Below are 55,253 nucleotides of genomic sequence, written 5' to 3' on the forward strand. Positions count from 1 at the left end.
GGGGTCGGGGTCGGCGCGGGCTCCGCCGGAGCCGCCGGGGCGGGCGGGTTCATCTGGGCCGCGGTGGGCGCGGGCGCGGCGTTCGCGTCACCGATCACCGCGGGCACGCCGCCGACCTCGACGGTCTCGTCCTCGCCCGCGCGGATCTCGAGCACGGTCCCGGCCACCGGGGAGGGGACCTCGGTGTCGACCTTGTCGGTCGAGATCTCGAGCAACGGCTCGTCGACCGCGACGGTGTCGCCGACCTGCTTCAGCCACCGGGTGACGGTGCCCTCGGTGACGCTCTCGCCGAGCTCGGGCAGCTTGACCTCGGTGCCCTGGGCCGGGCCGCTCGGCGCGGGCGCGGCGGCGGGCGCCGGGGTCTCGGCCGGGGTCGCCTGCTGGGCGGGCTCCGGCTCGGGCTGGGCGGCGGGGGCGGCGGCGGGCGCGGACGAAGCCGGGACGCCGCCGGTGCCGTCGTCGATCACGGCGAGCTCGCCGCCGACCTCGACGGTCTCGTCCTCGGCGGCGCTGATCTTCACGACCGTGCCCGCCACCGGGGAGGGCACCTCGGTGTCGACCTTGTCGGTCGAGATCTCGAGCAACGGCTCGTCGACCGCGACAGTGTCACCCTCCTGCTTCAGCCACCGGGTGACGGTGCCCTCGGTGACGCTCTCCCCGAGCTCCGGCAACGTGACGGTGTAGGCCATCGTTCGCTGACTCCCTTGATATGTCTTGCGTGGTCTGATTCTGCTGGTGAGACGTCAGCTGTGCACGTGCAGCGGCTTGCCGGCGAGGGCAAGGAACGCTTCACCGAGGGCCTCGGTCTGGGTGGGGTGCGCGTGGATCAGCGGGGCGACGTCCTCGGGGAACGCTTCCCAGCTGTAGATCAGCTGCGCTTCGCCGATCAGTTCGCCGACCCGGTCGCCGACCATGTGCACCCCGACGACCGGACCGTCCGGGGCCTTGACGAGCTTGACCCCGCCGGAGGTCTTGAGGATCTGGCTCTTGCCGTTGCCGCCGAGATCGTAGGTGAACGTCGTGACGTCCGCGCCGTAACGCTCCTTGGCCTGGGACTCGGTGAGCCCGACCGAGGCGACCTCGGGGTGGGAGTAGGTGACGCGCGGGATACCGCTTTCGTCGATGACGCGCGGGTTCAGCCCGGCGATCTCCTCGGCGACGAAGATGCCCTGCTGGAAGCCGCGGTGCGCGAGCTGCAGGCCGGGGACGATGTCGCCGACGGCGTAGACGTTGGGGAGGTTGGTGCGCAGGCGGTCGTCGGTGAGGACGAAGCCGCGGTCGATCTTGACGCCGGCCTCCTCGTAGCCGTGCCCCGCCGAGTTCGGGCCGCGGCCGACGGCGACCAGCAGCAGATCCGCCTCCAGCGTCTCGCCCGACTCGAGCGACACGCTCACGCCGTTGTCGTCCTGCTTGGCACCGGTGAACCGCACGCCGGTCTTGAAGGCGATCTTGCGGCGGCGGAAGGCGCGCTCGATCTGCTTGGAGGCGAACTCGTCCTCGTTCGGGACCAGCCGGGGCAGTGCCTCGACGATGGTGACGTCGACGCCGAAGGAGGCCCAGACGCTCGCGAACTCGACACCGATCACGCCGCCGCCGAGGACGACGACCTTCTTCGGCACGTAGTCCAGCGACAGCGCCTGCTCGCTGGCGATGACGCGCCCGCCGAGCTCCAGCCCGGGCAGGGTGCGCGAGTACGAGCCGGTGGCCAGGATGACGTTCTTCCCGGTGTAGCGGGTGCCGCCGACCTCGACCGTGGTGCCGCCGACGAACGTGCCGGTGCCCTCCACGAGGTTCACCTTGTGCGCCTTGGCCAGGCCCTGGAGGCCCTTGTACAGACGGGAGACGATGCCGTCCTTGTACTTGTTGACCCCGGCGATGTCGATGCCCTCGAAGGAGGCCTTGACACCGAACGTCTCGGCGTCGCGCGCCTCGTCGGCCACCTCCGCGGCGTGCAGCAGGGCCTTGGTCGGGATGCAGCCCCGGTGGAGGCAGGTCCCGCCCAGCTTGTCCTTCTCGATCAGCGTGACGGAGAGGCCCAGCTCGGCGGCGCGGAACGCCGCGGCGTAGCCGCCCGACCCGCCTCCCAGGATCACAAGGTCGGCGGAGGTGTCGGTCACTTCAATAACTCCTCGGCAAGCGATGGGTGGTGCTCTGGCGTCACGCGGGCGCGGTATAAACGCGCGCGCGACACCGCCATCTTGTCACTACGGTGATCTGCCTTGCGAGCTAGCCGGGTGTGGCGACACCGAACACACGCCCGGCCCGGGATAATGGGACCGACGCGACTTGGGAAGTGAGGTGGTCGAGGTGGGGATCTTCGACTCGCTGCGTCGCCGCGGCAAGGGTGGCCAAAAGCCCGGTACGCTGCGGAAAGCCAACGCGACCGACACCCGGCACCTGGAGGAGTGGACGTCCTCCCGCCACGGTGTCGAGGCCTATGTGGAACCACGCACGACCGTAACCGAGACCACCGTGGTGTTGATCGCACACGATGGTGAATGGACCCGGCGCCGGATCGACAGCCTCGAAGCGGCCCAGCAGTTCGGGCACCGGCTCTCGATCCCGGTGTACGAGGTCGCCAGGGTCGGCTACCCACAGCGGATGCGCGAGTACACCGAACGCAAGAAGCGCGGCCAGGCCTGAGCCTCCCGGCTCGCCGGGTCAGAGAGTGATTGTGGCGACGACCTCCTTCTCGTGGAGCTGCCCGGTCTTGCGGAAGCCCAGGCGGAGGTAGAACTCCTCCGGCCCGCCCTTACCGGGCACCCAGCACACGGACATGGTCTTCTGCTCGCGTCTTCGCGCTTCGTCGAGCGCCGCGTGCACGCCGAACCGCCCGTACCCGCGGCCCTGCTTCCCGGCCGCGATGTTCAGCCGCCAGAGCCAGCAGCGGAGGAAGTCGGCCTTCGCGGCCGGATCGAAGCCGGCCATGACGAACCCCACCGGTTCTCCGTCGTCGAGGATCAGCCGGGGCCAGGCGACCTCGGGCTGGACGTAGGCCTCGGCGAGTGACTCGGCCACCGAATCCACGAAGCGCCGTTGGCGCTTCGCGACGGCGATGTCGCACGCGTCTTCGACGTTGTCCTTGGTGATCTCTGCCAGGGTGAGTGTGGTCACGATCACAAGTTAGCGGCGCGCACCGACAGTTTCGGCCCGGCTCACGCCGATTGGGCCAGCAGGGTCAGATGGTGTTCGAGCAGTGCGCGGAACCCCGGGTACGCCGTGCTGCCGAACACCGGGTCGACCTCGACGGCGTGCCACCGGTCGCCGGCGCGGGCCAGCAGGACGACGGCCGGTTCGGCGAGCACCACGACGTCGTCCACGACCCGGAGTTCGCCGCTGCCGAGCAGGCGCGGGAAGACGACGTCACCCGGCAGCCCGTCGCAGGTACGCAGGAAGTCCCGGTAGTCGTCCGGCAGCCGCAGGCCGAGCCGCAGTTCGGTGGCGTCGAGGTCGGCCGGGCTCGCGGGGGCGGGAGCCGTGCCGGTGCCGCGGAACCGGAGGATCCGCGAGATCAGCTCCGGCCAGGTGCCGCTCTCCGGCGGACAGCGTTCGTACAGCGCCGCGACGAGCGCGTCGGCGCAGCGGGAGGGCCATTCGGCACCGAGACCGAGCGGGTCGGCACCGGCGACCAGGCGCGGCGCGAGCGTGCGCGAGGCGGCCAGCGTCGCGACGTCCGGGCGGGCCTGTCCGGCGGCCCGCGCCGCCCACTCGGGAAGGTCGTGCGCGGCGATCGCCGAGCGGAGCCGGTCCGGGCGCGAAGGCGCGAGTTTCCCGGCGAGTTCGGACACGATCCCGGCCGCAGGGGAGTCGCCGAGGCCGCCGTCGAGGTCCGACACCGGGCGAAGCAGTGACGCGGTGTGCGCGCGTTCTTCGGCGTCGAGGTCGAGTGGCGGCAGCTCCGCCGCCCAGTCCGGCCGGGTGCCGCGGGCCTCGAACAGCATCGCCCAGGCGCGGGCGCGGACCTGGCTCGGCACGAGCGCGGTGACCGGGCGCTCGGTGAGTGTCCGCCACTGCGTCACGAGCCGGTCGGCTTCGGCCGTGGCGCCCGCCGTCGCGAGCAGGAGCGCCGTGTAGCCGATCCGCTCGTCGAGCGCGGCTTCGTCGGCGGTCAGGACGTCGCGTACCGCCGATTCCAGGTATTCGCCGGGGTCCATGGGTGCCATAGTGCCGTGAAGGCCTCCTTCACAGCGCTCACCGCTGTGAAGGAGGCCTTCACGGAACGTCGGAAATCAGCCCTGCGCCGCGATGTCCGCGAGCACCGCGGAGATCGTGCGCACCGGGACGCCGGTGCCGCCCTTGCCGGTGTAGCCCCACGGGCCGCCGGTGTTGAACGACGGGCCCGCGATGTCGATGTGCGCCCAGGGCAGGCCCTCGGCGACGAACTCGCGCAGGAAGATCCCGGCCGCGAGCATGCCGCCCCAGCGGTGCCCGGTGACGTTGGCCAGATCGGCCAGCCGCGAGTCGAGGTCGCCGCGCAGCTCCTCCGGCAGCGGCATCGCCCAGCCGCCCTCGCCGGTCTCCTGCGCGATCTTCGCGACGCGGTCGCGGAACTCGTCCGAGCCCATGATCCCGGCGGTGCGGTTGCCGAGCGCGACCACCTGCGCGCCGGTCAGCGTCGAGGTCTCGATCAGGTAATCCGGGTTCTCCTCGGCGGCGCGCACCATCGCGTCGGCCAGCACGAGCCTGCCCTCGGCGTCGGTGTTGAGCACCTCGACGGTCTTGCCGCCGTACATGCTGAGCACGTCACCGGGACGGTACGAGGTCGCCGAGGGCAGGTTCTCCGCCAGCGGGATGTGCGCGACGACCTCCAGCGGCTGCTTGAGCTTCGCCGCCAGCACGACCGAGGCGAGCACTCCGGCGGCCCCGGACATGTCCGAGGTCATGTGGTCCATGTTCGCGGCGGGCTTGATCGAGATGCCGCCCGAGTCGAAGGTGATGCCCTTGCCGACCAGCGCGACCTTCTTGGCCGCCTTGGCGGGCTTGTAGGCGACGCGCACCAGGCGCGGCTGCCGCGCGGAACCGCCGCCGACGCCGAGGATCCCGCCGAAACCCTTGCGCTTCAACGCCTTCTCGTCCAGCACCTCGAACTCGAGGCCGTTCGCCTCGGCCAGCTTCTGCGCGCGGTCGGCGAACGAGGCCGGGTACAGGTCGTTCGGCGGGGTGTTGATCAGGTCGCGGGCGATGATGACCGCCTCGGCGGTCGCGGTCGCGGCCTTCAGCGTCGCCTTGTGGTCCTTCGCGGCGCCCGCCTCGGGGCTCGCGAAGTCCACCTTGGCCACCGGGGCGTCACCGGGTTCGGAGCGGTACGCGGTGAACACGTACGCGCCGAGCGCGACGCCCTCCACGGCGGCGGCCAGGTCCAGCGCGGACAGCGTGACGAACGCGCGGTCGGTGCCGGCCAGCGCGCGGGCCGCGGCACCGGCGGCACGGCGGACCCGCTCCGCGGTGACGGTGCCGTCCGCCTCCGCCTTGCCGAGGCCGACCGCGAGCACCACCGAGGCCGTCAGCTTGCCCAGCGTCGGCAGCTTGACGATCTCCTCGGCCTTGCCGCTCGCGCCGAGCGTGGCGAGGACCTCGGCGAGCTTGCCGTCGAACGCGCCGTCGGCGACCGAGGCACCGGAGGCGAGCACCGGCCCGTCCTCGCCCTGCAGGGTGCCGACCACGACGACGTCCGCGCGCGTCTTGGCGAGGGCCCCTTCGGAATTCTCGGAGAGGGCGAGCTTGGGCACGGTCACGGTGTGGCTCCTCGTGCGGTCGTGTCGGTACCGGACGGTGGCCCGGTCGGATCGTAAGCCATGCTAATGACAAAAGGAGCCGGAATGGAAAGGGGCTCTCTTGCGTCTCGGTGGCGGACTGCCGCTCGCGCTCGCCGTGGGGGCCGCGAGCGCCGGGTACTGGGTCGCCGCGGCGGTCGCCCTCGCCGGGCTCCTGGCCTGTTTCGCGGCCCGTCTGCCCCCGCTCGGCGACGACGGCCCCGAACGGTACGTCGCCGGTTTCGCGCGGCTCGCCGCCGTGGTCGTGCAGGCGACCGCCTTCGGTCTCTACGTCGTGCCGGCGCACCCCGGCGTGGCCGCGGCGGTTCTTGTCCTCGCGGTCGTGGCCGCGGACTTCGCCGGACTCCGGCTGCCCGAGCCGGTGGCCCGCGGGGTGACGGTGGCGTTGCTGGCCGCCGCGCTCGTGCTGGTCGCGATCTGCGTGGTGGTCGCCCCGGTCGGCACGCGACCGGGGATCGGCGCGCCCGCCGTGCCCGGGGTACTGGTGGCGCTGCTGGTGGTGTTCCCGCTCCTGCTGCCGCGACGGGCCGAGCACACCGGGCGGCGGACCGTCGTGCTCTCGGTGGTCGCGCTGGTGGTCACCGCCGCCGCGCTGTACCAGCTCGGTGCCCTCCGCCTCGGGCTGTCGGCGACGTCGGTGCGGGACCTGCTCGCCGCCGCCGACGCCGGGGCCCTGCAGCCGGTCCTCACCGTCGTCATGGTGCTCGCGACCTTGCCCGCCTCGCTCACGACGTTCGCCGAAGCCCGCGAGCGGATCGCTCCCGCGCGCGGCACCGCGGCGGTCGTGGCTGGTCTGCTCGCCGCGGCGGCCGCGGTGGTGGCCGGTCCGGTCGCCGCGCTGGTGGCCGCGGGGCTGGGCGGTGTAGTCGAGCTGCTACTGCGTGTGCGCGCGAGCAGGTACCGTGGACGACGTGTGTGATCTCCGCTGGCGCCCGGGACAGACGGTGGTGGAGCGTTTCCTGCGGCCCGACGGCAGTGTCGGGCAGCAGCACCCGCTGCGGGTGCTGTCCGACGACGGCCGCGTGCTGACGGCCTGGCTCCCGGCGGGCACCGGGATCATGGCCAGCAGGCTGGCCGACGGGCGTGCTCTGCGCGAGGCGCCTTTGGCCGAGCGGTTCCGCACGGCCAGGACGTCCGTGCCCGCGATCTGGCACGAAACTTCGACGCTGCGGCGTATCGCCGACGACGAGTGGTCCTCGGTGTGGTGGTTCTTCGACGCGGAGTGCCGTTTCCAGGGCTGGTACGTCAATCTGGAGATTCCGCTGGGCCGGTCCGCGGCCGGTCCGGACCGCATGGACGGCATCCTCGACGTCGTGGTCACCCCGGACGGCGGCTGGAGCTGGAAGGACGAGGACGAGGCCGACGCGGCGGTGGCGGCGGGCAGGCTCACCGTCGCGCAGCTGGTCCGGTTGCGTGCCGAGGGGGAGCGGGTGGGCGAGCTGGTCGAGCGCCGGGCCTATCCCTTCGACGGGACCGGCACGGACTTCCGCCCGGAACCCGGCTGGCCGGCGCCGCTGCTGCCGGGTTAGCCCCGGTCAGCCCGCGAGCAGGAGGAGCAGGAGCGCCAGGACAGCGTTCACCACCAGCAGGATGACCACCGAACGGGTCTTCAGGTCCCGCGGCATGACCTGGCCGTGGATCTTCGCCCACCACCAGATGCCGAACCCGCCGGCGACGAGGCCGAGAAAGCCGCCGAAGCCGCTGCTGAGAAGGGCCCAGCCGACCATGCCGAGCATGCCGGTGCCGAAGGTCAGCAGGACCGCGGTGGCGAACGTCTTGACGTCCGCGCCGGCACCGGGGGAGGTGGTCTTCGCGGGCTGCGCGGGGTGGTTGGTCACGTCCCCATCCTAAGCTGTCGTCCGGCCGGATGCCGTGGACTCCGGCGAACCGGGTAATGGCCGGACTTCCGACTAACGCCCGTCCGACTAAGAGCTATTGTCTAACCATGACGACCACGACGCAGTTCACGCATGTCCCACACCCGAGTCCCGCGAGTGCGGACCGCGTCGCGGAAGTACTGGCCAACCCCGGTTTCGGGACACATTTCACCGACCACATGGTGACCGTGAAATGGTCTGCCGATAAGGGCTGGCACGACGCCACCGTCGGCCCGTACGAGCCGTTCACGCTCGACCCGGCGACATCCGTGCTGCACTACGGCCAAGCGATTTTCGAGGGGCTCAAGGCCTACCTCCAGCCCGACGGCTCGATCGCCGCGTTCCGGCCCGACGCGAACGCGCAGCGGTTCCAGGCCTCGGCCGAGCGGCTCGCGATGCCGAAGCTGCCCGAGGACATCTTCATCGAGTCGATCCGTGAGCTGCTCGCGGTCGACTCCCGCTGGGTGCCCACCAAACAGGGCGACTCGCTCTACCTGCGCCCGTTCATGATCTCGACCGAAACCGGGCTCGGCGTGAACCGGCCCGCCGGTGAGTACCTGTACGCGCTCATCGCCTCCCCGGCGGGCTCGTACTTCACCGGTGGGGTGAAGCCGGTCAGTGTGTGGCTGTCCACCGAGTACGTCCGCGCGGCGCCCGGCGGTACCGGCTTCGCCAAGTGCGCCGGCAACTACGCGGCGTCGTTCGTCGCGCAGGCACAGGCCGTGGAGAAGGGCTGCGACCAGGTGGTCTGGCTGGACGCGGTGGAGCGGCGCTGGGTCGAGGAGATGGGCGGGATGAACCTGTTCTTCGTCTTCGGTTCCGGCTCGGACGCGCGGGTGGTGACCCCCGAGCTGACCGGCTCGCTGCTGCCGGGGGTGACCAGGAAGTCGCTGTTGCAGCTGGCTTCCTCGCTCGGCTACGCGGTCGAGGAGCGGCGGATCTCCACCGAGGAGTGGGAGTCCGCGGCCGCGTCCGGTGCGCTCACCGAGGTGTTCGCGTGCGGTACGGCCGCGGTGATCACGCCGGTCGGGCACGTGAAGCACGCCGGTGGCGAGTTCTCGGTCTCGGGCGGGAAGGCGGGCGAGCTGACCATGAAGCTGCGTGAGCGGCTCACCGGGATCCAGGAGGGCACGCACCCGGCGCCCGAGGGCTGGATGCTCAAGATGTCCTGACTCGTTTTCCGGGGCCGTTCCGAGGGTTTTCCTTCGGGACGGCCCCGTTTTCGCGCTCTGTCCTTTGTGGACGAATTGGGCGGGATCGTCATGGCGCGTGCGGCGTTCGGCCGGGGTCGCTGTCCCGAACGACGCGATGGGGACGTTGATCATCTCGAACGCGTCGCTCGCGGCGCTGGGCCGCGCGCAGCCCGTGGCACGCCCGCGGATCGCCTCCGGTGGGCCCGGTTGTCCACAGCCACCCGCCGTTGTGGACAGTTCCCGCCCGCAGCGCCCGAAAAAGCGTTCTCGTCGTACCCCGCCGGTAGAATGGTCTTGGGGTCGCCCCCCGGTGAGGGAGGGGGACACCCCCACGTAGCTGGTGTGTGGGGGAGAGAGCGGGAGAGCCGGGTCAGGAGGCGGGGGCCGGGGTCAGGGGGCCGCTCACGCCGGACTGCTCGTGTGTGGTCATCTCCGCCAGCACCCGGGCCGCCATCGCCAGCAGGGGCAGGGCCGCCACCGCGCCGGTGCCCTCGCCGAGCCGGACGTCGAGATCCAGCAGCGCGCCGAGGTCGAGGTGCTCCAGTGCCAGCGCGTGCGCGGGTTCCCCGGTCAGCTGACCCGCGACCCACCAGCGGCGGGCGCCCGGCGCCAGTTCCTCGGCGACCAGCGCCGCCGCGGTCACCACGAGCCCGTCGAGCACCACCGGGGTCCGGCGCACGGCGGCCTGGGCGAGGAACCCGGCCATCGCCGCGATGTCCGCGCCGGTGGCGGTCCGCAGCAGCGCGAGCGGGTCGGCCAGTACCGCGCGGGCCCGCCGGAGGGCGTCCCGCACCGCGGTCGCCTTGCGCATCCACGTCGTGTCGTCGATGCCGGAGCCGCGGCCGACCACCGCCACCGGCTCACTGCCGGTCAGCGCCGCGACCAGCACCGAGGCCGGCGTGCTGTTCCCGATCCCCAGATCGCCCGCGACGAGCAGATCCGCGCCGCCGTCGACCTCGGCGTCGGCGATCCGCATGCCCGCGCGCACCGCGGCGAGCACCTCGTCCCCGGTGAGCGCGTCCTCGACGTCGATCGAGCCCGATCCGCGCCGCACCTTGAACTCGCTGACCGCGCGCATCGCCGACGTCTCGGTGTCGACGGCCATGTCGACCACCCGCACACTCGCGCCCGCCGCGGCGGCCAGCACGTTGACCGCGGCGCCGCCGGTGAGCATCGTGCCCAGCAGTTGCGCGGTGACCTCGGGGGGATACGCCGAGATACCCTTCGCCGCGATCCCGTGGTCCCCGGCGAAAACGATCACGCGCGGCCGGGAGAACGGGCGGGGCGGCGACTGGCCCTGACAGGCCGCGATCCACACGCCGAGGTCCTCGAGCCTGCCCAGTGATCCGGCGGGCTTGACCAGGTTGCCGTGCAGGGCGATCGCCGCCGATCGGGCGTGCTCGTCGGGGGCCTCGATCTCGGCGAACTCGATGGGGGTCTCCACGCTCGAAACACTAGCGCCCGCGGCCGGATCGGGTCCTCGCCGGTGTGCGGCGGCCAGTAGGGTTCCGTTGTGCGGGAAAGTCTTCCAGCGTCCACCGCGGCCGGGGTCGTGCTGGCCAGCGGCGCGGGCACCAGGGTCGGCGCCAAGCTCAACAAGGTGTACCTGCCGCTCGCCGGCAGGCGGGTCGTGTCGTGGTCGCTCGACGCGTTCGCCGCGGCGGCCGGGATCGGCGTGCTGGTGCTCGTGGTGCGGCCGCAGGACGCGGAGCTGGCCGCCGAGGTGGTGGCCCGGCACCCGGGCCCGGTCGAACTGGTACACGGCGGCGACACCCGCCAGGCGTCGGAACTCAACGCGCTGCGTCACCTCGCGCCGCGCGTGGCCGACGGCCGGATCGACGCGGTCCTCCTGCACGACGCCGCCCGCCCGCTGGTGACGGCGAAGCTGATCGAGGACGTGCTGGCGCGGACACGGGAACACGGCGGCGCGGTGCCCGGTCTCGCCGCCGACGACGTCGTCGCGGTGTCGGGTGACGCTCTGTCGGCACGGGTACCGGGCGCGATCCGGGTCCAGACCCCGCAGGGATTCCGCGCCGAGCCGCTGGTGGCGGCCTACGAACAGGCCGAGCGGGAAGGGTTCCTCGGCACCGACACGTCCTCGTGCATGGAGCGGTTCTCCGCGCTGCCGGTGCGCTGGGTGCCCGGCGGCGCGGAGAACCTCAAGATCACCTACCCGCACGACCTGGTGGTCGCGGAACGGGTGCTCACGGGCTCCGGGTGAGCGTGGGGTCGCGCTCGATGACGCCGTCGAGGGCCTCGTCCACCGCGGCCAGCAGGTCGGCCTCCAGCTTCACCCCGGCGGCCTTGACGTTCTCGTGCACCTGCTCCGGGCGGGAGGCGCCGACGATCGCCGAGGCGACGTTCGGGTTCTGCAGCACCCAGGCCACCGCCAGCTGGGCCATGCTGAGCCCGGCGTCGGCCGCGAGCGACTCCAGCTTCGCGACGCGGGTCAGCACGTCGTCGTTGAGGAACCGCTCGATCATCCGCGCGCCGTTCTCGTCGGTCGCGCGCGAGCCGGCCGGCGGTGCCTGACCGGGCTTGTACTTGCCGGTCAGCACGCCCTGCGCGATCGGCGACCAGACGATCTGGCTCAGTCCCTCGCGCTCGGAAGCGGGCACGACCTGCGGTTCGATGACCCGCCACAGCATGTTGTACTGCGGCTGGTTCGAGACGAACGGGATCTTCAGCTCGCGGGCGAGCGCCGCGCCCTGGGTGATCTGCTCCGCCGTCCACTCCGAGACGCCGATGTAGAGCACCTTGCCCTGGTGGACCAGGTCGGCGAACGCGCCGAAGGTCTCCTCCAGCGGCACCGTGCGGTCGAAGCGGTGCGCCTGGTACAGGTCGACGTAGTCGGTGCCGAGCCGCTTCAGGGAGGCGTGCGCCGACTCCATGATGTGCTTGCGGCCCAGCCCCTTGTCGTTCGGGCCGCCGGGCCCGGTCGGCCAGAAGACCTTGGTGAAGATCTCCAGGCTCTCCCGTCGCTGCCCCTTCAGGCCGCGCCCGAGCACCGACTCGGCCGCGGTGTTCGCGTAGACGTCGGCCGTGTCGAACGTGGTGATGCCCGCGTCGAGCGCGGCTTTGATGCAGGCCTGTGCCTGCTCCTCCTCGACCTGGGACCCGTGGGTCAGCCAGTTGCCGTAGGAGATCTCGCTGATGTTCAGGCCACTGCGGCCAAGACGTCGAAACTCCATGCCGACAGCTTAGACATGGTTCGTTCGCGAAACTAACGACCTGTGACGTACCGGGTCAGTTCGGGATCGGGTCGCCCGGCTTGAGCCGCGGCTTGGGCACGCGCAGCTTGCGGATCTGGCTGGCCCGGACGAACGCGTACCAGCCGACCGAGCGGCCGTTGATGGCTTCCTTGGGGAACCGCTCCCTGGCCAGCTTCGCGATCTTGCGGCCGTTGACGAAGCCCTCGATCGCCATCACCAGCAGCATCGCGGTGCACAGCAGCGTGACGTACTGCTGCGCGGCCGGGTACGGCACGAGCAGGGCCACGAACACCAGGATGGCCAGCGGCATGAACAGACCCAGCAGGTTGCGCCGCGAGTCCACCAGATCCCGGACGTAGGCCTTGACCGGCCCGCGGTCACGGGGCAGCAGGTACTTGTCCTCGCCCGCCATCATCCGGTCGCGGCGTTCCTTGGCCGCGGAGCGGCGCTCCTCCTTGCTGGCCGGGTTCGCCTTGCGCAGCTCCTTGTTGCGCTTCATCGCCTCACGCATGGTGGTGGGCGGCGGGGCCACCGGGCCGCGCCGCTTGCCCTCCGCCTCACGCCGCTTCGGGGTGGCCTTGCCCTTGCCCGGGGTGTAGGCCTTTCCCTGGACGTCGACGGCGTCCGCCTCGACCGGTTCGGCTTCGGTGGCGGTGGTGTCAGCAGAGCTGCGGCGCAGGAACCTCACCTCACCAGGGTATTGCAGCCGTCACGGCGCCGTTCACCAGGTCGATCGATCCGCGACATCGATATGCGACCATGGTGGGGAACAGATCGGAACCCTGCCGTGTTGTACGTAGTGCACCAGGAGTATCCGCAGTGAGTTCGACCAAGAGGGAGTGCCATGACGACCGCTGAGCAGACCGGCGCTGGTACCGCCGAGGAGACCCACGGCGTGACGTTGACCGACGCCGCGGCCGCCAAGGCGAAGGCGCTGCTCGAACAGGAGGGCCGCGATGACATGCACCTGCGCATCGCCGTCCAGCCCGGCGGCTGCGCTGGCCTGCGCTACCAGCTGTTCTTCGACGAGCGCGAGCTCGACGGCGACCTGTTCCGCGACTTCGACGGCCTGCGCGTGGCCGTCGACCGGATGAGCGCGCCGTACGTGTCCGAGGCCGTGATCGACTTCGTCGACTCGATCGAGAAGCAGGGCTTCACGATCGACAACCCGAACGCGACCGGCAGCTGCGCCTGCGGCGACTCGTTCCACTGACGCCGCGTCGCCCGTAAGCCGGAGAAGGCCGTTACCCCGCTCGGGGGTAACGGCCTTCTCCGTTCCTGGATGCTGTTTCGGTCAGACGTACGCGTCGAGCTCGGCGACCTGCGCGTGGCACGCGTCGTCGACGGTCCACGGCGGCGCCGCCTCACGCGGCAGGGGCAGGTTCTCGGCCTGGAGAGCGGCCGGGATATGCGCGCAGTCGGCGATCAGCTCGCCGATGTTTTCCGGTTCCGGGGCGACGTTCAGGGCGTTCACGACGGTCACGCTATTGATCCGTACCCCAGCCGGAAAGCAGTACCAGCCGGTAGTGTCGTCTCGTGCGCGCGAACTACCCGTACGGGTTACGACTCGCGGGTAACTTGCGTCCCCAGCCGAGGTCGAAGAACTAGAGGAGTACCGGTGGCAGACAAGGCCAGGATCGCGGTGTCCGGCAGTATCGCAACCGACCATCTGATGCACTTCCCCGGCAGGTTCGCCGAGCAACTCGTCGCCGAGCAGCTGCACCGGGTGTCGCTGAGCTTCCTCGCCGACGACCTCGTGGTCCGGCGCGGCGGGATCGGCGCGAACATCGCGTTCGGGCTCGGTGTGCTCGGGGTCCGGCCGGTGCTGGTCGGCGCCGTCGGCGCGGACTTCGCCGACTACCGGTCCTGGCTCGAACGCCACGGTGTGGACACTTCCGGCGTCCTCGTCTCCGAGGTCGCGCACACCGCGCGGTTCGTCTGCACCACCGACCAGGACCTGTGCCAGATCGCCACGTTCTACGCCGGCGCGATGGCCGAGTCGCGCAACATCGAGCTGCTGCCGATCGCCGAGCGCGCCGGCGAGCTCGGCCTCGTGATGATCAGCCCGGACGACCCGGACGGCATGATCCGCCACGCCGAGGAGTGCCGTCAGCGCGGGTACGACTTCGCCGTCGACCCCTCGCAGCAGCTGGCCAGGATGGACGGCGCGCAGGCGCGCGCGTTCGTCGCCGGGGCGAAGTACCTGTTCAGCAACGACTACGAGTGGGAACTGCTGCTCCAGAAGACCGGCTGGAACGAGGCCGACGTGCTCGGCCAGGTCGGGATGCGGATCACCACGCTGGGCGAGAAGGGCGTCGAGATCGTCGGCAAGGACGGCGTCTCGCTGACCGTCGGCGCCGTTCCCGAGCGGGCCAAGGTCGACCCGACCGGTGTCGGCGACGGCTTCCGCGCCGGGTTCCTCGCCGGTCTCGACGGCGGTCTCGGCGTCGAGCGTTCCGCGCAGCTCGGCTCGATGATCGCGGTGCTGGTGCTGGAGACCGTCGGCCCCCAGGAATGGACGTTCGACCGCGCCGACGCGCTGGCCCGCATCGGTGAGACCTTCGGGCCGGCCGCCGCCGACGAGATCGCCGGTGTCCTCCCCGCCGCTTGATCCACTTGTCCGTGTGACAGGACAGAAAGGTCCGTGGGGGCCTCCTTGAGGGATCTGGAGTCCCTCAAGGAGGCCCCCACGGACCATCCGGGGCTAGAGCTTGACGGGGTAGACCGGCTCGGGGACCTCGGGCTTGATGCGGTGCTCGACGAAGATCCCGTGCCAGATCATGAACACCAGCAGCGCCCAGATCTGCCTGCTCCGGTCGAACTGCCCGGCCTTGTGCTCCTCCAGCAGCGCCAGCACGGCGTTCTTGTCGAGCAGCGCGTCGGTCTTCGAGTCCGCGATGATCCCGCGGGCCCAGTCGTACATCTCGTCCCGCAGCCAGTGCCGGATCGGTACCGGGAAGCCGAGCTTCTTCCGGTTGATCACGTGCGGCGGGATGATCTTGGTCAGCGCCTTGCGCAGCGCGTACTTCGTGGTGCCGCCCGCCAGCTTCTGGTTCAGCGGGATGGTCGAGGCGACCTTGAACACCTCGGCGTCGAGGAAGGGCACCCGCAGCTCCAGCGAGTTCGCCATGGTCACCTTGTCCGCCTTGACCAGGATGTCGCCGCGCAGCCAGGTGAACAGGTCGACGTGCTGCATCCGCGCGACCGGGTCCCAGCCCTGGGACTCGCGGTACCAGGGCGCGGTGACGTCCATGAAGCCGATGCCCTCGGCGAAGTCCGGCATGACCGCGCGCAGCTGCGCGTCGCGGAAGTTGCGCGCGTTGCCGTAGTAGCGCTCCTCCAGTGTCAGCGCGCCGCGCCGCAGCAGATCCTTGCCGCGGGTGCCCTCGGGGATCTTCGTCGACACCTTGCCGAGCAGCTTCCGCACGCCACCGGGGATCTTCTCGAACGGCGCCAGCGACACCGGTTCGCCGTAGATCGTGTAGCCGCCGAACAGCTCGTCCGCGCCCTCGCCGGACAGCACCGCCTTGACCCGCTTGCGGGCCTCGCGGGCGATGAACCACAGCGGGATCAGCGCCGGGTCGGCCACCGGGTCGTCGAGGTACCAGACGATCAGCGGCAGGGTTTCCATCATCTCGTCCGCCGACACGATGCGGACCACGTGCTCGACCCCGATCGCCGCGGCCGACTCGGCGGCGACGTCCACTTCCGAGTAGCCCTCGCGCTCGAACCCGCTGGTGAACGCGATGAGGTTCGGGTTGTGCTCCTTCGCCAGCGTCGCGGTCGCGGTCGAGTCGATGCCGCCGGAGAGGAAGGCGCCGACCGTGACGTCCGGGTCGGAGATCATGTGCTTGGACACCGAGTCGCGCATCACATCGGCGATGCGTTCGTACAGCGCCTCCGCTTCGGCCTCGCTGTTCACCGGCTTCACGGCGAACTGCGGGTGGAAGTACCGCGTGAACTTCACCTCACCGCCGGGAGAGAGGCGGAACGACGTCCCGGACTCGACGCGGCGGATGGCGGTGTGCATCGACTCGGGCTCGGGCACGTACTGCAGGACCAGGTAGTGCTGCAGGGCGGTGCGGTCCAGCTCCTCGGCGACGCCGAGGGTGTCCGACAGCTCCAGCAGGGACTTCTTCTCGCTGGAGAATGCGATCCCGCCCGGTCCGGCGGAGTAGAACAGCGGCTTGATGCCGAACGGGTCGCGGGCACCGAAGACGAGCTTCTCCTGCGAGTCCCAGATCAGGAACGCGAACATGCCGCGCAGCTTCTTGACCGCGTCCTCGCCGAGGTAGTGGTACGCCGCGACGATCGCCTCGCCGTCACCCTCGGTGTTGAACTTCGCGCCGTGCTCCTTCGTGAGCTCTTCTCGCAGCTCACGGTAGTTGTAGATCTCGCCGTTGAAGTTCAGCGTGTACCGCGTCGGCGCCTCCGGCGGCCCCCAGACCAGGGGCTGGTGCGCGTGGTCGACGTCGATGAACGCGAGCCGGTTGAAGCCGTAGACGACCTCGGCGTCGGCCCAGGTGTCCTGCTCGTCGGGGCCGCGGTGGCGCTGGCAGCGCATCGCCGCGCCGACGGCGTCACGGGCGTTCGCAGCGTCGGTTTCGGTGGCGCAGATCAGTCCAAGCAGGCCGCACACGTGTACTCACACACCTCTGGTCGTGGCCGGGGTCTGGGAAGGGCCCAGTATGCCGCGCGCCGCCGTCACCCGGCCGTGGTGGGTGACACGTATGCCACGCGTACCCCTTGGGGGGCGGTACGCGTGAACTCAGCTAGGCTCCGCGTGTCACGAAGATCGGTCGAGGAGGCTCTGGGTGAAAGGGCGAGGCGCAGTGGGAAATCCAGGGCGCACCCCGGTGGGTAAGCGGGTCGGCCGCGTCGCCGCGCTGGTGGTGCTGGTCGCTCTGACCGCGACGGGCTGCTCGGGCGACGAGATCCTCCGGTTCGGCTGGCCGGTCGGGGTCACCCCGCAGGCGAACGACATGCGGTGGCTGTGGACCTGGACCGTGATCGCCGCGCTGGCGGTCGGTGTCATCGTGTGGGCGCTGATCTTCTGGACCGCGACCTTCCACCGCAAGAAGAAGACGGCCCCCGGCGAGGAAGAGGAACTGCCCCGTCAGTTCCAGTACAACATCCCGCTGGAGCTGTTCACCGTCGTCGTCCCGACGATCATGGTCTGCGTGCTGTTCTTCTTCACCGCGACGACCGAGAGCAAGGTTCTGGACAAGAAGCCGAACCCGGACGTCACCGTGGACGTGATCGCCTTCCAGTGGAACTGGGAGTTCAAGTACGAGGGCGACAAGGCCAAGCGTGCGGACGGCGGCCAGGTCAGCACGGTCGGCTCGTCCGGTGAGATCCCGCTGCTGGTGCTCCCGACGAACAAGACGATCGAGTACAAGCTGCGGTCGACCGACGTCATCCACTCCTTCTGGGTCCCGGAGTTCCACTTCAAGCGGGACGTCATGCCGGACCCGGAGAAGAACAACCAGGACTTCTCCTTCCAGAACTCCATCGACCGCGAAGGTTCCTTCGTCGGCCGGTGCGCGGAGCTGTGCGGCACCTACCACTCGGTGATGAACTTCGAGGTCCGCGCGCTGTCGCCGGACAAGTACGATCAGTACATCCAGCTGCGTACGCAGACGAACCCGAAGACCGGCAAGCCGAACACCGCGTCCGAGGCGTTGACGGCGATGAACTGTGGCGAGCTGTGCAGCCCGTTCGCGGTCACCACCAAGCCGTTCAACACCGACCGCACCGCACGAACCGCGACCAACTGACCCGGTTCGAAGCTTCGAAAGGAAACCTCCATGAAGGTCGAGGCGCGGATCTTCGACATCGTCGCGGGCTTTGCCTTCGTCGTCGCCGCCGTCTACGGGTTCATGACCCACTACATGAGCGGCTACGGTACCGAGCCGATCGGTGTGGTCGCCCTGATCCTCACCGGCGGGCTCGCCCTGCTCGCCGGGAGCTACCTGCGGTTCGTCTCCCGGCGGATCGAGGCGCGGCCGGAGGACCGCGAGGACGCGGAGATCAGTGACGGCGCCGGTGAGCTGGGCTTCTTCAGCCCGGGCAGCTACTGGCCGGTCGGCCTGGCCGCCTCGGCCGCGCTCGGCGGTCTCGCGCTCGCGTTCTTCCACGTGTGGCTCCTGATCATCGCGATCGTGGCCCTGCTGATCACGATCGGCGGGCTGGTGTTCGAGTACCACACGGGCCCGAGTCACCACTGAGTTTCACCCCGGTCCTGGCGGCACGGCGCGGAGCGAGCGCCGCCGCCAGGACCGCGAGCATGCCCGCCACCTCCGGCCAGCCGGGCCGGTGGCCGTAGGCGAGAACGTCCACGAGCACCGCGACCACCGGGTACACATAGGACAGCAGGGCGACCGTGGTCGTCGGCAGCTTCCCGATGCTCGCGTAGATCAGCACGTACATCAGCGCCGTGTGCACGGTGCCCAGCAGGACCAGCCACAGCAGCCCGGAAGCCGTCGAAGGCAGCGGCGTCAGCAGCAACGCGGGCGCGAGCAGGACGGCGCCGACCGCGCACTGGACCGCCGCCAGCAGATGCGGCCGGACGTGGGTGAGCTGTTTGGCCACGAACGACGCCCCCGCGTAGAGCACGGCCGCGCCAAGCGCGAGGCCGATTCCCGCCAGCCGCACGGGTTTCCCGTCCTCGCCGTGCGCGGACAACGAGATCACCGCGACACCCGCGAACGCGATGCCCGCGCGGACCAGGTGGTTCTTCGTCACCTTCTCGCCGAGGAAAGCCGCGGCGAGACCGACCAGGATCAGTGGCTGGGTGTGGTAGACGACCGTGCTGACGGAGATCGACGACAGCGCGTACGAGGCGAACAACAGCACCCAGTTCCCGACCAGGAAGACGCCGCCCAGTACCGCGAGCAGCAGGTCGCGGCGAGTGGGCCGCCAGGTGTGCAGCCAGCCGCGCGCGGCGCACCACAGGAGCAGCAGGACGCCGCCGACGAGGCAGCGCGCGAACGCCACGGCCGGTGCCGCCGCGCCGCTTTCCAGCACGACCGCGCCGATGGTGCCGGACAGGGCCATGGCCGCCGACCACTGCAGCAGGGGCCGTTTTTCGGGGGAGAGGTTCGTCATGCCGTCCACCTTCGCCGGGTGAGCGTCGAGCGACCAGTGTCAGAAATGACATCGGGCGCAAAACTTGTGACATGCTGGCCGGGTGGATGTGAACCGTGTCGCGGTCGTGCTCGCCGACCAGGTGTCGCCGTTCGAGCTCGGGGTCGCCTGTGAGGTGTTCGGCACCGACCGCAGCGCGTCCGGAATGGACGGTTGGGACTTCGCTGTCTGCGCCCCCGAAGGCGCGAAAGTCATGAGCTGGTCCGGTTTCGGGCTCACCGGGTTGTCCTCTTTGGACTTCGCGGCGAGCGCGGACCTGCTCGTCGTGCCTACCTGCGCGCCCCGGACGGCGCCGCCGCCGGAACCGGTGCTCGACGTGCTGCGGGACGCGGCCGCGCGCGGGGCGTGGGTGGCCGGGTTCTGCGCCGGGGTGTTCACCCTGGGCTACGCGGGCCTGCTCGACGGGCGGCGCTGCACCGTGCACTGGGTGTACGAGGCCGAGTTCCGGGAGCGCTTTCCCACCGCCGACGTCGATCCGCAGGCCCTGTACGTGGACGACGAGGGTGTCCTGACCAGCGCGGGGACCGTGGCCGCGGTGGATCTGTGCCTGCACCTGGTGCGGCGGCTGCGCGGGGTCGCCGCCGCGACGGCGCTGGCCCGGCGGATGGTCGCCGCGCCCCACCGGACGGGCGGCCAGGCGCAGTTCGTCGAGGCACCCGTCCCGGCGACCGCGGCGCCCGGCGACTCCGTCGTGGCGGAGGCGCTGGAATGGGTCGAACGGCGGCTCGACCGGCCCTTCAGCGTCGCGGAGCTGGCCCGGCGCAGCGGACTGGGGGAGCGGACGTTCCTGCGGCGGTTCTCGGCGGCCACCGGCACGACACCGCATCGCTGGCTGACCGAGCGGCGGCTCGACCGCGCACAGGCCCTGCTGGAAGAGGGACGCCTGTCGGTCGAGGACATCGCGGTGGCGTGCGGATACGCGTCCGCCGCCGCGCTGCGTCACCAGTTCGCCCGGTTGCGCGCGACGACGCCGACCGCCTACCGCGCCGCGTTCCGGGGCTGAGCGCCGAGCGTTCCGGCCGTGCGCTGCTCGTGCGCCCCAATGTGGCATTGGGTGCGCTGGACGCACCGAACGCCACATTGGATGCGTTGGACGCAGCGAACGCCACATTGGGTGCTCCGCCCTTGCCCCCACCGCCGCCCTCATCGGAGACGCTCCGCGTCCCGCCCCGATTCCACGCAGCGAACGCCACAGTGGAGCGCTGGGGCCAGGCTCAGGAGCGGGCCTGGGCGGAGAAGGCGATCCAGCGGTCCAGCAGTGCCGCGGCGGCGCCCGAGTCGACGGCGGTGGCGGCCCGGTCCAGCGCCGCGGTGAGGTCGTCCTCGAACGATCCGGTGAAGCCGGTGAACGCGGCGAGTGCGGCGGCGGCGTTGATCAGCACCGCGTCCCGCACCGGGCCCGTCTTGCCGCCGACGAGGTCCCGCACCACCTGGGCGTTGGCTGCGGCGTCCCCGCCGCGCAGGTCTTCGGCGGTGGCACGGGCGATGCCGACCGAGGCCGGGTCGAAGACGCGCTCGGTCACCTCGCCGTCCGAGACGACCCACACCGACGAGGTCGTCGTGGTGGTGATCTCGTCGAGACCGTCGTCACCCCGCACGACCAGCACCGAGGCGCCGCGCCGGGCGAAGACCTCGGCGAACACCCGGGTCTTGTCCGGGTAGGCGCAGCCGATCAGCGCGCTGCCCGGCTGCGCCGGATTGGTCAGCGGGCCGAGCAGGTTGAACATCGTGGGCACGCCGAGCTGGCTGCGCACCGGGCCCGCGTGCCGCAGGGCGGGATGGAACGTCGGCGCGAAGCAGAACCCGATGCCCAGCTCGGCGACGCTGCGCCGGACACCGTCGGGCGGCAGGTCGATCGCGACGCCGAGCGCCTCGAGCACGTCGGCCGCCCCGGACTTCGACGAGGCGCTGCGGTTGCCGTGCTTGACCACCGGCGCGCCGGCGGCGGCCGTGACGAGCGTCGCCATGGTGGAGATGTTCACCGAGTTCGACCGATCGCCGCCGGTACCGACGATGTCCACCGCCGCGCCGTCGATCCGCACCCGGTACGCGTGCGCCAGCATCGCCTCGGCCAGCCCCGAGACCTCGGCCGGGGTCTCGCCCTTGATGCGCAGCGCGATCGCGAACCCGGCGATCTGGGCCGGGGTCGCGGCGCCGGACATGATCTGGTCCATCGCCCACGCCGTGTCGGCCTCGGCGAGGTCGGTACGTGCGATCAGCTGGTTGAGCAGGGACGGCCAGGTGCGGGGGACGGGGGTGTCGCTCATGCGATCGTCTCGCTCCGCGAGGCGGTGTTTAATCTCTTTCGGCGCATGGTATCCACGATTCGCTCGCAGGCTTCGCTCAGGTGGCGGGTCAGCCGTTGACGGCGGGCACCCGGCGTGCGCGCAGCACGTCGGCCACCGTCTCCGCCGCGGTCAGCGGGTCGAGCGGGTGCACGAGCACGGCCTCCGCGCGCGACCAGGTCGCCAGCCAGCGGTCGTCCCTGCGCCGCACGGCGACCACGATCGGCGGGCAGTCGGTGATCTCGCTCTTGAGCTGGCGGCACAGCCCGATGCCGCCGGTCGGCTGCGCCTCACCGTCCAGGATGGCCAGGTCGACCTGACCGGCGTCCATCTCGCTGAGCACGTCCGCGATCCCGGCCGCCTCGACGTAGTCCACCCGGTCCAGGTCGGCGGCGGGGCGGCGGCCGATCGCGTTCACGATCGCCTCGCGTACCTCCGCCTTGTGGCTGAACACCAGGATCCGCATGTGGCACGCCTCCAGCTCGTCTCGTCACCGTGGACCCCGCGATCGTATCCGGCATGACCGACATCACGCGGGCGCGGTCGGTGACTCACCCGGTTGCCGGGCGTCCCAGCCCAGGGAGTCGCCGCCGAGCCGCTGGGCGAGTCCCGCCATCCGCGAGCGTTCCTGCGCGCAGTGCAGCGCGTCGAGGACCTGGACGCGCTGCGCCTCGACCCGGGCGAGCGCGTCGGCGGAATCTTCCGTTTCGGCGGGTTCGCGCAGGTCCCAGCCGTCCTGGGCGAGGATCGCCGCGGCTTCGGCGACCCGCTCGCGGGGCAGCGTGAGGTGATGCCGGAGCACGGCGGGCGCGTCGGGTACCCAGCCGGGTGAACGCGCGAGCACCGAGGAGTCCGCCTCGGCCGGATCGAAGGCTTCCACGACGATCTTCAGCCCGGGCGTGTCCGGTGTCAGAGCGGGACTTTCCCGCTTCTTCAGCAGGTCACGCAGCTGCTTCAGGAAACTCATGAGTAGCTCTCACCTTCGGCGGGTGGCGATGTGATCGGATCCGCACGCGACCCGCCGTGGACCCGAAGGGCGGGGTGCCGGTGCGAGAGGACATAATGCGACGCGTGACAACGGCAGCTCCCACCATCAGTCAGCGGGTCCACTCGCTGAACCGGCCGAACATGGTCAGTGTCGGCACCATCGTGTGGCTGTCCAGCGAGCTGATGTTCTTCGCCGGACTGTTCGCGATGTTCTTCACCGTCAAGGCGCAGAACTCCTCCGGCCACTGGCCGCCGCCGCTGCACGGTGAGCCCTTCCACCTCAACGTCGCGTACGCGATCCCGTTCACGGTGATCCTGGTGCTGTCCTCGTTGACCTGCCAGTTCGGCGTGTTCGCCGCGGAGCGGGGCGACGTCTACGGGCTGCGCCGGTGGTACATCGTCACGTTGATCATGGGCGCCATCTTCGTCGGTGGTCAGGGCAACGAGTACCTGAACCTGATCGACGAGGGGCTGACGATCCCGTCCGGCCCGTTCGGCACGGTGTTCTACCTGGCGACCGGTTTCCACGGTCTGCACGTGATCGGCGGTCTGATCGCCTTCGTGTACCTGCTCATCAGGACCAAGCTGAGCAAGTTCACGCCGGCGCAGGCCACCTCGGCGATCGTCGTGTCCTACTACTGGCATTTCGTCGACATCGTGTGGGTCGGCCTCTTCGCGGTGATCTACATCATTCCCTGATCCCGCTCCGCCGCCACCACGTTCACTATCGGCCTGAACTGACAGCAAGGGTTGCCGCAAGATGACCACCAGCAAGAAAACCTCGGAGCGCCGGTACCGCGCGCGGTCGAAGCTGCGGAGGCGGTTCGCCGGCCTGCTCGCACTCGGTGTCGCGCTGGTGGGGGCGGGCGCGCTGTACGCCGTGTTCGCCCCGGAGCCGCAGACCGCGACCGCGCAGGGCGATCCGGCCCTGCTGCGTCAGGGCGAGCAGGTCTACAACAACACCTGCATCGAGTGCCACGGCGCGAACCTCGAGGGTGTCAAGGACCGCGGCCCGAGCCTGATCGGCATCGGCGACGCCGCGGTGTACTTCCAGACCTCGTCCGGCCGCATGCCCGCCGTCCGCCAGGAGGCGCAGATCGCGCGGAAGCCGGCGAAGCTGTCCGAGAGCGAGATCGACGCGGTCGGCGCCTACATCCAGGCGCACGGCGGCGGTGTGCAGCGCCCCGCGGAACGCGGTGAGGCGCTGCGCGGCTCGGACCCGGCGCGTGGTGGCGAGCTGTTCCGCCTCAACTGCGCGTCCTGCCACAACTTCACCGGTCGCGGCGGCGCCCTCTCGGCGGGCAAGTACGCGCCGAACCTGGACCCGGCCACCGAAGAGCAGATCTACGACGCGATGCTCACGGGGCCGCAGAACATGCCGAAGTTCTCCGACCGGCAGCTTTCGCCGGAGGAGAAGAAGGACATCGTGGCCTACGTCAAGTCCGTGTCCGACGGCAACAACAACCCTGGCGGTAACAGCCTCGGCGGGCTCGGCCCCGCTTCCGAGGGTCTGATCGCCTTCATCGTCGGGATCGCCGCGCTGGTCGGCGTGACGTTGTGGATTGGATCGAAGGCATGAGTGCCGAGGAGGGGCCGAAGCCGCCGACGGAGGCGGAACTGGCTGAAATGGACCGTGACCAGCTGCTCAAGCTGGGCGGCAAGCTGGACGGCGTCGAGATCGTCGACTACCCGGAGCCGTGGCCGGTCAAGGGGACCCGCGCCGAGCGGCGCGCCGAGCGCCTGGTGGCGTTCTGGTTCGCGCTCTCCGCGCTGGCCGGGCTCGCGTTCGTGGTCTCGCTCATCTGGTGGCCCTGGCAGTACAAGGAGCCGAACGACGAGCGCGGCGCGTTCCTCTACAGCCTGTACACGCCGTTGCTCGGCATCACGCTGGGTCTCGCGATCCTCGGGCTGGCCATCGGTGTGCTGCTCTACACGAAGAAGTTCGTCCCGGCCGAGACCGCGGTCCAGGAGCGGGGTGACGGCGGGTCGAAGGAGATCGACAAGGCCACGATCCTCGCCCACCTCGCCGACGCCGGGAACCGCAGCACCATCGCCCGCCGCTCGCTGATCAAGCGGACCGCCGGCGCGGGTGCCGGTGCCCTCGGCCTGGCGGCCGCGGCGCTGCCGGTGGCGTCCTTCATCAAGGACCCGTGGAAGAACTCGGACAACAAGGACTCGCTGTGGCACACCGGCTGGCAGCCGGCGCACCCCGGCGAGAAGGTCTACCTGCGCCGCAACACCGGCAAGCCCGAGGAGATCGTCCTGGTCAAGGCCGAGGACCTCGACGCGGGCGCGATGGAGACGGTGTTCCCGTTCCGCGAGTCCGAGCGGCACGACGAGCACGCGCTGTCCCAGGCGTTCAAGCGCTCGGACAACCCGGTCATGCTGATCCGCCTGCGCCCGACCGACGCCGCCCGCGTGGTCAAGCGCGAGGGTCAGGAGGACTTCAACTTCGGTGACCTGTACGCGTACACGAAGATCTGCAGCCACGTCGGCTGCCCGACTTCGCTGTACGAGCAGCGGACCAACCGGATCCTCTGCCCGTGCCACCAGTCCCAGTTCGACGCGCTCCACTACGGCAAGCCGATCTTCGGTCCGGCGACCCGGCCGCTTGCCCAACTGCCCATCACAGTGGACGATCAGGGTTACCTGTACGCGCGCGGTGACTTCATCGAGCCGGTCGGGCCGGCATTTTGGGAGCGCAAGTCATGAGTTCACTGACCACGCCGACGAAGGGCACGAGCCCGCTCGAAAAGAAGCTGGGCGAAGCGGCCAAGAACGCCGACGACCGCTACCACCTCGCCAAGGGCCTGCGGCACCAGTTCAACAAGGTGTTCCCGACCCACTGGTCCTTCCTGCTGGGCGAGATCGCGCTCTACAGCTTCATCATCCTGCTGCTCTCGGGTGTCTACCTGACGCTGTTCTTCGACCCCTCCATGCAGGAGGTCGTCTACCACGGCAGCTTCAAGAACCTGCAGGGCGTGGAGATGTCCCGCGCGTTCGCCACGACGCTGGACATCTCGTTCGACGTCCGGGGCGGGCTGTTCGTGCGGCAGCTGCACCACTGGGCCGCGCTGATCTTCGTCGCCTCGATGATGGTCCACATGCTCCGGATCTTCTTCACCGGCGCGTTCCGGCGCCCGCGTGAGGCGAACTGGATCATCGGTGGCCTGCTGCTGATCCTGGGCATGTTCGAGGGCTTCTTCGGCTACTCGCTGCCGGACGACCTGCTCTCCGGTACCGGTATCCGCGCGACCCTGTCGGGCATCGTGCTGTCGGTGCCGGTGATCGGCACCTGGATCCACTGGGCGCTGTTCGGCGGGGAGTTCCCCGGCGACCAGATCATCCCGCGGCTCTACACGATCCACATCCTGCTGCTGCCGGGCATCATGCTCGCGCTGGTCGGGGCGCACCTGGCGCTGGTCTGGTACCAGAAGCACACGCAGTTCCCCGGCGTGCGCCGCAAGGAGACCAACGTCGTCGGCGTGCGGATCATGCCGTACTTCGCCCTCAAGGGCGGCGCGTTCTTCGCGATGGTCACCGGTGTGCTCGCGCTGATGTCGGGCATCTTCCAGATCAACCCGATCTGGAACATCGGCCCGTACAACCCGGCGCAGGTGTCGGCGGGTTCGCAGCCGGACTGGTACATGGCATGGGCCGACGGCATGCTGCGGATCTGGCCCGCGTGGGAGGTCTACCTCGGGAAGTACACGATCCCGGCGGTGTTCTTCGCCGGCGCGGTCGGGATGCCGATCCTGATCGGCCTGCTGCTGGCGTACCCGATGATCGAGCGGAAGCTGTCGAAGGACACCGCGCACCACAACCTGCTGCAGCGGCCGCGGGACGCACCGGTCCGCACCGCGCTCGGTGCGATGGCGCTCGGGTTCTTCGCGGTCATCGAGCTGTCCGGCTTCAACGACATCATCGCCGACCAGTTCGACATCTCGCTGAACGCGACCACGTGGGCGGGCCGGATCGGGGTGCTGATCGTGCCGCCGATCGCGTACTACGTGACGTACCGGATCTGCCTCGGCCTGCAACGTGGCGACCGTGAGGTGCTGGAGCACGGTGTCGAGACCGGCATCATCAAGCGGCTCCCGCACGGTGAGTTCATTGAGATCCACCAGCCGCTGGGCGGAGTGGACGACCACGGCCACGCGGTCCCGCTGGAGTACCAGGGCGCGCCGGTGCCGAAGAAGATGAACAAGCTCGGATCCGCCGGACACGCCGTCCCCGGTTCGCTCTGGTCGCCGGACCCGGTCGAGGAGACCGCGGCGCTGGACCGGGCCCGTGGCAACGGTCACGGCGCTCCCGAGCTGGAGTCCTCGGAGTCGGGCAAGACCTCCGGTCACTGATCCACCGGAACTGCCGTTAAGGCCACCTTGCGGGCGTCAGACGCCCACAAGGTGGCCTTAACGGCGTTCTGGATGGGTTTTCGCGGATCGGCTATGGCGCGGACGAACGCCCCAATGTGGCATTGGGTGCGTTCAACGCAGCGAATGTGGCGTTCGGTGCGTCCAGTGCACCGAACGCCACATTGGGGCGCTGGACGGTGGCCGGTCAGTCGCCTTCGACGCCGATCTCGAACGCGGATTCGGTTTCGGCGGCGGAGTAGGAGCGGAAGGCGATGTGCGTGACGGTGTCGAGGACGCCGGGCACCTTGCCGATGCGGCCGGGGATGAGGTCGGCGAGATCCTCGTGGGCGGCGACGCGGACGGTGGCGATGAGGTCGACGTCCCCGGCGCACGAGTAGACCTCGCCGACGCCGTCGAGATCCGCGATCGCCTGCGCGGCGGACGGGATCGCGTCCGCTTCGACGTGGATCAGCACGATGGCGGTGATCACCGGTGTCCTCCCGAGTTCTGGTTGCTGCTGCGCGCGATCCTAGCCGGGTGCGCCGGGCTCAGTTCGTGGCCCGTTCCAGTGATCGCGCGCCCGCCGCCAGGTCGAGCCAGCCCGCCCAGCCCGCGACGGCGGCGGGTTCGGCCCACGGCCTGCTCGTCCGTACCAGCCGGACGCCGGGGCGGGCCAGCCAGCGGAGCAGGACGCCGACCTCCTCGGGGGCGGCACCGTGCAGCGGGCCGGGGCCGGGCAGCACGGTCTCGGCGGCGGCCACCAGGTGCTCGACGATCGGCATCGGTGGCACGCCGCGCCGGGCCACACCGGCCGAGGCGAGCCTGCCGTACCGGATGATCGCGAACTCCCAGCCGCCCGCGCCGTCCGGCGAGGCCGCGACGAGTTCGGTGATCGAGGCGAGCGCGGCCTGCCGATGGGCCCTGCCGACGGCGCGGACGAGGGCGGCGAGGTCGTCGCGGTGCCGGGCGGCCTGCTCGAAGTGCTGCCCTTCGGCGAGCCGGGCGAGATAGGCGGCGGCGCCGCGCAGCGGCCCGGCGTCGCGCCCGGCGATGAGTTCGGTGACGGCGTCGACGGCGGGGGAGTAGTCCTCGACGCTCTGCCGTCCGGCGCACGGCGCGCCACATCGGCCCAGCTCGGCGAGTACGCACGGCGTTCCCGAGGCGCTGGTCGGCGAGATGCGCTGGGTGCAGGTCCGCAGCCCGGACGCGCCGGCGAGGGTGTCGGCGGCGGTGCGGGCGTCGGCCTGGCTGCGGAACGGGCCGAGCACGCCGGGGCGGGGCGCCCGGATCACCGACAGCCGGGGAAAGGCCTCCTCGGTGAGCCCGATCCACCAGGCGTGGTGCGGGTTCTTCGACCGGCGGTTGTACATCGGCCGGTGCGCGGCGATGAGCCGCAGCTCGCGGATCTCCGCTTCGAGCGAGTGGGCGCACTCGACGGAGTCCACCCGTTCGGCGAGCGCGACCATCTCCCGGATCCGGCCGCGGCTTTCCGAGCCGGTGAAGTACTGCCGGACGCGGCGGCGGAGATCCTTGGCCGTGCCGACGTAGAGGACCTCGTCGCCCGGCCCGCGGAACAGGTACACCCCCGGCCGGGACGGCAGGTCGTGCGCGAGGTGCCGTTTCCGGCGCTGGGCGCCGGTGACCTCGGGCAGGTAGTCGACGAGTTCCTCCACCGTGTGCACGCCGAGGTTGCCGACCCGTTCCAGCAGCGCGTGCAGGACGTCGACGGTGGCGCGGGCGTCGTCGAGCGCGCGGTGGGTCGGCCGGGTGCGGGAACCGAGCAGCATGGCCAGCGAGGAGAGGCGGTAGCTGCGCGCCTCCTCGCGCGGGATCACCCGCCGGGCCAGCCGGACCGTGCACACGACCGTCGGTTTCGGCCAGGCGTAGCCGTGCCCTTCGCAGGCCGCGCGCATGAACGAGACGTCGAAGCCCGAGTTGTGCGCCACCAGGACGCTGCCGCCGATGAACTCGAGGAAGGCGGGCAGCACCCGGTCGATCCGCGGCGCGTCGTACAGCATCGCCTGGGTGATGCCGGTCAGCGAAACGATCTGCGGCGGGATCGGCGCGCCGGGGTCGACCAGCGTCGCGAACTCGCCGAGCACCTGCCCGCCGCGGACCTTGACCGCACCGATCTCGGTGATCCCGTGCGGCCCGGGTTTCGTGCCGGTGGTTTCCAGGTCGAACACGACGAAGGTGGTGTCCCGCAGGGGGGTGCCGAGCTCGTCGAAGGCCAGCTGAGCCTGGCCGGTGCGTCCACGCGGGTCCATGATCCCCGCACTGTAGGACCGCCCACCGACATTCCCGGCGCGTGCAAGGCGTCCCACGCGACGCGGATTCGGCGTACGGGGCCTACCCTGGACCAATGCACCCGCAGCCGGCCGACCCGGAACTGCCCGAGGACGCCACCGGCCCCTCGGGTGTCGTTCCGCGCCCGGACGACGAAACGGCCGAGGAGCCCTCTCGGCCCGAACCGGCGACGTGGCAGGCGCTGCCGGAGCCGGTCCGGGACCGGATCGCCGAACTGGCGGCCGCCGCGGTGGCGAAGCTCCCGGTCGCGGACGTGCCGAGGCAGCTGCGGCCGGTCGCGAAGTTCGCCCCGGCCAAGCGCGCGAAGCTCGGCGGGACGGCGCTGCTCACCGCGTTGGGCGAGTCCTCGCAGTTCCGCACCGCGGTCATCGAATGGCTGCGGGAACACCGCACGGACGTGCTCGACCCGAACGCCCCCGAATCGGTCGCCGCGGCCGCCGCCGCGGTGCTGCTCGGCGAGGCCAGCGCGGCGGGCCGGGTCCGGCTGGTGGCCAAGAACGCCGAGGAGACGGCGCTGCGGGCCGAACGGGACGCCGCGCTGGCCCGCAACCAGCGGCTGGAGGCCGAGCTGGCGCAGGTGCGGGCGGAGCTGGAGCAGGCACGGGAAGTCGCCGAGAACGCCCGTGGGGAGCGGGAAGCCGAGGTCGAGAAGCTGCTGAAGCGGCTGCGCGAGCAGGGCGTCCAGGTACGGCAGGCCAAGGACGCGGCCGAGGCCGCGCGCGCCGAGGCGGAGCACGGCTCGTCCGCGCGCGCGGACGAGATCGCCGCGCTGAACGCGCAACTGGAGCGGGAGCGGCAGCGGGTGGCGAACGAGCGGGCCCGCGCGGAGCGCGCGGTCGCCGACGCCGAGGTCGCGCGGCAGTCGGCCAGGGAGGCCCGTGAGGCCGACGAGGTGCGGCTCGGCCTGCTCATCGACACGATCGACGGCGCGGTCACCGGGCTGCGCCGTGAGCTGGCGCTGGGCGCCCGCGGGGCACGTCCGGCGGACATGGTCCGCGGTGCGCGCTCCGGGCTCGGGCAGGGCGGCCGGATCCAGGACGTCGCGGCGCTGGACCGGTACCTGGCGCTGCCGAACGTGCACCTTATCGTCGACGGCTACAACGTGACCAAGACCGGCTACCCGGAGCTGGCGCTCGCCGACCAGCGGGACCGGCTGATCCACCAGCTCTCGGCGCTGGCCGCGCGGACCGGCGCCGAGGTGACCGTCGTCTTCGACGGCGCGGGGGTACTCTCCGTCCCGGCCGCGGTGCCCCGCGGTGTCCGGGTGTTGTTCTCCGAGCGCGGTGTGCTCGCCGACGACGTCATCAGGTCGCTGGTCGCGGCCGAACCGGCCGGGCGGCCGATGGTGGTGGCGACCTCGGACCGGGCGGTCGCGGACTCGGTCCGCGGCGGCGGGGCGCATCCGGCGCCCTCGGCGGTGCTGGTCAGCCGGTTGAGCCGGGTCTAGGCACGCGTCGCGCGGTTTCCCGCGGGCCTCCGAGGGGTGAACGCGCGAAAACTGTCGGTGGTGGCTTCTACCGTGTTTTCCGACGGCACGGAACTGTGAGGAGCCCGACATGGACGACATCCGTCCCCGCCCGGTCGATGTGGACCTGGCCGAGATCGACACCCTGATCGTGGACTGTGACCGGTGCGCGGTCCGCGGCGACGCCTGCGCGGACTGTGTGGTGAGTGTGCTGCTCGGCGCACCGCCCTCGGTGGTGTGGGACGCCGACGAACGTCGCGCGGTCGACGCGCTCGCCGAGGCGGGAATGGTGCCGAAACTCCGGCTCGTACCCGAGGGAGGGCGACAATCCGCCTGACTCGCCCGATCCGTGGCTACGCGGTGAAAGGTCGATCCGCTCGGTAAACGGTCGGTAGTCGAAACGACACCGGATGAAGCCCCAGCGTGTGGCGGCTGTCACAGTATTTCTCCCGCGCTGGTCCGATGGTGTTTCCCGGCATCACGCAGAGTTTTTGACGGGGGCTTGGTGGACGGGCCCCCGGTCGTTTCGTAACCTGTCCGAGATCTCGTGGCCAGCAGCCGCCGAAAGGGCGGCGACACGGGATCGCCGCCGGAACAGCTTTGTCGGGGAGCTGAGACCGGAACCACCCGCGTGCCACACCTGTTGCGGAAGAGCACGGCCAGGTGCGCGGCCGGGACGAAGTGCCGGAGCGGGCCCCCGACCTCTCCGGTGGGTGTGTCCGTCCCGGGCCGGTCGGCGGCCGAGCGCAAAGGAGACCCGCGCGACCGTGCAGTCGCATCCAGTCAAGCGGGTGGTGTCAGGTGCCATGGCCGCGGTAGCGGTGATCACCGTCGTCACCCTTGCCCAGCCCGCGGCCTCCGCCGCCCCGTCCCCCGCCCCCCAGACCCCGCCCGGCAACTCCTCGGACGCTCTGGCCAAGTACCGCGAGCTCTCCTCGCAGGCCGAGAAGATGAACCAGGAGCTGCTCAAGGCCCAGGACGATCTCAAGGCCAAGCAGGGTGAGCTCGACAAGGCCACCACCGACACCGACGCCGCGAAGGACGCCGGTGCCAAGGCCGCCGAGAACGAGAAGAAGTTCCGTACCGAGGTCGACAAGTTCGCCGGTGCCTCCTTCACCAGCGGTGTGCAGCTGAACAAGCTGTCCTCGCTGCTGGCCGGTGGCACCACCCAGGAGTTCCTCGAGCGCTCCTCGGCGCTGGACGTGATTTCCGCGGACAAGAACGTCGCGCTCGGCAACCTCAGCGGTGCCGTCAAGCAGGCCGCCGAGTCGACCGCGAAGGCGGCCGACGCGCAGAAGCGCGCCCAGGACGCCCGCGACGCCGCGGCGAAGCTCGCCAGCGACATCGAGGCGAAGAAGAAGTCCCTCGACTCGCAGGTCGCGGAGCTGAAGACGCAGAGCAACCAGCTCAGCGCGTCCGACAAGGCCGCGCAGCAGGACCGGGGCGGCAGCAGGCCCGACGTCAAGGCACCCGGCGCCGCGGCGCAGGCCGCGGTGAACGCGGCGCTGAGCAAGCTGGGCAGCCCGTACGTCTACGGGGCCACCGGCCCGGGCACGTTCGACTGCTCCGGCCTGATGCAGTGGGCCTACAAGCAGGCGGGTATCTCCCTGCCGCGCACGGCCGACGCGCAGATCGCCTCCGGCGGCACCCGGGTGTCGCGGGACCAGCTGCAGCCGGGTGACCTGGTCGGCTTCTACTCGCCGATCACGCACATCGGCATGTACATCGGCGACGGCAAGATGGTGCACGCGCCGGACACCGGCGACGTCGTCAAGATCTCGCCGCTGCAGAGCCAGTACGCGGGCGCCACGCGCCCCAGCAGCTGAGCCGGGCGACGAACCCGTGAACGGGGCGGTACCGCACACGCGGTGCCGCCCCGCTTTCGTGGACGGGGATCAGTAACCTGCACGGTGTGCTGAGGACCCTGCTCGTGACCAACGACTTTCCGCCGCGCCCTGGCGGGATCCAGAACTACCTCAACTCACTGGCCACCCGGCTGCCCGCGGACGACCTGGTCGTCTACGCGCCGTCGTGGGAGTCGGGCTCGGGCTCGCACACCGAGTTCGACGCCGAGGCGCCGTTCGAGGTGGTCCGGCACCCGACGTCGCTGATGCTGCCCACGCCCGACGTGCTGCGGCGGGCCAAGCAGATCATGCGGGCCCGCGACTGCGAGGCGGTCTGGTTCGGTGCCGCCGCCCCGCTCGCGCTGCTGGGGCACTCGCTGCGGCGGGCAGGCGCGCGGCGCGTGCTGGCCTCCACCCACGGGCACGAGGTCGGCTGGTCGATGCTGCCGGGCTCGCGGCAGGCGCTGCGGCGTATCGGGGACACCGTCGACGTCGTCACCTACGTCAGCAAGTACACCCGCCGCCGGTTCGCCGCCGCGTTCGGCCCGCGCGCCGGCCTCGAACTGCTGCCGTCCGGGGTGGACACCACGGTGTACCGACCGGACCCGGCCGGGCGCGCGGAGATCCGCGCCCGGTACGGCCTCGGCGACCGGCCGACGGTCGTCTGCGTGTCCCGGCTGGTGCCGCGCAAGGGGCAGGACATGCTGGTCGGCGTCCTGCCGGAGCTGCGAAGGCGGGTGCCGGACGCGGCGCTGCTGCTCGTCGGCGGTGGCCCGTACCGGGGGCGCCTCACCGCGATGGCCGACGCGCTCGGCGTCGGGGACAGCGTGGTGCTCACCGGTTCGGTGCCGTGGGCGGAACTGCCCGCGCACTACAACGCCGGGGACGTCTTCGCGATGCCCGCGCGCACCCGCGGCAAGGGCCTGGACGTCGAAGGGCTCGGGATCGTCTACCTGGAGGCGTCCGCGACGGGGCTGCCCGTGGTCGCGGGCAGTTCCGGGGGCGCCCCGGAGGCGGTGCTCGACGAGGTCACCGGTCACGTCGTCGACGGCCGCGACGGCGCGCAGCTGTGCGAGACGCTGGCGTCGCTGCTGGCCGATCCGGTGCGGGCGCGGCGGATGGGCGCCGCCGGCCGGGAATGGGTCGCGGAGAACTGGCGCTGGGACACCATGGCGGAGCGGCTGTCGGGCCTGCTCGACGGCGACCCCGTGGCGGCGGTGCGCTGATGGCCGAGATCGTCTTCCTCCACTCCGCGCTGGGCCTGCGCCCGGCGGTGGTGGCGGACGCCGAGCGGCTCCGCGCGGCCGGGCACGTCGTGCACGTCCCCGATCTGTACGCGGGGAAGAGCGCGGACAACGTCACCGACGGCATGGCGATCAACCGGGGGATCGGCTATCCGGAGCTGTTCGGGCGTGCTCGGGCGGCCGTCGCCGGGCTGCCGGGCGGGCTCGTCTACGCCGGGTTGTCGATGGGCGCGAGCATCGGCGCGGACCTCGCGAGGACGCGTGGTGACGCGAGCGCGCTCGTCCTGCTGCACCACGTGCCCGAGTACGTGCCGGGGGTGCCCGCCGCCCTGCACGCGGCCGATCCCGACGAGTGGGTCGAGGCGGACCGGTACGGCGCGTGGGCGGGCAGGCCGGAGGTCGAGACGTGGCGCTATCCCGGCGTCTCGCACCTCTACACCGACCCGGACACCCAGGAGAGCCTGCCGGGCGACGCCGTCGCGGCGGCGGAGACCTGGCAGCGAATCCTCGCCTTCCTCGCTCGTCTCTGACGCACGCTCGCATACGGGTCCGTCCCGTCGCGGCCCGCAGGACCGCGGTGGTCACGAGCCCTCGTACACCGCCGGGTGACGCGGGTCGTCGACGCGCACCACGACGTCCGCCAGCGCCGCCGGATCGACCTCCTCCTCGTAGCGGGCGTAGGCGGGCAGCGCCCAGGCGTCCCCGGCCGGGACACGGCGGCGCAGGGCGGCGGGCGAGCACCACAGGTGCACCACGAGGTCGAAGGCGAGGCCGGTGCCGAGCAGCAGTTCGCCGTCGACGAGCACGACCCCGCCCTCGGGCACCGGCACCCTGGCCCGGCGGGTGGCGCGGTCGCGTCCGGCGTCCCACAGCGCGGGGAGCACTTCACCGCGGCCGCCGTCGGCGAGCGGGTCGAGGACCTCGCGGCGCAGGGCGTTCACATCGAGCCAGTCGGTGTAGCGGGCGTCGGGGTCCTGCCTGCCGTGCTCGAACCGCAGTGACGCCGGGCGCAGGAAGTCCCGCGCGGAAATCCGCACGGTCGGCCGTCCGCGCAGGCGCAGCGGGTCGACCAGCGCGTTCGCGAGTGCTGTGGTGTCCGTCGCGCCTTCGGCGCCGTCGACGGCGACCGCGATCCGGGAGCGGCCGGTGACGGCCTCGATGCGGTCGGTCAGCTCGGCCGTCAGCGCGGCCGGGGAAATCGGGCGGTAGCGCACGGGGAAGATCCTGCACCCGGACCGGGGACGGTTTTCGTCGGTGCCTGCTGCCATGATGGACCGGTGAGCGAGGAAGTGGGAAAGACTGCCGAAAGTGGTTGGCAGATAGGCGTTTCCCGGACGTTGCCGTATCCGCCGGAGCGGGTGTGGGCGTTCCTGGTCAGCAGGGAGGGGGTGGAGATCTGGCTGGGGCCCGGCGCGGAGCTGCCTCGTGAGCGCGGCGTGGCGTACGAGACGGCGAGCGGTACGACAGGGGAGATCCGGAGCTTCCACGAGGGCGAGCGGATCCGGTTGACCTGGCGCCCCAAGGACTGGGACCACGATTCGACCATGCAGGTGACGGTCAGCGGCACCGGGCAGAAGGCCACGCTCCGTTTCCACCAGGAATGGTTGTCTGGCCCGGAAGAACGGGCCGGACAGCGGGCATACTGGAAGGACGTGACCGAACGCGTGGTGGCGGCGCTGGCCGAACGCTGAGGCGTCCCGCGCGGTGAGCCCGGGGGAGTGGCGATGACGGCGGCTGGGGACATCACGGAATTCGGCGAGGAGTTCGTGCAGGACACGCACGCCGTGCTGGCGGCGTTGCGGGAGGGCGGCCCGGTGCGGCGCGTCCGGCTGCCGGACGGCGGGCCGTGCTGGCTGGTCGGCGGGTACGCCGACGTCCGTGCGCTGCTGGCCGATTCCCGGCTGGCCAAGGACTCCACCCGCACGCACGAGCTGTTCCAGGCGCGGCGGGGCGAGGAGGAGCTGGACGCGCCGGCCATGGAGCTGGTCGGGCACATGCTCAACAGCGACCCGCCGAAGCACACCCGGCTGCGCAGGCTGGTGAACAAGGCGTTCACCAGCCGCACGGTGTCCCGGCTGCGGCCGAGGATCGAGGAGATCACCGCCGGTCTGCTGGACGCGATGGCCGGGAAGCCGAGCGCCGACCTGCTGCCCGAGTTCGCCGCTCCGCTGCCGATCACGGTCATCTGCGAGCTGCTCGGTGTCCCGCTCGATCGCCAGGCCGATTTCACCGGCTGGTCGAGCACGCTGCTGTCCAACGCGGGGCCGGAGGCTTCGATGGCCGCCGCCGGGCAGATGCACGGATACCTCGTCGAGCTGATCGCGTACAAACGCGCCGAACCGGCCGAGGACCTGCTGTCCGATCTGGTCCACGCCAGTGAGGAGGGGGACCGGCTGTCCGACGCCGAGCTGGTCTCGATGGCCTTCCTGCTGCTGGTGGCCGGGTACGAGACGACGGTGAACCTGATCGCGAACGGGGTGCTCGCGCTCCTGCGGGCGCCGGACCAGCTGGCGCTGCTGCGGTCGGACCCGGCGTTGCTGCCGGGCGCGGTCGAGGAGTTCCTCCGCTACGACGGCCCGATCATCCTGGCGACGATGCGGTTCACCACCGCGCCGGTGGAGATCGGCGAGGTCACCGTGCCCGCGGACGAGTTCGTCCTGCTCTCGCTGCTGGGCGCGAACCGCGACGCCGCGCGGTTCGACGATCCGGACCGGCTGGAGGTCACCCGCGCAGAGGGCGGGCACCTCGCGTTCGGGCACGGGATCCACTACTGCGTGGGCGCGCCGCTGGCGAGGCTGGAGGCCGAGATCGCCATCGGCGCGCTGCTCGCGCGGTTCCCGGCGCTGCGGCTCGCCGGGGAGCCCGGGTCGCTGCGCTGGCGCGACAGCAGCCTCGTGCATGGCCTCGAGTCGCTGCCGGTTTCGCTCGCCTGAGGACGCGCCGCGGGGGTGTCGTAGGGTCGGCGGATGGACGCCGCCGCCCTGCTCGCCCTCGACGCCGCGCACGTCTGGCACCCCTACGCGCCGATGCCGGGCCGGGTTCCCCCGCTGCTGGTCACCGGCGCGCGCGGGGTGCGGCTGGAGCTGGCCGACGGACGCGAGCTCGTCGACGGCATGTCCTCGTGGTGGGCGGCCGTGCACGGCTACCGGCACCCGGTGCTCGACGCGGCGCTCGCGGAGCAGTCGGCGCGGATGAGCCACGTGATGTTCGGCGGCCTGACCCACGAACCGGCGATCACGCTCGCCACGACGCTCGTGGACCTGACGCCCGACAGTCTCGAGCACGTGTTCCTGTGCGACTCCGGTTCGGTGTCGGTCGAGGTCGCGGTGAAGATGTGCCTGCAGTACCAGCGCTCGCGCGGCCGGGGGGACAAACGGCGGCTGCTGACCTGGCGCGGTGGCTACCACGGGGACACGTTCACGCCGATGAGCGTGTGCGACCCGGAGGGCGGGATGCACGCGCTGTGGCGGGGCGTGCTGCCCGAGCAGGTGTTCGTGCCCGCGCCGCCGTCCGGGTTCGGGGCGCCACCCGATCCGTCCTATGTGGACACCCTGGCCGCGGCGATCGCGCGGCACGCGGACGAACTGGCCGCGGTGATCGTCGAACCCGTCGTACAGGGCGCGGGCGGGATGCGTTTCCACCACCCGGAGTACCTGCGCGTGCTGCGGGAGCTGACCGAGGAGCACGACGTCCTGCTGGTCTTCGACGAGATCGCCACCGGGTTCGGCCGCACCGGCCGGATGTTCGCGGCGCAGCACGCGGGTGTGACACCGGACGTGCTGTGCGTCGGCAAGGCGCTCACCGGCGGCTACCTCAGCATGGCCGCGACGTTGTGCACCGCGGAGATCGCCGACGGCATCAGCATGGGTGAGCTGCCGGTGCTCGCGCACGGCCCGACGTTCATGGGCAACCCGCTCGCCTGCGCGGTCGCGAACGCCTCCCTCGGCCTGCTGGCCGACGGCGGGTGGGAGCACGACGTCAAGCGGATCGAGGCGGCGCTGCGCGCCGGGCTCGCCCCCGCGGCGGACCTGCCCGCGGTGCGGGACGTCCGAGTCCTCGGGGCGATCGGCGTGCTCCAGCTCGATCACCCGGTGGACATGGCCGTGGCGACGGAGGTGGTGACCGCGCACGGCGCCTGGCTGCGCCCGTTCCGCGACCTGATCTACACCATGCCGCCCTACGTCAGCACCGATGCCGACCTAGCGGTGGTCACTTCGGCCATGCTCGCGGCGGCCGCCGCAGCCTGAGCTGCGGAATTTCACCCGAAGGTAGGCGCCGCGTCCGCGCAGCGACGGAACGTGTGTGACCAGTGTCACTCGATGGTCACTTTCGCCCAAATGGGCTAATCTGGTTGCACGGTAGTGGTCTTGACGTGCGAGAACCCGCCCTCCCGACTACTGGGATCAAACCTGAAAAATCTTTACATAGCGGACATTTCGGGAGTTTTTCGGTTTCCTGTCCCCATGACCGAAATCTTCCGTGGCGCCCATGACACCGGGCCACCGTTTCCGTCTTCCGCCTACTCGCCTTCCCGGGGTCGTAGAAGGGAGGCAGGAGGCGTTCCCGGCGCCAGTGAATCACTCTCCGTAGCTACACGTCGTGCTGGTAACGCAAGTTTTACACTCGAATGGTCCGGACATAGCGGACATTTCACCACTTTCGGGGTTGGCTTGTGACCATGCGACCCCTTGCCGTGCTCAAACACGACGTGCCCGCATCCCTCGTGGTCTTCCTCGTCGCCGTCCCGCTCTCGCTCGGGATCGCGCTGGCCTCCGGCGCCCCGGTGGTGGCCGGGCTCATCGCCGCCGTGGTCGGCGGCATCGTCGCCGGCGCGCTCGGCGGTTCGGCCCTGCAGGTCAGCGGCCCCGCGGCCGGGCTGACCGTCGTTCTCGCGCAGACCATCGCCACCTTCGGCTGGGCGGTCACCTGCGCGATCACCGTCGCCGCCGGCGCGCTCCAGGTACTGCTCGGGCTGAGCCGCGTCGCCCGCGCCGCGCTGGCCATCTCGCCCGCCATCGTGCACGGGATGCTCGCCGGGATCGGCGTGACGATCGTGCTCGGCCAGCTCCACGTCATCCTCGGCGGCACCGCGCAGAGTTCGGCGATCAAGAACATCGCCGAGCTGCCGGGCCAGATCGTCGCCCACCACGACTCGGCGACCCTGATCGGCCTGCTCACCCTGGCGCTGCTGATCATCTGGCCGCGCCTGCCGCGGGCGGTGCGGCGCGTGCCGGGACCGCTGGCCGCCATCGCCGTCGCGACGGCGGTTTCGGTGCTGGCCGGGATGACGTTGCCGAGGGTCGAACTGCCCGGTGACGTGCTGAACGTCCAGCTCGTCCCGCAGCTGCCGTCGGGCGGTTGGGGCGGCTTCGCCCTCGCGGTGGTCACCATCGCGGTGATCGCGAGCGTCGAGAGCCTGCTGTCCGCGGTCGCGGTGGACAAGCTGCACACCGGTCCCCGTGCCAACCTCGACCGCGAGCTGATCGGCCAGGGCGCCGCCAACATGGTGTCCGGCGCGCTGGGCGGGCTGCCGGTCACCGGCGTCATCGTGCGCAGCTCCACCAACGTCGGCGCGGGGGCGAAGACACGCGCGTCGGCGATCCTGCACGGCGTCTGGGTGCTGGTGTTCGTGGTCGCGCTGGGCGGGCTTATCCAGAGCATCCCGCTGGCCGCGCTCGCCGGGCTGCTGGTGTACGTCGGCGCGAAGCTGGTGAATCCGGGGCACGTCCGCCAGGTGCACACGCACGGCGATCTCTACGTCTACCTCGTGACCCTGCTCGGCGTGGTGACACTCGACCTGCTCAAGGGCGTGCTCGCCGGGATCGCGCTGTCGCTGTTCCTGATGCTGCGCCGCACCATGTGGTCGGGCATCCACGTCGAACGGGTCGGCGGCGATCCCGCCGAGTGGCGCGTCATGGTCGAGGGCGTGCTGACGTTCCTGTCCGTGCCGCGGCTGACGAAGGTGCTCGCCCAGGTGCCCGAGGGCGCCACCGTGAAGCTGGAACTGGTCGTGGACTACCTCGACCACGCCGCGTTCGAGTCGCTGTCGAACTGGCAGCAGGCGCACGAACGCGCGGGCGGCTCGGTGACCGTCGACGAGGTCGGCCACCCGTGGTTCGCCAAGGGCAAGCAGGGCAGCCCGACCCTGAGCCGCATCGCGGCCGTCCGCGCGGTGCCCCGCTGGCTCGCACCGTGGTCGGAATGGCAGGCCGCGGACATCCGGCTGCCCAGCCAGCGCGGCGGCCCGACCCTGCGCGGGGCCAGCGAGTTCCACCGCAGGACCGCGCCGCTGCTGAAGGACACGCTGTCCGGCCTGGCGAACGGCCAGCAGCCGCACACGCTGTTCATCACCTGCGGGGACGCGCGGATCGTGCCGAACCTGATCACCACGAGCGGGCCAGGCGACCTGTTCACCGTGCGCAACATCGGCAACCTGGTCCCGGCGGGCCAGGCCGACTCCTCGATGAACGCGGCCGTGGAGTTCGCGGTCGGCGTGCTCGGCGTGCACGAGATCGTGGTGTGCGGGCATTCGAGCTGCGGCGCGATGGGCGCGCTGGCCAACGGCGCGCCCGCCGGGAAGCCGGGGCTGTCGGACTGGCTGCGGCACGCCGAGCCGAGCGCGCGGCGCTCGGAGACGGTGACCGTCGGCGGCGTCCGGCCGGTGCGGGAGCCCGACCGGCTGGCGCTGCACAACATCCTGCAACAGCTGGAGCACCTGCGGCACTACCCGCTGGTGGCCGAGGCGGAGTCGCGCGGTGAGCTGACGCTGACCGGCATGTACTTCGACGTCGGCGCGGCGCAGGTGTCGCTGTGGGACGGCCGCACCGGGGACTTCGTGCCCGCGGGTGTGCCCGCGCCCGCCGAAGCGCACCGCAACGGGCGGACCGCCGCCGGATAACCGGCGAGGGGGCTCTCTCCGCCCGGCGGGGAGAGCCCCCTCACACCCGAGGGGGCGCGGACGCGCGGGAGTCACTAAGTTGTCAGCACGTGAGCATGCTGGTGGTAACGGGAACCGGGACCGGCGTCGGCAAGACGATCACCACGGCCGCGATCGCGGCGCTGGCCGTCGCGGACGGCCGGCGGACAGCCGTGCTGAAACCCGCCCAGACCGGGGTGCTACCCGGGGAGCCCGGTGACCTCGACGACGTCGTCCGCCTGGCAGGCGGCCCCATCACCACCCGCGAACTGCGACGCTACCCGGACCCGCTCTCCCCGGAGGCGGCCGCGCGGCGCAGCGGCATCCCGGCGGTCGAACCCGCCGAGGTCGCGCGCGCGGCGGGGGAACTCGACGCCGGGCACGACCTGACCCTGATCGAGGGCGCGGGCGGCCTGCTGGTGCGTTTCGACCCGCAGGGCGGCGGGCTCGCCGACGTCGCCTGGTCGCTGGGCGCGCTGGTGATCATCGTCGCCGAGGCGGGGCTGGGCACGCTCAACGCGACCGCGCTGACCGCCGAGGTCGCCACCCGGCGCGGGATCAACGTCGCCGGGGTCGTCGTCGGCGCGTGGCCCGCCGATCCCGACCTCGCGGCGCTGTCCAACCTCCAGGACCTGCCGACCGCGGCGGGCGCCCCGCTGCTGGGCGTCCTGCCCGCCGGGCTGGGCTCGGTGAGCCACGAGGAGTTCGTGGCGCGGGCCCGCGCCGGGCTGTCGCCGTGGTTCGGTGGCGAATTCGACCCGGAGACGTTCGCCGGCCGGGCCTCGGCCCAGAAGTGATCTCAGTGTCCATTGTGGACTTTGTGACTCCCGGAGTGCCCGCGTGGCGGGACACGCGGCGTGGCGGGGCGGCCAGTAGGTGACTCCGGGCGCCGACCGGTTACGCTCGGTCGACAGCAGTGCAGGAGGGAGTCCGCGGTGGGTGAGTCTTCCGGCGGTGCCGCGCACCGATCGTCGGCCGTCGCGGACGCGTGGTCGGTGCCGGTGCTGTGGCGCCCGCGACGGGAACGGCCGAAGGTCGTGGTCAAGGCCGATCTGCTGCCCGCGGTGAGCGTGCTCTCCACGGCAGGGCTGCTCGGGATCCCGCTCGGCTGGCTGTGGTCGCGGATCGCGCCGCCGGAACGGCTGCGGGTCGTCACCTCCGACGGCAGGCTCGCGCCGCTGGAGCTGGAGAGCTGGCACCGCTTCGACGATCTGGCCATCTACGGTTTTCTCGCGCTGGGTCTCGGCCTGCTCATCGGCGTGGTGGCGTGGCTGCTGCGGGAACGGCGCGGCCCGGTCGTGCTCGTCGCCGCGGTCGGCGGCTCGGCGCTGGCGGCGTGGCTCGGCACGCAGATGGGCGTCGCCTTCGGCAACGCGCGCTTCGAGGTCACGGCCGCGCCCGCGCTCGGCTCGGTGGTCGAGCAGGCGCCGAAACTGGAGTCGGGCTGGGTGGTGCTGGCGGCGCCGCTGGCCACGGCGCTGGTTTACGCGCTGCTCACCGCCTGGAACGGTCGCGACGACCTGGGTCGCCGACTCGGCTGACCGTTTTCGCCTAGTCTGGTGTCCTCACACCTTCGAGGGGACTCCACAGCATGACTGACGACATCGAGGTTTCGCGGCACAACGCCGTCCGCTTCCCGGGGATCAGCCCCCGTGCCTACGAGCACCCGGTGGATCGCGGCGCGCTGGCCGCGTTGCGCGCGGTGCCCGGATTCGCGCAGGTGGTCAAGGCCGTCGCGGGCTTCTACTCCGAGCGTGGCGACCGGCTGATGGCGCTGGCCTCGGCGATCCGCGTCGGTACGAAGCAGTACCCGGAGATCGACCGGCTTCGCCACGAATGCGCCGAGACGCTCGACCTGGAAACGGTGCCGAACGTGTTCATCCAGCGCGACGCGCAGGCGAACGCGATGGCGATCGGCATGGACGAGCCGTTCATCGTGCTGACCACCGGGCTGGTCGAGCTGATGAACCCGGATTCGCTGCGGTTCGCGATCGGCCACGAGATGGGGCACGTGCTGTCCGGGCACACGGTGTACCGGACGATCCTGGTGCGGCTCATCCAGATGCAGCTGTCGATGTCGTGGACGCCGGTGAGCGCGCTCGGCCTGCGGGCGGTCATCGCCGCGTTGCACGAGTGGTTCCGCAAGGCCGAACTGTCCTGCGACCGCGCCGGGCTGCTGTGCGGGCAGGACCCGACCGCGGCGCTGCGCGCGCAGATCCTGGTCGCCGGCGGGATCGACCCCGCCAAGATCGACATCCCGTCGTTCCTCCAGCAGGCCTCGGAATACGAGTCCGTCGAGGACATCCGCGACAGCTTCCTCAAGCTCCGCAACGTCGAAACCCTGTCGCACCCGTTCGCCGTCGTACGCGCGGCGCAGTTGCAGAAGTGGGCCGCGTCCGAGGAGTACCGCGCGATCCTGGCCGGGGACTACCTGCGCCGCGACGAGGACACCCCTGCGTCCAACTGGACCGACGACCTCAAGGCCGCGGCGAAGTCCTACCGCGACTCGTGGAGCGAGTCGAACGACCCGCTGGTCAAGGCGTTCAGCGACGTCGGCGAGGCGGTTTCGGGCGCCGCGGGCAAGGTCTGGAACAAGTTCGGCGGCGGTGGGAACGGCAACGGCGGCTCCGACTCGGGTTCGGACTCGGGTTCCGGTTCCGGCTCGGCGAAGTAGCTCTCGCTGCTCCCAGCGGCTCATGCGCCCCAATGTGGCGTTCGGTGCGTTGGACGCACCGAACGCCACATTGGGGCGTTCGTGGGGGCGCCGGTCAGTTGAGGTTGGCCGGGCGGCTCAGGTCGGTGAGTTCGCCCGGCGGCAGCGGTACGGCGCCGAGCGCGTCGAGGAATCCGGCCTCGCGGATCAGCAGGCGGCACACGATCCGCAGGCGGCGCAGCGGATGCGTCTCCTCCAGCAGGCGCTGCCGGTCGGTCACCGGGAGCAGGCAGTCGGCGGCGAGCTGGTAGGCGAGGTCGGCGACGTCGGTGCCGGGGTCGGGGCGCTGCCAGTCGTCGGAGCGCCAGGCGGACTCGCAGTACCGTTCGTGCGCGGCCCGCGCGACCTCGGCCAGCCGCGCCGTGGTGTCCGCGGCGGCCGGGGGGACGGGGTCGTCGGGGAGCCAGTCGACCGAGCCGATGAGGTAGGGCGCCGACACACAGTCGACCTCGCGAAGCCGGAACCGGCGGCGCCCGGTGGTCACGACGTCGAAGCGGCCGTCCGGCAGCCGCTTGGCCTCGCGCAGGACGGTGCTGCACCCGACGTCGTGGAGATGGTCCAGACCACGGACCTCGCGGATCACCGGGGTGCGGAGCGCGACGACGCCGAACTCGCGCCCGGGGACGGTGCCGCTGACCAGGTCCGCGGTCAGCTGTCTGTAGCGCGGTTCGAAGATGTGCAGCGGTAGGTGAGTGCCCGGCAGCAACACGGTCTGCAACGGGAACAACGGAAGTATCGTCGTCTCGCTGGTTTCCTGCTCGGGCTCGGCCACCCGTTCACGGTACGGGGCGAACGGCCGCCGCGCAGCGCGGTCAGCGGCCCGACGGCGGGCGGAACACCGCGAACGGGTCGGTGATCTGCATCCCCTTGCCCGCGAAGGAGAACAGCGCGGCGGGACGCCCGCCCGCCCGGCCGGGCGGCGCGGTGCGCCCGGTCGGCTCCAGCAGCCCGCGCCGGGACAGCACGCGCTGCAGGTTCGTCGCGGACACGCGGTAGCCCAGCGCGGCGGAGTAGAGCCCGCGCAGCGCGGAAACCGTGAACTCCTCGGGAGCGAGCGCGAAGCCAAGGTTCGTGTAGCAGAGCTTCGAGCGCAGCCGGTCGCGGGCGCGCAGCACGATCGACTCGTGGTCGAACGCCGTCCTCGGCAGCTCCGCGACGTCGTGCCAGGCGGTGTCCTCGGGGATTTCGGGATCGACGTCGGAGGGGACGAGGCCGAGGAACGCCGTCGCGACGACGCGTGGGCCCGGGACGCGCTCCGGCGCGCTGAACACCGCCAGCTGTTCGACGTGCTTGAGCTGGCGCACGTCGACCTTCTCCGCGAGCTGGCGCCGGATGGACGTTTCGACGTCCTCGTCGGGGCGCAGCCGCCCGCCCGGCAGCGACCAGCGGCCGAGGTGGGGATCCAGGGCGCGCTGCCACAGCAGCACCCGGAGTGTGTCCGAGCGCACTTGAAGTACCGCCCCCAAAACCTCGTGGGCCAGCGGGGCACGGGTGTTAAGATGACTTCGCACGGTTTTCGATTATAAGGCGAAAACCGAGGACGGGTCCAGGAGGGCCAGGTATGACCACCACGATGGAAACCGATCTCACGCCCTACGGCGGGGTCGAGGCGAACGCGGACTGGGCGGACGAGGTGCGGGCGCTCGCGCGCAAGCGGGACGCGGTGCTGCTGGCGCACAACTACCAGGTGCCGGAGATCCAGGACATCGCCGACCACACCGGCGATTCACTGGCGCTCAGCCGGATCGCGGCGAGCAGCGACGCCGCCACGATCGTCTTCTGCGGCGTGCACTTCATGGCCGAGACCGCGAAGATCCTCGCGCCGGAGAAGACCGTCCTGATCCCGGACGCGCGGGCGGGCTGCTCGCTGGCCGACTCCATCACCGGTGCCGAACTGCGCGCCTGGAAGGCCGAGCACCCCGGCGCGGTCGTCGTGTCCTATGTGAACACCACCGCCGAGGTCAAGGCGGAGACGGACATCTGCTGCACCTCCTCGAACGCCGTCGACGTCGTCGCCTCGATTCCCGCCGACCGGGAGGTGCTGTTCCTGCCGGACCAGTTCCTCGGCGCGCACGTCAAACGCGTGACCGGGCGGGAAAACCTGCACATCTGGGCCGGGGAGTGCCACGTGCACGCCGGGATCAACGGCGCCGAGCTCGCCGCGCGCGCCGAGGAGAACCCGGACGCGGACCTGTTCATCCACCCCGAATGCGGGTGCGCGACCTCGGCGCTCTACCTCGCGGGCGAGGGCGCGGTGGCGCCGGAGCGGGTGAAGATCCTGTCCACCGGGGACATGGTGCACGCCGCGCGGGAGACCCGCGCGAAGTCGGTGCTGGTGGCCACCGAGATCGGCATGATCCACCAGCTGCGCCGGGCGGCGCCGGAGATCGACTTCCGCGCGGTCAACGACCGGGCCTCCTGCCGGTACATGAAGATGATCACCCCGGCGGCGTTGCTGCGCTCGCTGCGCGAGGGCGCCGACGAGGTCCACGTCGATCCGGAAACCGCGGCGAAGGCGCGGGCCTCGGTGCGGCGGATGATCGAGATCGGGCAGCCGGGCGGCGGCGAATGACCACCTCGGTTAGTGACTTTCAGGCGAAAACCACCCCCGCCTGGGAGGCGCGCGCGGACCTGGTGGTGATCGGCAGCGGTGTGGCCGGGCTGACGGCCGCGCTGCGTGCCCAGGAGCTCGGCCTGCACACCCTGGTGGTCACCAAGGCGACGGTCGCCGACGGCAACACGCGCTGGGCACAGGGCGGCGTCGCGGTCGTGCTGGAGGGCGAGCACGAACTCGGTGACACGGTGGGCAAACACGCCGAGGACACGTTCACCGCGGGGGCGGGGCTCTGTGACGAGGACGCGGCGCGGTCGATCCTCGACGGCGGCCCGGCGGCGGTGGCGCGGCTGCGCGCGGCGGGCGCCCGGTTCGACGTCGCGGCCGCGGGCGGCCCGGCGCTGGCCAGGGCCCGCGAGGGCGGGCACAGCGCGTTCCGGGTGATCCACGCCGGCGGCGACGCGACCGGGGCCGAGGTCGAACGGACCCTGGTGGCGCGGACCGGGGGCAGCGGGATTCCCGTGCTGGAACACCACATCGCCGTCGACGCGCTGCGCACGCCCGCCGGGGACGTGGCCGGGGTGGCCGTCCTCGATCGCAACGGCGTGCCGGGGGTGGTCCGCGCGTCCGCGGTGCTGCTCGCGACCGGTGGGTTCGGGCAGCTCTACCAGGCGACGTCCAATCCGGAGATCGCCACCGGCGACGGCCTCGCGCTCGCGTTGCGGGCCGGCGCCACGGTCGCGGACGTCGAGTTCGTCCAGTTCCACCCGACCGTGCTCTACACCCCGGGCGCGCGGGGCCGGTGCCCGCTGGTCACCGAGGCGGTGCGCGGGGAGGGCGCGACCCTGCTGGACGCGGCGGGCTCGCCGGTGATGCGCGGGGTGCACCCGCTCGGCGACCTCGCGCCGCGCGACGTGGTGTCCGCGGCGATCACGCGGCGGATGGCACTGGCGCCCGGCGGCGTCGCCGATCACGTCTTTCTCGACGCGACCAGCGTTCCCGGCTTCGCCAAGCGGTTTCCCACCGTGCACGCGGCCTGCGCGGCCATCGGGGTCGACCCGGCCGTCGACGGCATCCCGGTGACCCCGGCGGCGCACTTCGCGTGCGGCGGCGTGGTGACCACTGTGGACGGACGGTCCGGGGTGCGCGGGCTCTACGCGGCCGGTGAGGTCGCCCGCACCGGGCTGCACGGCGCGAACCGGCTGGCGTCCAACAGTCTCCTGGAGGGACTGGTGGTCGGGCAGCGCGCCGCCGAGGCGGTGAGCGCCGACCTGGCCGCCGGGCTGCTCGCCGACCCGGCACGCGGGCGGTTGCCCGAGCGGGGGACGGCGCGGGCCGCGGACCGGGACGCGCTCCAGCGGGTGATGAGCCGCTACGCCGCGATCGGCCGGGACGCCGACGGGCTCGCCGCCGCGGGCTCCGTCCTCGACTTGTCCATTAAGGACAGTCCAATGACGACACACGCCGCGGTGGAGGACGCCGCGCTCACCCTGGCGGCGCAGGCGTTGCTCGCCGCGGCCGTGCGGCGCACCGAGTCGCGGGGCTGCCACGTGCGCACGGATTTCCCCGATCGTGGCGGGCTGGACTGGCGGCGCAGCCAGTTCATCCGGCTCAGTCCCTCCGGCCAGCCGGTGCTGACCGGGCAGATGCGGATGGAGGGTGTGGCATGACCGAGTTTTCCCCGATCTCGCCCGAGGTCGAGCTGGCACTGGTGAAGGAGGGCTTGGACCTCGACGACGTCCGGCGCGTGGTCACCACGGCGCTGGCCGAGGACCTGAAGTACGGCGATGACGCGACCACCGCCGCCACGGTGCCCGCGGGTGCCCGCGCGCTGGCCGAACTGACGCCGAGGGTGCCCGGTGTCATCGCCGGGATTCCCGTGGCACTGGCCGTTTTCGACGTCGTGCTGGGCGGGGGCTACGAGGTGCTCGGCGCGCGCGAAGACGGCGAGCGGCTGGTCGCCGGTGAGCCCGCGCTGGTGCTGAGCGGTCCGGTCCGCGGGCTGCTGACCGCCGAGCGGACCGCGCTGAACCTGCTGTGCCACCTCTCCGGCGTCGCCACCGCCACCGCGGCCTGGGTGTCCGAAGTGGACGGTACGGGCTGCGCGATCCGGGACTCCCGCAAGACGTTGCCGGGGCTGCGGCTGCTGCAGAAGTACGCGGTGCGCCGCGGCGGCGGGGTCAACCACCGGCTCGGCCTCGGCGACGCGGTGCTGATCAAGGACAACCACGTCGTGGCGGCCGGTTCGGTGACCGCGGCGCTGGCGGCCGCGCGCGAGCACGCGCCGGAACTGCCGTGCGAGGTCGAGGTCGACGATCTGGCCCAGCTGGAGGAGGCGCTCGCGGCGGGCGCGGACGAGATCCTGCTGGACAACTTCTCGCCGGAGCTGTGCGCGCGGGCGGTCGAGCGCCGGGACGAGGTCTCCCCGAAGGCCCGGCTGGAGTCCTCCGGCGGCCTGACCCTTGACCGCGCCGCGGCGTACGCCCGTGCCGGGGTGGACTACCTGTCGGTGGGCGGGCTGACCCACTCCTCCGCCGCGCTGGACCTGGGCATGGACCTGCACTGACGGAGACGCCGTGAAGCCGCGAACGGAAGATTCGAGACACCTCGAGAGCCCCCGGTCAACACTCTAGCCGGGGGTACCGACAAGCCTCAGGCACGTCGATCCGTGAATGCCACATTGAGGGACTCTGAGTCCCTCAATGTGGCATTCACGGACTTGGGGGAAACAAAGCCGCGACGGCGGAATTGCCGTCGTTCCCGCCGGGAGTTCCGGCCTAGCTTGGGGACGGGCAGGCGGAGACTCGGGGAGAACGGCGTGGCGCGACGGTTCGGCGGAGTGGCGGCGGTGACCGGCCTGCTCGCACTGGGGATCCCGGCCACGGCCTCGGCGGCGCCGCCCGCGCAGGGACAGTGCGCGACCCCGCTCGGCACGTACACCGGGGCTGTCCCGTGGGGACAGCGCTTGCTCGACCCGGCCAGGATCTGGCCGCTGACCCGGGGCGAACAACAGGTGGTCGCCGTCGTCGGCACCGGGGTCGACGGGCAGAACCCGCAGCTGCGCGGCCAGCTCACCGGTGGCGCGGAGGCGGCGTCGGACTGCGACGGGCGCGGCACGATCGCCGCCGGGATCGTGGCGGCGCGCCCGGATCCGTCGACGACCTTCGCCGGGATCGCGCCCGAGGCGCGGATCCTCCCCATCCGGTACACCAACGGCGGCGGCAGCACCGAGGGCGGCGACCCGAAGGCGCTCGCGTCCGCGATCGACCAGGCCGCCCAGAAGGGCGCCGGGGTGATCCTGGTGGCCGTACCGTCCACAGCGGACAGTCCGGAGCTGTCGGCCGCCGTCGACCGGGCGCGGGGCAGGGGCGCGGTCGTCGTCTCGCCCGCCGCCGCGACCCAGCAGGGCGGGCACACCTACCCGACCGCGACACCCGGGGTGCTCGCGGTCGGCTCGATCAACGCCGCGGGCGAACCCGCGCAGACCGAGGCGGGAGGCTACCTCGGCCTCGCCGCTCCCGGCGCGGACCTGGTGAGCACCTCGGCCGGGCCGGGTGGCGGACACCGGTGGGGCATCACGAATCCCGGCCTCGCGGCCGCCTACGTCGCCGGCGCCGCCGCGCTCGTGCGGGCCTACCAGCCCGGTCTCACCGGCGACCAGGTGGTCACCCGGCTCCTGCTGACCGCACACCGGCCCGCCTCCGGCGGCCGCGATCCCCGCCGGGGCTGGGGCGTGGTCGATGCCTACGCCGCCGTGTCCTCCGCGCTGCCCGCCGACGTCGCGGGCCCCGGCCTGCCGGGAAAGCCCGCGTCGCTCCCGGCCGTCACGCCCGCCGCCGCCGACGCCCGTCCGCACGCCGACCGCGTCGCGGGCGCGCTCGCACTGGCCGGTGTCGGCGCCGCGGTCACCGCCGGTTTCGCCGTCGCGGCGTTCCGCCGGGGCCGCCGCCGCTCCTGGCGCCCCTCCCGGTTCGCCCCCTCACGCGAGAACTCCTCCTGATCACGCGAGACCTCCACACCCGCACGCGACGTCTCCGAACCCGCACCGGGACGGGAACGGCGAACTCGCGTGCTCGAATGGCGAACTCGCGTGACTGGAAGGAGAACTCGCGTGATCAGGGGGTGACGCAGCGGGTGGAGCCGACGATGGCTACGCCGGCGCCGGAACGGGCGACGTGCACGGTGAAGTCGGCGCCGTCGCGGCTGCAGCGGGCGATCAGCTCCAGGGCGTTGCTGCGGTCGTGGACCTGCCAGCCGTCGCGTTCCAGCCGGGGGACGACGAGTTCGACCAGGCGGCGTTCGGCGTGCGCGGGCCGCTCCAGCCGGACGCCGTACTGCCAGCAGGTCAGCAGGCCGGGACGGGCGGGGTCGCAGTCCAGCTCGCCCCGCACGGTCGGCAGCGCGCCCTCGCCGAACGTCGCGGCGACGTGGTCGATGACGGCGGTCAGTTCCTCGGCCAGCCGGTCGAGGTCGGTGCTGTCGGTGATCACGGAATGGTCCTCAACGTGTTCGGGCCCGCGAAGCCCCGCTCGCCGAAGCCGCGGGGTGCGGAGCTGCCTTCGGGGGTGACCGTCCCGCCGGTGATCACGTCGTAGATGTTCTGCCACGAGTCGGATCCCGGCTTGAGGACGTCGTTGTGCGCGGACAGGCCCCACAGTACGTCGCCGTGGGCGTCCCGGCCGGTATCCAGTTCGGTGACGCCGGGGAAGGTGTCCGGATCGGCGCCGTGGCCGAGGTCCGAGCCGAGCCACTCCGCCACGCCCGCGTTACCCTGCGCGAGAACGATCGGGTCGAACGGCGCGGTCATCGAGTACCGCTGGACCCCGGCCTGGCTGGGCGGCAGATCCGCCGGGCTCCAGATCCCGTGGCCCATCCCGGCCGATTCGACGTGCAGCACGCGGTCGACGTCGAGCCCGAGCCCTTCGGCGAGGCCGACGGTGGCACCGCCGTAGCTGTGCCCGATCGCGGTCACCATGACGTCGCGGCCGGCGTGGCTCGCGATCTGCCCGCGCAGCTCGTCGGTGAACGCCTTGAGATCCGGGGCCTGCGCCCTGGAGTAGGCCGAGTCCGGGGCTTCGGCGACGACGCCCTGGGGGAACACGCCGTCGGCCCAGACGACCATCGCGGTCCGCCCGGCCGGGTCCGCGGCGACCAGGCTCCGGCCGAGCCCGGCGTAGCCGTCGAAGTTGTCGAGCCGGGTGTTGGTACCGGGCACGAACACGCCGACGCTGTGCGTGCCGGGTTCGAGATGGCCGATCAGCTCGGCGATCCGGCCGTCGCCCGCGGGATCGAAGCGCAGGATCTGCCGGTTGTGCGCGAGGATGTCCTCGTACAGCGCGATCCGGCGCCGGGCGCGGGCGATGTCCTCGGCCTCGCCGCCGTGGGCCAGCAACCCCGCGAGGTGCTTGCGTTCGCCGGTGAGCGCGTCGGCGACCTTCGCCCGGTTGCGGGTGATCTCGCCCGCCCACGCGCCGGTGTCCGCCCCGCCGCCGGCCCCGGCCGGACGGCCGGCGGCGGGCAGCGGGTCCTCCGGGAGCAGCGCGCGGTACATCGCGGCGACCCGCGTGTCGAGCCTGCGATAGCCGGCCGCGCTCCCGGTCAGTCCTGTTTGGACGGACCGGATCCGGTCGACCTTTTTGCCGAGCCGGTCGGCGATCCCGGTCGTCGTCTTCGTGAAGGCGGCCGCCGCGGCGGCGGACCCGGCGAGTTCGCCGAACGCCGCCGCCGGGAGCCTTTCACCGGCCACTGTGGACTGTGCGGTGGCGAGCGCGTCCGCCTGGCCGCCCAACTCGCCCGCCACCTGATCGAGCCGGGCCGGGACGACCCGGTAACCCCCGGCGGTGGGTGCAGAAGTCACCGAGTACGTCCCTTTCCCCGCGCTCAGCGGGTTTCCGGTTCCTCACCGATCACCGAGGGCGCCACCGGGGACGACTGCCCCCAGACGTTCTCGGTCTCGACCAGCCAGGCCGGGATCCGCTTGCCCGAACCCATATCGCCGCCCGCGCCCATCCCCATCGGCATCATGGGCATCATCGGCATCGCGCTCTTCGCCGCGGCGGCGCCCACGGCACCCGCCGCGCCACCGGCCAGCCCGGACATTGCCTGGCCCGCGCCGTCACCGGCCAGCCCGGAGTGCGCGGCCGGGACCTCGCCGGGACCGCTGACCCCGCCGCCACCGGGGATCCCGCCGGCCGGCGGCGCGCCGCCCCCGATCGGGATGCCGCCACCGGCGCCGCCGGTCGCGCCCGGCGCCGCGGCACCGCCGCCTCCGAGCTTCGTGCCCGGCGGCTTCTCTTCCTTGTTCTCCTCGTTCTTCTTGCCGCTCGCCCACGCCGGGATCTTCGGCATGATCGACCCGAACCGGCCGAACGCGGCGGCCGAAGCCGCCGCGAGCCCCGCGGTGAACATGTCCCCGAACAGCGGGCTGCCCCCGCTGGGAGCGGGGCCCGTGCCCGGCGGTGTCGGGGTGCCGCCGGGCAACGGGTGTCCGGAACCGGGAGTCACGACGGGCGGAGGCGCGGTGCCGGTGACACCGTTGCCGACCGCGGGCGCGCCCCCGGTGCTCGCGCCGCCACCGGCCGGTGGTTTCGGGACCGGCGCCGCGTTCGGCGACACAGGGATCGCCTCCTCCGCGGCGGTGTAGTCCCCGGCGAGCTGGGTCATCACCACGATCGCCTTGCCATGCGCGGTGCCCGCGGCGTTGGACGCCGCCTGCTGCTGCTCGACGTTGGTGATCGCCTGCTGGCGCTGCTGCGCGGCGGCCTGGACCACCGCGGGCGAGGCGTCCGGCGGCAGCAGCGGCGGGTTGACCGCGAGCGCGACGTCGGCGGGGGAGACGTCGGGGACCGGGACCGGCGGCGGCATCTGCTTCTTCGCCTTCACCAGCGCGTCGGCCGCGTCCTCCAGCAGGTGGTTCATGCCCTGCGCGGTCACCGCGACCTTGCGGATCCCGCCGACGAGGTCACTGATCATCCGGTGGTACTGGTCGGCGGCGCCACCCGCCCAGCTGTCGGAGAAGTCGCTCAGCTCGGCGGAGAGGTTCTCGGCCTGGTCGTGCAGACCGCGCGCGGTCGAAGCCCACTTGTCGGCCGCGGCGCGGGCGCTGTTCGGGTCGCCCGCCTGCAGCATCGCATACAGCTGCTGGTGGGTGTAGGCGGCGAAGTTGGTGTGTGCGGTGGTCATCCCTTGATTCCCCCTGCGTTCGACGTCCCGCCCGAGCCACCGAGGCCGAGCACGGACAGCAGCGGATCGAGCAGGCCGGTCACCTGGCCCGAGGTGTGCAGATCGCCCGCGACCGATTCGTCGGCCGACTGGTAGCCGTCGGCGACGGTGGTGGTCACGTCCTGCGCGAACGTGATGGCGCCGCGGACCTGGTCGAGCAGGCCCTGCATCTCGGCGACCGCCTCGCGGTGGGCCTCGGCCAGCGAGCCCGCCTCGCCGAACTCGCCGAACAGCAGGGGATGGTCGCCGAGGGTGAGCAGAAAGTCGTTCGGCTTCGCCATCGCGTGGATCTGGGTCTCCAGCTCACGCACGAAGTCCTTGAGCGACTCCAGATGAACGTAGTACGACTGGTCGTGCATCGGTCCCGACTTTCTCGTGGTCAGCTGACGCGGAAAAGCCGGTTGGCCGGTGCGAGCTGGGGGTCACCTCGCACCGGCCAACCGACGGCGGGATCAGCCTGCGAACAGGCTCTGGTTGCGGTTCTCCAGCTGGTGCTGGAGGTCGTGCGCCTCGCCGACCTTGCCGCCGAACTGCGCGATGATCGCGACGATGTCGGCGGTGGCCTGACGCAGCCGGGTCTCGGCCTGGCGGGCGGCCTCACCGGCGGAGCTGCCGGAGGCGTACCAGGTGGAGGTGATCGGCTGGAGGTTCTGGTGCAGCTGCTCCAGCTGCGAGGTCAGCGTCTTGGCCTTGGCGGCCAGCGACGCCGAGCTGTGCTGCAGCGCGGCGAAATTGATTTCGACGACATCGGCCATCGGAAGTGTCCTCTCCGGAAACGATCAGAGGTTGAGACGGGGGACGACGCTGCCCTCGAGCGTGTTGCCGACACCCTTGAAGCTGGAGCTGGTGTCCGCGTCGCCGTGGTTGTAGTTCGAGTGGCTGGAGTGGACCAGCTGCGACATGGTGTCGAGCTCGCGGACCGCGGCGCCCATCTTCTCCTGCAGGCGGCGCTGCAGGTCCCAGAACGCGAGGGCCTGGTCACCCTTGTAGTTGCGCAGCGTCTCGGTCAGCTCGGACTCCAAGCTGGCCATGGTGGTCTTCGCGCTCGACGCGGTTTCCTCGAAGCCCTGGACGGCGCGCGTCATCGCGGCGGAATCGGACTGGAATCCCGGACTGGACATCGACGGGCCACCTCCTCTCTAGTTCGGGGGAAATCCCGGCGGGAGCGGCTCGCTTTCCGAGTCGCTCATGGTGAATGTCACGCTAGGAAATGAGAGGGTGTGGTCAAACGGCACAACTGCCGGTCGTACTGACGGCAGTATTACCCACAGGCCGCCGGTGGGGTTGTCCCCACCCGGTGACGGGTGCCCGCACCAGTGTCTCGCGTGGCCGCACGCGGAACGCTCGATGCCATGTCGGACAACGGAATCAGCCTACGCTCCCTGCACCGTCCACTCGTGGTGCTGACCGGCGCGATGGCGGTACTCTGCCTGGTGTCGCTGCTGGGCCTCGCGATCGACGACCGGACGATGGTCAACGCGCCGATCTGGCTCAAGCCCTTCAAGTTCACCGTCGCGATCGGGTCCTACGCGATCACCCTGGCGCTGCTGCTGTCCCAGGTGCGGCGGGCCCGGCGCACCGGCTGGTGGCTCGGCACGGTGTTCGCCTTCGCGATCGGGCTGGACATGGCGTTGCTGGTGTTCCAGATGATCTTCCGCGACCGCCAGCTGCACTTCAACAAGGAAACGGCAGCCGACAGCGCGATCAACAACGTCGTCGCGGGCGGGGCCTACCTCGCCTGGCTGGCGATCGCCGCGGTCGCCGTGCTGCTGCTGTGCCAGCGCATGCCGGACCGGGCGCTGAGTTCCGCGCTGCGCTGGGGGACCGGCCTGTCGCTGGCCGGGATGGCCGCCGCGATGTTCATGTTCTCCGCGACACCGGAGCAGGCCGCGGTGTTCCGTGCCGGTGGGCAGCCCACGACGTTCGGGGCGCACACGGTCGGCGCGCCCGACGGCGGGCCGGGGCTGCCGCTGACCGGCTGGAGCTCGGTCGGCGGGGACCTGCGGATCCCGCACTTCGTCGGGATCCACGCCATCCAGGTGGTGCCGCTGATCGCGCTCGGCCTCGTGCTGCTGGCACGACGGCACCCGGCGCTGCGGTCCGATCTGGTGCGACGGCGGCTGGTGCGCACCGCGGCGCTCGGGTACGCCGGGATGTTCG

General features: G+C 71.6%; 57 protein-coding genes (1 of these 57 running past the window's edge). 31 read left to right on the plus strand and 26 right to left on the minus strand.

Annotated elements, in window-relative coordinates; all coding sequences use genetic code 11:
* On the minus strand, positions 1-689 hold a 689-nt coding region (locus tag ABD987_RS33305), incomplete at its 3' end, for a biotin/lipoyl-containing protein (RefSeq protein WP_345403301.1).
* A gap of 54 nt (positions 690-743) precedes the next feature.
* A complete protein-coding gene (gene lpdA / locus ABD987_RS33310; protein WP_345403304.1) occupies positions 744-2,117 on the minus strand; it encodes a dihydrolipoyl dehydrogenase in 1,374 nt (457 codons plus the stop codon).
* A gap of 181 nt (positions 2,118-2,298) precedes the next feature.
* On the opposite strand from lpdA, the gene ABD987_RS33315 reads away from it, so the two are divergent.
* Positions 2,299-2,643 carry an oxidoreductase gene (locus ABD987_RS33315; protein ID WP_345403307.1) on the plus strand — a complete coding sequence of 115 codons (345 nt, stop codon included), beginning with the start codon at positions 2,299-2,301 and terminating at the stop codon, positions 2,641-2,643.
* Positions 2,644-2,661: 18 nt separating this feature from the next.
* Here the strand turns inward: ABD987_RS33315 and ABD987_RS33320 are convergent, their stop codons facing one another.
* From ABD987_RS33320 to ABD987_RS33330, 3 genes are all read right to left on the minus strand, one after another.
* Positions 2,662-3,114, minus strand: coding sequence for a GNAT family N-acetyltransferase (locus tag ABD987_RS33320; protein WP_345403310.1), 453 nt, complete (start codon positions 3,112-3,114; stop codon positions 2,662-2,664).
* Between the two features lie 41 nt (positions 3,115-3,155).
* The gene (locus tag ABD987_RS33325) at positions 3,156-4,154 is read right to left on the minus strand and encodes an SMI1/KNR4 family protein (RefSeq protein WP_345403313.1); all 999 of its coding nucleotides are present in this window, start codon (positions 4,152-4,154) and stop codon (positions 3,156-3,158) included.
* Positions 4,155-4,229: 75 nt separating this feature from the next.
* On the minus strand, positions 4,230-5,735 hold the full coding sequence (locus ABD987_RS33330) for a leucyl aminopeptidase (RefSeq protein WP_345403316.1): 1,506 nt from the start codon (positions 5,733-5,735) through the stop codon (positions 4,230-4,232).
* A 100-nt stretch (positions 5,736-5,835) separates the two neighbouring features.
* On the opposite strand from ABD987_RS33330, the gene ABD987_RS33335 reads away from it, so the two are divergent.
* Together ABD987_RS33335 and ABD987_RS33340 are read left to right on the plus strand one after the other, a co-directional pair.
* A complete protein-coding gene (locus ABD987_RS33335; protein WP_345403319.1) occupies positions 5,836-6,693 on the plus strand; it encodes a sulfatase in 858 nt (285 codons plus the stop codon).
* Positions 6,677-7,303, plus strand: coding sequence for a ribonuclease FAU-1 family protein (locus ABD987_RS33340; protein WP_425551097.1), 627 nt, complete (start codon positions 6,677-6,679; stop codon positions 7,301-7,303). The genes ABD987_RS33335 and ABD987_RS33340 overlap by 17 nt, the downstream gene beginning before the upstream one ends.
* Positions 7,304-7,309: 6 nt before the next feature.
* Here the strand turns inward: ABD987_RS33340 and ABD987_RS33345 are convergent, their stop codons facing one another.
* Positions 7,310-7,612 (minus strand): hypothetical protein, encoded by a 303-nt coding sequence (locus tag ABD987_RS33345; protein ID WP_345403322.1) that lies wholly within the window; start codon positions 7,610-7,612, stop codon positions 7,310-7,312.
* A 107-nt stretch (positions 7,613-7,719) separates the two neighbouring features.
* On the opposite strand from ABD987_RS33345, the gene ABD987_RS33350 reads away from it, so the two are divergent.
* The gene (locus ABD987_RS33350) at positions 7,720-8,823 is read left to right on the plus strand and encodes a branched-chain amino acid aminotransferase (RefSeq protein WP_345403325.1); all 1,104 of its coding nucleotides are present in this window, start codon (positions 7,720-7,722) and stop codon (positions 8,821-8,823) included.
* Positions 8,824-9,214: 391 nt separating this feature from the next.
* Here the strand turns inward: ABD987_RS33350 and cobT are convergent, their stop codons facing one another.
* Positions 9,215-10,288 (minus strand): nicotinate-nucleotide--dimethylbenzimidazole phosphoribosyltransferase, encoded by a 1,074-nt coding sequence (gene cobT / locus ABD987_RS33355; protein ID WP_345403328.1) that lies wholly within the window; start codon positions 10,286-10,288, stop codon positions 9,215-9,217.
* Positions 10,289-10,357: 69 nt separating this feature from the next.
* On the opposite strand from cobT, the gene ABD987_RS33360 reads away from it, so the two are divergent.
* A complete protein-coding gene (locus ABD987_RS33360; protein WP_345403331.1) occupies positions 10,358-11,065 on the plus strand; it encodes an IspD/TarI family cytidylyltransferase in 708 nt (235 codons plus the stop codon).
* Here the strand turns inward: ABD987_RS33360 and ABD987_RS33365 are convergent.
* Positions 11,049-12,035, minus strand: a complete 987-nt coding sequence (locus tag ABD987_RS33365; protein WP_345403334.1) for an aldo/keto reductase family protein — start codon at positions 12,033-12,035, stop codon at positions 11,049-11,051. The genes ABD987_RS33360 and ABD987_RS33365 overlap by 17 nt on opposite strands.
* A gap of 55 nt (positions 12,036-12,090) precedes the next feature.
* On the minus strand, positions 12,091-12,744 hold the full coding sequence (locus tag ABD987_RS33370; protein ID WP_345403337.1) for a DUF3043 domain-containing protein: 654 nt from the start codon (positions 12,742-12,744) through the stop codon (positions 12,091-12,093).
* 156 nt (positions 12,745-12,900) lie between these two features.
* On the opposite strand from ABD987_RS33370, the gene ABD987_RS33375 reads away from it, so the two are divergent.
* Positions 12,901-13,269, plus strand: a complete 369-nt coding sequence (locus ABD987_RS33375; protein WP_345403340.1) for a HesB/IscA family protein — start codon at positions 12,901-12,903, stop codon at positions 13,267-13,269.
* An 81-nt stretch (positions 13,270-13,350) separates the two neighbouring features.
* Here ABD987_RS33375 and ABD987_RS33380 read toward each other — a convergent pair whose 3' ends face one another.
* Positions 13,351-13,530 (minus strand): hypothetical protein, encoded by a 180-nt coding sequence (locus tag ABD987_RS33380; protein WP_345404017.1) that lies wholly within the window; start codon positions 13,528-13,530, stop codon positions 13,351-13,353.
* A gap of 144 nt (positions 13,531-13,674) precedes the next feature.
* Here ABD987_RS33380 and ABD987_RS33385 point away from each other — a divergent pair, with 144 nt between their 5' ends.
* Complete coding sequence (locus ABD987_RS33385; protein ID WP_345403343.1) at positions 13,675-14,667, plus strand: carbohydrate kinase family protein; 993 nt, start codon at positions 13,675-13,677, stop codon at positions 14,665-14,667.
* A gap of 93 nt (positions 14,668-14,760) precedes the next feature.
* On the opposite strand, the gene asnB is transcribed toward ABD987_RS33385, so the two are convergent.
* The gene (asnB, locus tag ABD987_RS33390) at positions 14,761-16,695 is read right to left on the minus strand and encodes an asparagine synthase (glutamine-hydrolyzing) (RefSeq protein ID WP_345403346.1); all 1,935 of its coding nucleotides are present in this window, start codon (positions 16,693-16,695) and stop codon (positions 14,761-14,763) included.
* Between the two features lie 193 nt (positions 16,696-16,888).
* Between asnB and ctaC the strand changes: the two genes are divergently transcribed.
* Complete coding sequence (gene ctaC / locus ABD987_RS33395) at positions 16,889-17,833, plus strand: aa3-type cytochrome oxidase subunit II (RefSeq protein ID WP_345403349.1); 945 nt, start codon at positions 16,889-16,891, stop codon at positions 17,831-17,833.
* 30 nt (positions 17,834-17,863) lie between these two features.
* Complete coding sequence (locus tag ABD987_RS33400) at positions 17,864-18,283, plus strand: cytochrome c oxidase subunit 4 (protein ID WP_345403352.1); 420 nt, start codon at positions 17,864-17,866, stop codon at positions 18,281-18,283.
* Here ABD987_RS33400 and ABD987_RS33405 read toward each other — a convergent pair.
* The gene (locus ABD987_RS33405; RefSeq protein WP_345403355.1) at positions 18,231-19,163 is read right to left on the minus strand and encodes a DMT family transporter; all 933 of its coding nucleotides are present in this window, start codon (positions 19,161-19,163) and stop codon (positions 18,231-18,233) included. The genes ABD987_RS33400 and ABD987_RS33405 overlap by 53 nt on opposite strands.
* Before the next feature lie 82 nt (positions 19,164-19,245).
* Between ABD987_RS33405 and ABD987_RS33410 the strand changes: the two genes are divergently transcribed.
* Positions 19,246-20,205 (plus strand): GlxA family transcriptional regulator, encoded by a 960-nt coding sequence (locus ABD987_RS33410; RefSeq protein WP_345403358.1) that lies wholly within the window; start codon positions 19,246-19,248, stop codon positions 20,203-20,205.
* 211 nt (positions 20,206-20,416) lie between these two features.
* Here the strand turns inward: ABD987_RS33410 and trpD are convergent, their stop codons facing one another.
* From trpD to ABD987_RS33425, 3 genes are all read right to left on the minus strand, one after another.
* Positions 20,417-21,469: an anthranilate phosphoribosyltransferase gene (gene trpD, locus ABD987_RS33415; RefSeq protein WP_345403361.1), complete on the minus strand. Its 1,053-nt coding sequence runs from the start codon at positions 21,467-21,469 to the stop codon at positions 20,417-20,419.
* Positions 21,470-21,557: 88 nt separating this feature from the next.
* Positions 21,558-21,953 carry a response regulator gene (locus tag ABD987_RS33420; RefSeq protein ID WP_345403364.1) on the minus strand — a complete coding sequence of 132 codons (396 nt, stop codon included), beginning with the start codon at positions 21,951-21,953 and terminating at the stop codon, positions 21,558-21,560.
* A gap of 63 nt (positions 21,954-22,016) precedes the next feature.
* The gene (locus ABD987_RS33425; protein WP_345403367.1) at positions 22,017-22,454 is read right to left on the minus strand and encodes a ribonuclease E inhibitor RraB; all 438 of its coding nucleotides are present in this window, start codon (positions 22,452-22,454) and stop codon (positions 22,017-22,019) included.
* A gap of 95 nt (positions 22,455-22,549) precedes the next feature.
* Here ABD987_RS33425 and ctaE point away from each other — a divergent pair, with 95 nt between their 5' ends.
* The 4 genes from ctaE (at position 22,550) to qcrB (ending at position 26,829) form a co-directional block, all read left to right on the plus strand.
* Positions 22,550-23,173: an aa3-type cytochrome oxidase subunit III gene (gene ctaE / locus ABD987_RS33430; protein WP_345403369.1), complete on the plus strand. Its 624-nt coding sequence runs from the start codon at positions 22,550-22,552 to the stop codon at positions 23,171-23,173.
* A gap of 61 nt (positions 23,174-23,234) precedes the next feature.
* Positions 23,235-24,053, plus strand: coding sequence for a cytochrome bc1 complex diheme cytochrome c subunit (gene qcrC, locus ABD987_RS33435; RefSeq protein ID WP_345403372.1), 819 nt, complete (start codon positions 23,235-23,237; stop codon positions 24,051-24,053).
* Entirely contained in the window at positions 24,050-25,186 is a 1,137-nt protein-coding gene (qcrA, locus tag ABD987_RS33440; RefSeq protein WP_345403375.1) for a cytochrome bc1 complex Rieske iron-sulfur subunit, read from the plus strand. Before qcrC ends, qcrA begins: the two co-directional genes overlap by 4 nt.
* Positions 25,183-26,829 carry a cytochrome bc1 complex cytochrome b subunit gene (qcrB, locus tag ABD987_RS33445; RefSeq protein WP_345403378.1) on the plus strand — a complete coding sequence of 549 codons (1,647 nt, stop codon included), beginning with the start codon at positions 25,183-25,185 and terminating at the stop codon, positions 26,827-26,829. Before qcrA ends, qcrB begins: the two co-directional genes overlap by 4 nt.
* 205 nt (positions 26,830-27,034) lie before the next feature.
* On the opposite strand, the gene ABD987_RS33450 is transcribed toward qcrB, so the two are convergent.
* Positions 27,035-27,319, minus strand: coding sequence for an Lrp/AsnC family transcriptional regulator (locus tag ABD987_RS33450; RefSeq protein ID WP_345403381.1), 285 nt, complete (start codon positions 27,317-27,319; stop codon positions 27,035-27,037).
* A 58-nt stretch (positions 27,320-27,377) separates the two neighbouring features.
* Positions 27,378-29,096, minus strand: a complete 1,719-nt coding sequence (locus tag ABD987_RS33455) for a DEDD exonuclease domain-containing protein (protein ID WP_345403384.1) — start codon at positions 29,094-29,096, stop codon at positions 27,378-27,380.
* Positions 29,097-29,191: 95 nt separating this feature from the next.
* Here ABD987_RS33455 and ABD987_RS33460 point away from each other — a divergent pair, with 95 nt between their 5' ends.
* The 5 genes from ABD987_RS33460 (at position 29,192) to ABD987_RS33480 (ending at position 34,219) form a co-directional block, all read left to right on the plus strand.
* Positions 29,192-30,583 carry an NYN domain-containing protein gene (locus ABD987_RS33460; RefSeq protein WP_345403387.1) on the plus strand — a complete coding sequence of 464 codons (1,392 nt, stop codon included), beginning with the start codon at positions 29,192-29,194 and terminating at the stop codon, positions 30,581-30,583.
* A 109-nt stretch (positions 30,584-30,692) separates the two neighbouring features.
* A complete protein-coding gene (locus ABD987_RS33465) occupies positions 30,693-30,938 on the plus strand; it encodes a hypothetical protein (protein ID WP_345403390.1) in 246 nt (81 codons plus the stop codon).
* A gap of 430 nt (positions 30,939-31,368) precedes the next feature.
* On the plus strand, positions 31,369-32,427 hold the full coding sequence (locus ABD987_RS33470; protein WP_345403393.1) for a C40 family peptidase: 1,059 nt from the start codon (positions 31,369-31,371) through the stop codon (positions 32,425-32,427).
* A gap of 86 nt (positions 32,428-32,513) precedes the next feature.
* Complete coding sequence (locus ABD987_RS33475) at positions 32,514-33,671, plus strand: glycosyltransferase family 4 protein (protein ID WP_345403396.1); 1,158 nt, start codon at positions 32,514-32,516, stop codon at positions 33,669-33,671.
* Entirely contained in the window at positions 33,671-34,219 is a 549-nt protein-coding gene (locus tag ABD987_RS33480) for a dienelactone hydrolase family protein (RefSeq protein WP_345403399.1), read from the plus strand. The genes ABD987_RS33475 and ABD987_RS33480 overlap by 1 nt, the downstream gene beginning before the upstream one ends.
* A gap of 51 nt (positions 34,220-34,270) precedes the next feature.
* On the opposite strand, the gene ABD987_RS33485 is transcribed toward ABD987_RS33480, so the two are convergent.
* Complete coding sequence (locus tag ABD987_RS33485) at positions 34,271-34,903, minus strand: nucleoside/nucleotide kinase family protein (protein ID WP_345403402.1); 633 nt, start codon at positions 34,901-34,903, stop codon at positions 34,271-34,273.
* Between the two features lie 123 nt (positions 34,904-35,026).
* On the opposite strand from ABD987_RS33485, the gene ABD987_RS33490 reads away from it, so the two are divergent.
* The 7 genes from ABD987_RS33490 (at position 35,027) to ABD987_RS33520 (ending at position 43,279) form a co-directional block, all read left to right on the plus strand.
* Positions 35,027-35,380 (plus strand): SRPBCC family protein, encoded by a 354-nt coding sequence (locus ABD987_RS33490; protein WP_345403994.1) that lies wholly within the window; start codon positions 35,027-35,029, stop codon positions 35,378-35,380.
* Positions 35,381-35,413: 33 nt separating this feature from the next.
* A complete protein-coding gene (locus ABD987_RS33495; protein WP_345403405.1) occupies positions 35,414-36,622 on the plus strand; it encodes a cytochrome P450 family protein in 1,209 nt (402 codons plus the stop codon).
* A gap of 33 nt (positions 36,623-36,655) precedes the next feature.
* Positions 36,656-37,936 carry an adenosylmethionine--8-amino-7-oxononanoate transaminase gene (locus tag ABD987_RS33500; protein ID WP_345403408.1) on the plus strand — a complete coding sequence of 427 codons (1,281 nt, stop codon included), beginning with the start codon at positions 36,656-36,658 and terminating at the stop codon, positions 37,934-37,936.
* 431 nt (positions 37,937-38,367) lie between these two features.
* The gene (locus ABD987_RS33505) at positions 38,368-40,587 is read left to right on the plus strand and encodes a SulP family inorganic anion transporter (RefSeq protein ID WP_345403411.1); all 2,220 of its coding nucleotides are present in this window, start codon (positions 38,368-38,370) and stop codon (positions 40,585-40,587) included.
* 95 nt (positions 40,588-40,682) lie between these two features.
* A complete protein-coding gene (gene bioD, locus ABD987_RS33510) occupies positions 40,683-41,402 on the plus strand; it encodes a dethiobiotin synthase (RefSeq protein ID WP_345403997.1) in 720 nt (239 codons plus the stop codon).
* 138 nt (positions 41,403-41,540) lie between these two features.
* Positions 41,541-42,146, plus strand: a complete 606-nt coding sequence (locus ABD987_RS33515; protein ID WP_345403414.1) for a DUF2567 domain-containing protein — start codon at positions 41,541-41,543, stop codon at positions 42,144-42,146.
* A 50-nt stretch (positions 42,147-42,196) separates the two neighbouring features.
* A complete protein-coding gene (locus ABD987_RS33520) occupies positions 42,197-43,279 on the plus strand; it encodes a M48 family metallopeptidase (protein ID WP_345403417.1) in 1,083 nt (360 codons plus the stop codon).
* Between the two features lie 94 nt (positions 43,280-43,373).
* On the opposite strand, the gene ABD987_RS33525 is transcribed toward ABD987_RS33520, so the two are convergent.
* Positions 43,374-44,090, minus strand: a complete 717-nt coding sequence (locus tag ABD987_RS33525) for an LON peptidase substrate-binding domain-containing protein (RefSeq protein ID WP_345403420.1) — start codon at positions 44,088-44,090, stop codon at positions 43,374-43,376.
* Between the two features lie 40 nt (positions 44,091-44,130).
* Positions 44,131-44,766, minus strand: coding sequence for an NUDIX hydrolase (locus ABD987_RS33530; protein ID WP_345403423.1), 636 nt, complete (start codon positions 44,764-44,766; stop codon positions 44,131-44,133).
* Positions 44,767-44,879: 113 nt separating this feature from the next.
* On the opposite strand from ABD987_RS33530, the gene nadA reads away from it, so the two are divergent.
* The 4 genes from nadA (at position 44,880) to ABD987_RS33550 (ending at position 49,872) form a co-directional block, all read left to right on the plus strand.
* Positions 44,880-45,890, plus strand: a complete 1,011-nt coding sequence (gene nadA, locus ABD987_RS33535) for a quinolinate synthase NadA (RefSeq protein WP_345403426.1) — start codon at positions 44,880-44,882, stop codon at positions 45,888-45,890.
* Positions 45,887-47,542 carry an L-aspartate oxidase gene (locus ABD987_RS33540; RefSeq protein ID WP_345403429.1) on the plus strand — a complete coding sequence of 552 codons (1,656 nt, stop codon included), beginning with the start codon at positions 45,887-45,889 and terminating at the stop codon, positions 47,540-47,542. The genes nadA and ABD987_RS33540 overlap by 4 nt, the downstream gene beginning before the upstream one ends.
* Positions 47,539-48,438, plus strand: coding sequence for a carboxylating nicotinate-nucleotide diphosphorylase (nadC, locus tag ABD987_RS33545; protein ID WP_345403432.1), 900 nt, complete (start codon positions 47,539-47,541; stop codon positions 48,436-48,438). Before ABD987_RS33540 ends, nadC begins: the two co-directional genes overlap by 4 nt.
* Positions 48,439-48,690: 252 nt before the next feature.
* Positions 48,691-49,872 carry a S8 family serine peptidase gene (locus tag ABD987_RS33550; RefSeq protein ID WP_345403435.1) on the plus strand — a complete coding sequence of 394 codons (1,182 nt, stop codon included), beginning with the start codon at positions 48,691-48,693 and terminating at the stop codon, positions 49,870-49,872.
* Positions 49,873-49,987: 115 nt separating this feature from the next.
* Here the strand turns inward: ABD987_RS33550 and ABD987_RS33555 are convergent, their stop codons facing one another.
* The 6 genes from ABD987_RS33555 to ABD987_RS33580 form a co-directional block, all read right to left on the minus strand.
* Positions 49,988-50,362: a hypothetical protein gene (locus tag ABD987_RS33555; RefSeq protein ID WP_345403438.1), complete on the minus strand. Its 375-nt coding sequence runs from the start codon at positions 50,360-50,362 to the stop codon at positions 49,988-49,990.
* Complete coding sequence (locus tag ABD987_RS33560; RefSeq protein WP_345403441.1) at positions 50,359-51,729, minus strand: alpha/beta hydrolase; 1,371 nt, start codon at positions 51,727-51,729, stop codon at positions 50,359-50,361. Before ABD987_RS33560 ends, ABD987_RS33555 begins: the two co-directional genes overlap by 4 nt.
* Positions 51,730-51,752: 23 nt before the next feature.
* Complete coding sequence (locus tag ABD987_RS33565; protein WP_345403444.1) at positions 51,753-53,054, minus strand: WXG100 family type VII secretion target; 1,302 nt, start codon at positions 53,052-53,054, stop codon at positions 51,753-51,755.
* The gene (locus ABD987_RS33570) at positions 53,051-53,452 is read right to left on the minus strand and encodes a hypothetical protein (RefSeq protein ID WP_345403447.1); all 402 of its coding nucleotides are present in this window, start codon (positions 53,450-53,452) and stop codon (positions 53,051-53,053) included. Before ABD987_RS33570 ends, ABD987_RS33565 begins: the two co-directional genes overlap by 4 nt.
* A gap of 93 nt (positions 53,453-53,545) precedes the next feature.
* Complete coding sequence (locus tag ABD987_RS33575; protein ID WP_345403450.1) at positions 53,546-53,848, minus strand: WXG100 family type VII secretion target; 303 nt, start codon at positions 53,846-53,848, stop codon at positions 53,546-53,548.
* Positions 53,849-53,872: 24 nt separating this feature from the next.
* Positions 53,873-54,214: a WXG100 family type VII secretion target gene (locus tag ABD987_RS33580; RefSeq protein ID WP_345403453.1), complete on the minus strand. Its 342-nt coding sequence runs from the start codon at positions 54,212-54,214 to the stop codon at positions 53,873-53,875.
* A 231-nt stretch (positions 54,215-54,445) separates the two neighbouring features.
* Here ABD987_RS33580 and ABD987_RS33585 point away from each other — a divergent pair, with 231 nt between their 5' ends.
* Positions 54,446-55,253, plus strand: the 5' portion of a protein-coding gene (locus tag ABD987_RS33585) for a hypothetical protein (RefSeq protein WP_345403456.1). It continues 164 nt past the right edge of the window; only the first 808 of its 972 coding nucleotides appear in the window; its start codon is at positions 54,446-54,448; the stop codon falls past the right edge of the window.

Source organism: Amycolatopsis samaneae (genome assembly GCF_039541975.1).
GTDB classification, from domain to species: domain Bacteria; phylum Actinomycetota; class Actinomycetes; order Mycobacteriales; family Pseudonocardiaceae; genus Amycolatopsis; species Amycolatopsis samaneae.

What these genes read in the sequence shown, in the direction of transcription:
- ABD987_RS33575 (WP_345403450.1), bottom strand. Translation starts at nt 53,848, where the DNA reads ATGGCCGATGTCGTCGAAATCAATTTCGCCGCGCTGCAGCACAGCTCG.
- nadA (WP_345403426.1), top strand. Translation starts at nt 44,880, where the DNA reads ATGACCACCACGATGGAAACCGATCTCACGCCCTACGGCGGGGTCGAG.
- ABD987_RS33455 (WP_345403384.1), bottom strand. Translation starts at nt 29,096, where the DNA reads ATGGACCCGCGTGGACGCACCGGCCAGGCTCAGCTGGCCTTCGACGAG.
- ABD987_RS33570 (WP_345403447.1), bottom strand. Translation starts at nt 53,452, where the DNA reads ATGCACGACCAGTCGTACTACGTTCATCTGGAGTCGCTCAAGGACTTC.
- ABD987_RS33400 (WP_345403352.1), top strand. Translation starts at nt 17,864, where the DNA reads ATGAAGGTCGAGGCGCGGATCTTCGACATCGTCGCGGGCTTTGCCTTC.
- bioD (WP_345403997.1), top strand. Translation starts at nt 40,683, where the DNA reads ATGCTGGTGGTAACGGGAACCGGGACCGGCGTCGGCAAGACGATCACC.
- ABD987_RS33500 (WP_345403408.1), top strand. Translation starts at nt 36,656, where the DNA reads ATGGACGCCGCCGCCCTGCTCGCCCTCGACGCCGCGCACGTCTGGCAC.
- ABD987_RS33505 (WP_345403411.1), top strand. Translation starts at nt 38,368, where the DNA reads ATGCGACCCCTTGCCGTGCTCAAACACGACGTGCCCGCATCCCTCGTG.
- ABD987_RS33375 (WP_345403340.1), top strand. Translation starts at nt 12,901, where the DNA reads ATGACGACCGCTGAGCAGACCGGCGCTGGTACCGCCGAGGAGACCCAC.
- ABD987_RS33420 (WP_345403364.1), bottom strand. Translation starts at nt 21,953, where the DNA reads ATGCGGATCCTGGTGTTCAGCCACAAGGCGGAGGTACGCGAGGCGATC.
- qcrB (WP_345403378.1), top strand. Translation starts at nt 25,183, where the DNA reads ATGAGTTCACTGACCACGCCGACGAAGGGCACGAGCCCGCTCGAAAAG.
- ABD987_RS33425 (WP_345403367.1), bottom strand. Translation starts at nt 22,454, where the DNA reads ATGAGTTTCCTGAAGCAGCTGCGTGACCTGCTGAAGAAGCGGGAAAGT.
- ABD987_RS33520 (WP_345403417.1), top strand. Translation starts at nt 42,197, where the DNA reads ATGACTGACGACATCGAGGTTTCGCGGCACAACGCCGTCCGCTTCCCG.
- qcrC (WP_345403372.1), top strand. Translation starts at nt 23,235, where the DNA reads ATGACCACCAGCAAGAAAACCTCGGAGCGCCGGTACCGCGCGCGGTCG.
- trpD (WP_345403361.1), bottom strand. Translation starts at nt 21,469, where the DNA reads ATGAGCGACACCCCCGTCCCCCGCACCTGGCCGTCCCTGCTCAACCAG.
- ABD987_RS33325 (WP_345403313.1), bottom strand. Translation starts at nt 4,154, where the DNA reads ATGGACCCCGGCGAATACCTGGAATCGGCGGTACGCGACGTCCTGACC.
- ABD987_RS33580 (WP_345403453.1), bottom strand. Translation starts at nt 54,214, where the DNA reads ATGTCCAGTCCGGGATTCCAGTCCGATTCCGCCGCGATGACGCGCGCC.
- ABD987_RS33480 (WP_345403399.1), top strand. Translation starts at nt 33,671, where the DNA reads ATGGCCGAGATCGTCTTCCTCCACTCCGCGCTGGGCCTGCGCCCGGCG.
- ABD987_RS33365 (WP_345403334.1), bottom strand. Translation starts at nt 12,035, where the DNA reads ATGGAGTTTCGACGTCTTGGCCGCAGTGGCCTGAACATCAGCGAGATC.
- ctaE (WP_345403369.1), top strand. Translation starts at nt 22,550, where the DNA reads ATGCGACGCGTGACAACGGCAGCTCCCACCATCAGTCAGCGGGTCCAC.
- ABD987_RS33465 (WP_345403390.1), top strand. Translation starts at nt 30,693, where the DNA reads ATGGACGACATCCGTCCCCGCCCGGTCGATGTGGACCTGGCCGAGATC.
- ABD987_RS33350 (WP_345403325.1), top strand. Translation starts at nt 7,720, where the DNA reads ATGACGACCACGACGCAGTTCACGCATGTCCCACACCCGAGTCCCGCG.
- ABD987_RS33540 (WP_345403429.1), top strand. Translation starts at nt 45,887, where the DNA reads ATGACCACCTCGGTTAGTGACTTTCAGGCGAAAACCACCCCCGCCTGG.
- nadC (WP_345403432.1), top strand. Translation starts at nt 47,539, where the DNA reads ATGACCGAGTTTTCCCCGATCTCGCCCGAGGTCGAGCTGGCACTGGTG.
- qcrA (WP_345403375.1), top strand. Translation starts at nt 24,050, where the DNA reads ATGAGTGCCGAGGAGGGGCCGAAGCCGCCGACGGAGGCGGAACTGGCT.
- ABD987_RS33495 (WP_345403405.1), top strand. Translation starts at nt 35,414, where the DNA reads ATGACGGCGGCTGGGGACATCACGGAATTCGGCGAGGAGTTCGTGCAG.
- ABD987_RS33405 (WP_345403355.1), bottom strand. Translation starts at nt 19,163, where the DNA reads ATGACGAACCTCTCCCCCGAAAAACGGCCCCTGCTGCAGTGGTCGGCG.
- ABD987_RS33565 (WP_345403444.1), bottom strand. Translation starts at nt 53,054, where the DNA reads ATGACCACCGCACACACCAACTTCGCCGCCTACACCCACCAGCAGCTG.
- ABD987_RS33460 (WP_345403387.1), top strand. Translation starts at nt 29,192, where the DNA reads ATGCACCCGCAGCCGGCCGACCCGGAACTGCCCGAGGACGCCACCGGC.